This is a genomic window from Agrobacterium sp. Ap1, from assembly GCF_017313375.1.
GTDB lineage: Bacteria > Pseudomonadota > Alphaproteobacteria > Rhizobiales > Rhizobiaceae > Neorhizobium > Neorhizobium cellulosilyticum.
Genome location: NZ_JAFLMY010000025.1, coordinates 1 through 55,472 on the forward strand (window position 1 = coordinate 1; position 55,472 = coordinate 55,472).

The 55,472-nt window shown below is 58.0% G+C and carries 57 protein-coding genes and 2 pseudogenes; 26 read left to right on the plus strand and 33 right to left on the minus strand.

What is annotated here, in order from left to right:
- Positions 1–123: 123 nt before the first annotated feature.
- Positions 124–1,119, plus strand: a complete 996-nt coding sequence (locus JZX87_RS26570) for a KpsF/GutQ family sugar-phosphate isomerase (protein ID WP_148148648.1) — start codon at positions 124–126, stop codon at positions 1,117–1,119.
- Positions 1,120–1,147: 28 nt separating this feature from the next.
- On the opposite strand, the gene JZX87_RS26575 is transcribed toward JZX87_RS26570, so the two are convergent.
- From JZX87_RS26575 to JZX87_RS26585, 3 genes are all read right to left on the minus strand, one after another.
- Positions 1,148–1,894 (minus strand): 3-deoxy-manno-octulosonate cytidylyltransferase, encoded by a 747-nt coding sequence (locus tag JZX87_RS26575; RefSeq protein WP_148148649.1) that lies wholly within the window; start codon positions 1,892–1,894, stop codon positions 1,148–1,150.
- Positions 1,895–2,602: 708 nt separating this feature from the next.
- A complete protein-coding gene (locus JZX87_RS31535; RefSeq protein ID WP_353654267.1) occupies positions 2,603–2,803 on the minus strand; it encodes a helix-turn-helix domain-containing protein in 201 nt (66 codons plus the stop codon).
- A gap of 372 nt (positions 2,804–3,175) precedes the next feature.
- Complete coding sequence (locus JZX87_RS26585; RefSeq protein ID WP_148148650.1) at positions 3,176–3,442, minus strand: helix-turn-helix domain-containing protein; 267 nt, start codon at positions 3,440–3,442, stop codon at positions 3,176–3,178.
- A 111-nt stretch (positions 3,443–3,553) separates the two neighbouring features.
- Between JZX87_RS26585 and JZX87_RS26590 the strand changes: the two genes are divergently transcribed.
- From JZX87_RS26590 to JZX87_RS26615, 6 genes are all read left to right on the plus strand, one after another.
- A complete protein-coding gene (locus JZX87_RS26590; RefSeq protein ID WP_206828887.1) occupies positions 3,554–4,198 on the plus strand; it encodes a hypothetical protein in 645 nt (214 codons plus the stop codon).
- 301 nt (positions 4,199–4,499) lie between these two features.
- Positions 4,500–6,092: an ABC transporter substrate-binding protein gene (locus tag JZX87_RS26595; protein WP_206828888.1), complete on the plus strand. Its 1,593-nt coding sequence runs from the start codon at positions 4,500–4,502 to the stop codon at positions 6,090–6,092.
- 10 nt (positions 6,093–6,102) lie between these two features.
- Positions 6,103–7,074, plus strand: coding sequence for an ABC transporter permease (locus JZX87_RS26600; RefSeq protein WP_206828889.1), 972 nt, complete (start codon positions 6,103–6,105; stop codon positions 7,072–7,074).
- A 26-nt stretch (positions 7,075–7,100) separates the two neighbouring features.
- Positions 7,101–7,955, plus strand: a complete 855-nt coding sequence (locus JZX87_RS26605; protein WP_286195091.1) for an ABC transporter permease — start codon at positions 7,101–7,103, stop codon at positions 7,953–7,955.
- Between the two features lies 1 nt (position 7,956).
- On the plus strand, positions 7,957–9,639 hold the full coding sequence (locus JZX87_RS26610) for a dipeptide ABC transporter ATP-binding protein (RefSeq protein ID WP_206828890.1): 1,683 nt from the start codon (positions 7,957–7,959) through the stop codon (positions 9,637–9,639).
- Between the two features lie 91 nt (positions 9,640–9,730).
- A complete protein-coding gene (locus tag JZX87_RS26615) occupies positions 9,731–10,972 on the plus strand; it encodes a CapA family protein (RefSeq protein WP_206828891.1) in 1,242 nt (413 codons plus the stop codon).
- Between the two features lie 66 nt (positions 10,973–11,038).
- Here JZX87_RS26615 and JZX87_RS26620 read toward each other — a convergent pair whose 3' ends face one another.
- The 3 genes from JZX87_RS26620 to JZX87_RS26630 all read right to left on the minus strand — a co-directional run bounded on the left by JZX87_RS26620 (position 11,039) and on the right by JZX87_RS26630 (position 13,642).
- Positions 11,039–11,248 (minus strand): helix-turn-helix domain-containing protein, encoded by a 210-nt coding sequence (locus JZX87_RS26620; protein WP_148148657.1) that lies wholly within the window; start codon positions 11,246–11,248, stop codon positions 11,039–11,041.
- Between the two features lie 180 nt (positions 11,249–11,428).
- Positions 11,429–11,980, minus strand: a complete 552-nt coding sequence (locus tag JZX87_RS26625; RefSeq protein ID WP_206828892.1) for a hypothetical protein — start codon at positions 11,978–11,980, stop codon at positions 11,429–11,431.
- 258 nt (positions 11,981–12,238) lie between these two features.
- Positions 12,239–13,642 (minus strand): amidase, encoded by a 1,404-nt coding sequence (locus tag JZX87_RS26630; protein WP_206828893.1) that lies wholly within the window; start codon positions 13,640–13,642, stop codon positions 12,239–12,241.
- A gap of 537 nt (positions 13,643–14,179) precedes the next feature.
- On the opposite strand from JZX87_RS26630, the gene JZX87_RS26635 reads away from it, so the two are divergent.
- The 6 genes from JZX87_RS26635 (at position 14,180) to JZX87_RS32085 (ending at position 18,956) form a co-directional block, all read left to right on the plus strand.
- Positions 14,180–14,920 (plus strand): helix-turn-helix transcriptional regulator, encoded by a 741-nt coding sequence (locus JZX87_RS26635; protein ID WP_206828894.1) that lies wholly within the window; start codon positions 14,180–14,182, stop codon positions 14,918–14,920.
- A gap of 237 nt (positions 14,921–15,157) precedes the next feature.
- Positions 15,158–15,901 (plus strand): helix-turn-helix transcriptional regulator, encoded by a 744-nt coding sequence (locus JZX87_RS26640; RefSeq protein WP_206828895.1) that lies wholly within the window; start codon positions 15,158–15,160, stop codon positions 15,899–15,901.
- Positions 15,902–15,976: 75 nt separating this feature from the next.
- On the plus strand, positions 15,977–16,738 hold the full coding sequence (locus JZX87_RS26645; RefSeq protein ID WP_206828896.1) for an acyl-homoserine-lactone synthase: 762 nt from the start codon (positions 15,977–15,979) through the stop codon (positions 16,736–16,738).
- A gap of 711 nt (positions 16,739–17,449) precedes the next feature.
- Positions 17,450–18,343 carry a DUF3991 and toprim domain-containing protein gene (locus JZX87_RS26650; protein WP_206828897.1) on the plus strand — a complete coding sequence of 298 codons (894 nt, stop codon included), beginning with the start codon at positions 17,450–17,452 and terminating at the stop codon, positions 18,341–18,343.
- Between the two features lie 234 nt (positions 18,344–18,577).
- Entirely contained in the window at positions 18,578–18,760 is a 183-nt protein-coding gene (locus JZX87_RS32080; protein WP_502711341.1) for a DUF1419 domain-containing protein, read from the plus strand.
- A 55-nt stretch (positions 18,761–18,815) separates the two neighbouring features.
- On the plus strand, positions 18,816–18,956 hold the full coding sequence (locus tag JZX87_RS32085; protein WP_502711342.1) for a hypothetical protein: 141 nt from the start codon (positions 18,816–18,818) through the stop codon (positions 18,954–18,956).
- A 362-nt stretch (positions 18,957–19,318) separates the two neighbouring features.
- Here JZX87_RS32085 and JZX87_RS26660 read toward each other — a convergent pair whose 3' ends face one another.
- The 4 genes from JZX87_RS26660 to JZX87_RS26675 form a co-directional block, all read right to left on the minus strand.
- Positions 19,319–19,579, minus strand: coding sequence for a hypothetical protein (locus JZX87_RS26660; protein ID WP_206828898.1), 261 nt, complete (start codon positions 19,577–19,579; stop codon positions 19,319–19,321).
- Between the two features lie 280 nt (positions 19,580–19,859).
- A complete protein-coding gene (locus JZX87_RS26665) occupies positions 19,860–20,096 on the minus strand; it encodes a hypothetical protein (RefSeq protein WP_206828899.1) in 237 nt (78 codons plus the stop codon).
- 126 nt (positions 20,097–20,222) lie between these two features.
- Positions 20,223–21,692, minus strand: coding sequence for a sensor domain-containing diguanylate cyclase (locus tag JZX87_RS26670; RefSeq protein WP_206828900.1), 1,470 nt, complete (start codon positions 21,690–21,692; stop codon positions 20,223–20,225).
- Between the two features lie 212 nt (positions 21,693–21,904).
- Positions 21,905–22,279 carry a hypothetical protein gene (locus JZX87_RS26675; RefSeq protein ID WP_206828923.1) on the minus strand — a complete coding sequence of 125 codons (375 nt, stop codon included), beginning with the start codon at positions 22,277–22,279 and terminating at the stop codon, positions 21,905–21,907.
- Between the two features lie 459 nt (positions 22,280–22,738).
- On the opposite strand from JZX87_RS26675, the gene JZX87_RS26680 reads away from it, so the two are divergent.
- Positions 22,739–23,047: a DUF736 domain-containing protein gene (locus tag JZX87_RS26680; protein WP_183686418.1), complete on the plus strand. Its 309-nt coding sequence runs from the start codon at positions 22,739–22,741 to the stop codon at positions 23,045–23,047.
- Positions 23,048–23,587: 540 nt separating this feature from the next.
- Here the strand turns inward: JZX87_RS26680 and traG are convergent.
- Genes traG through JZX87_RS26695 form a run of 3 tightly spaced genes read right to left on the minus strand, consistent with a single transcriptional unit; the run spans position 23,588 to position 26,016 of the window.
- The gene (gene traG, locus JZX87_RS26685; protein WP_206828901.1) at positions 23,588–25,546 is read right to left on the minus strand and encodes a Ti-type conjugative transfer system protein TraG; all 1,959 of its coding nucleotides are present in this window, start codon (positions 25,544–25,546) and stop codon (positions 23,588–23,590) included.
- Positions 25,533–25,748 (minus strand): type IV conjugative transfer system coupling protein TraD, encoded by a 216-nt coding sequence (gene traD / locus JZX87_RS26690; RefSeq protein ID WP_206828902.1) that lies wholly within the window; start codon positions 25,746–25,748, stop codon positions 25,533–25,535. The genes traG and traD overlap by 14 nt, the downstream gene beginning before the upstream one ends.
- A gap of 4 nt (positions 25,749–25,752) precedes the next feature.
- Positions 25,753–26,016 (minus strand): TraC family protein, encoded by a 264-nt coding sequence (locus tag JZX87_RS26695; protein ID WP_206828903.1) that lies wholly within the window; start codon positions 26,014–26,016, stop codon positions 25,753–25,755.
- 250 nt (positions 26,017–26,266) lie between these two features.
- On the opposite strand from JZX87_RS26695, the gene traA reads away from it, so the two are divergent.
- The 5 genes from traA (at position 26,267) to traR (ending at position 33,521) form a co-directional block, all read left to right on the plus strand.
- Positions 26,267–29,899, plus strand: a complete 3,633-nt coding sequence (traA, locus tag JZX87_RS26700; RefSeq protein WP_206828904.1) for a Ti-type conjugative transfer relaxase TraA — start codon at positions 26,267–26,269, stop codon at positions 29,897–29,899.
- Positions 29,896–30,462, plus strand: coding sequence for a conjugative transfer signal peptidase TraF (gene traF, locus JZX87_RS26705; RefSeq protein WP_148148630.1), 567 nt, complete (start codon positions 29,896–29,898; stop codon positions 30,460–30,462). The genes traA and traF overlap by 4 nt, the downstream gene beginning before the upstream one ends.
- Positions 30,452–31,615, plus strand: a complete 1,164-nt coding sequence (locus tag JZX87_RS26710; RefSeq protein ID WP_206828905.1) for a conjugal transfer protein TraB — start codon at positions 30,452–30,454, stop codon at positions 31,613–31,615. The genes traF and JZX87_RS26710 overlap by 11 nt, the downstream gene beginning before the upstream one ends.
- Positions 31,616–31,628: 13 nt before the next feature.
- Entirely contained in the window at positions 31,629–32,240 is a 612-nt protein-coding gene (locus JZX87_RS26715; RefSeq protein WP_206828906.1) for a TraH family protein, read from the plus strand.
- A gap of 576 nt (positions 32,241–32,816) precedes the next feature.
- A complete protein-coding gene (gene traR / locus JZX87_RS26720; RefSeq protein WP_148148626.1) occupies positions 32,817–33,521 on the plus strand; it encodes an autoinducer-binding transcriptional regulator TraR in 705 nt (234 codons plus the stop codon).
- Here traR and JZX87_RS26725 read toward each other — a convergent pair.
- A complete protein-coding gene (locus tag JZX87_RS26725; RefSeq protein WP_206828907.1) occupies positions 33,514–33,831 on the minus strand; it encodes a transcriptional repressor TraM in 318 nt (105 codons plus the stop codon). The two genes, traR and JZX87_RS26725, sit on opposite strands and share 8 nt — an antisense overlap.
- A 423-nt stretch (positions 33,832–34,254) precedes the next feature.
- Here JZX87_RS26725 and JZX87_RS26730 point away from each other — a divergent pair, with 423 nt between their 5' ends.
- Both JZX87_RS26730 and JZX87_RS26735 read left to right on the plus strand, forming a co-directional pair.
- The gene (locus tag JZX87_RS26730) at positions 34,255–34,563 is read left to right on the plus strand and encodes a type II toxin-antitoxin system TacA family antitoxin (RefSeq protein WP_206828908.1); all 309 of its coding nucleotides are present in this window, start codon (positions 34,255–34,257) and stop codon (positions 34,561–34,563) included.
- Entirely contained in the window at positions 34,563–35,105 is a 543-nt protein-coding gene (locus tag JZX87_RS26735; RefSeq protein WP_206828909.1) for a GNAT family N-acetyltransferase, read from the plus strand. The genes JZX87_RS26730 and JZX87_RS26735 overlap by 1 nt, the downstream gene beginning before the upstream one ends.
- Before the next feature lie 11 nt (positions 35,106–35,116).
- Here the strand turns inward: JZX87_RS26735 and trbI are convergent, their stop codons facing one another.
- Genes trbI through trbB form a run of 11 tightly spaced genes read right to left on the minus strand, consistent with a single transcriptional unit; the run spans position 35,117 to position 44,657 of the window.
- Positions 35,117–36,418 (minus strand): IncP-type conjugal transfer protein TrbI, encoded by a 1,302-nt coding sequence (trbI, locus tag JZX87_RS26740; protein WP_206828910.1) that lies wholly within the window; start codon positions 36,416–36,418, stop codon positions 35,117–35,119.
- Positions 36,419–36,433: 15 nt separating this feature from the next.
- The gene (gene trbH / locus JZX87_RS26745) at positions 36,434–36,880 is read right to left on the minus strand and encodes a conjugal transfer protein TrbH (protein ID WP_206828911.1); all 447 of its coding nucleotides are present in this window, start codon (positions 36,878–36,880) and stop codon (positions 36,434–36,436) included.
- Positions 36,881–36,883: 3 nt separating this feature from the next.
- On the minus strand, positions 36,884–37,714 hold the full coding sequence (trbG, locus tag JZX87_RS26750) for a P-type conjugative transfer protein TrbG (RefSeq protein ID WP_206828912.1): 831 nt from the start codon (positions 37,712–37,714) through the stop codon (positions 36,884–36,886).
- A 15-nt stretch (positions 37,715–37,729) separates the two neighbouring features.
- Positions 37,730–38,392, minus strand: a complete 663-nt coding sequence (locus tag JZX87_RS26755; RefSeq protein WP_206828913.1) for a conjugal transfer protein TrbF — start codon at positions 38,390–38,392, stop codon at positions 37,730–37,732.
- Positions 38,393–38,416: 24 nt separating this feature from the next.
- Positions 38,417–39,595 (minus strand): P-type conjugative transfer protein TrbL, encoded by a 1,179-nt coding sequence (gene trbL, locus JZX87_RS26760; protein ID WP_206828914.1) that lies wholly within the window; start codon positions 39,593–39,595, stop codon positions 38,417–38,419.
- Positions 39,596–39,599: 4 nt separating this feature from the next.
- On the minus strand, positions 39,600–39,776 hold the full coding sequence (locus JZX87_RS26765) for a DUF2749 domain-containing protein (RefSeq protein ID WP_206828915.1): 177 nt from the start codon (positions 39,774–39,776) through the stop codon (positions 39,600–39,602).
- Positions 39,770–40,537 carry a P-type conjugative transfer protein TrbJ gene (trbJ, locus tag JZX87_RS26770; protein WP_286195090.1) on the minus strand — a complete coding sequence of 256 codons (768 nt, stop codon included), beginning with the start codon at positions 40,535–40,537 and terminating at the stop codon, positions 39,770–39,772. Before trbJ ends, JZX87_RS26765 begins: the two co-directional genes overlap by 7 nt.
- 34 nt (positions 40,538–40,571) lie before the next feature.
- Complete coding sequence (locus tag JZX87_RS26775; protein WP_206828917.1) at positions 40,572–43,007, minus strand: conjugal transfer protein TrbE; 2,436 nt, start codon at positions 43,005–43,007, stop codon at positions 40,572–40,574.
- Between the two features lie 10 nt (positions 43,008–43,017).
- A complete protein-coding gene (locus JZX87_RS26780) occupies positions 43,018–43,317 on the minus strand; it encodes a conjugal transfer protein TrbD (RefSeq protein ID WP_183686436.1) in 300 nt (99 codons plus the stop codon).
- The gene (locus tag JZX87_RS26785; protein ID WP_148148418.1) at positions 43,310–43,702 is read right to left on the minus strand and encodes a TrbC/VirB2 family protein; all 393 of its coding nucleotides are present in this window, start codon (positions 43,700–43,702) and stop codon (positions 43,310–43,312) included. Before JZX87_RS26785 ends, JZX87_RS26780 begins: the two co-directional genes overlap by 8 nt.
- On the minus strand, positions 43,692–44,657 hold the full coding sequence (gene trbB, locus JZX87_RS26790) for a P-type conjugative transfer ATPase TrbB (protein WP_148148417.1): 966 nt from the start codon (positions 44,655–44,657) through the stop codon (positions 43,692–43,694). Before trbB ends, JZX87_RS26785 begins: the two co-directional genes overlap by 11 nt.
- Before the next feature lie 356 nt (positions 44,658–45,013).
- Here trbB and JZX87_RS31545 point away from each other — a divergent pair.
- The 3 genes and pseudogenes from JZX87_RS31545 to repC form a co-directional block, all read left to right on the plus strand.
- Positions 45,014–45,211, plus strand: a pseudogene (locus tag JZX87_RS31545) (plasmid partitioning protein RepA); the annotation flags it as partial.
- An 85-nt stretch (positions 45,212–45,296) separates the two neighbouring features.
- Positions 45,297–45,934: pseudogene (gene repB, locus JZX87_RS26795) on the plus strand (plasmid partitioning protein RepB); the annotation flags it as partial.
- Between the two features lie 29 nt (positions 45,935–45,963).
- Entirely contained in the window at positions 45,964–46,719 is a 756-nt protein-coding gene (gene repC, locus JZX87_RS26800) for a plasmid replication protein RepC (RefSeq protein WP_353654268.1), read from the plus strand.
- 30 nt (positions 46,720–46,749) lie between these two features.
- Here the strand turns inward: repC and JZX87_RS26805 are convergent, their stop codons facing one another.
- The 6 genes from JZX87_RS26805 to JZX87_RS26830 are packed head-to-tail and all read right to left on the minus strand — an operon-like array spanning position 46,750 to position 51,253.
- The gene (locus JZX87_RS26805; protein WP_183686440.1) at positions 46,750–47,520 is read right to left on the minus strand and encodes an amino acid ABC transporter ATP-binding protein; all 771 of its coding nucleotides are present in this window, start codon (positions 47,518–47,520) and stop codon (positions 46,750–46,752) included.
- Between the two features lie 34 nt (positions 47,521–47,554).
- Entirely contained in the window at positions 47,555–48,229 is a 675-nt protein-coding gene (locus JZX87_RS26810; protein WP_148148847.1) for a 4-carboxy-4-hydroxy-2-oxoadipate aldolase/oxaloacetate decarboxylase, read from the minus strand.
- 17 nt (positions 48,230–48,246) lie between these two features.
- Positions 48,247–48,978: an amino acid ABC transporter ATP-binding protein gene (locus tag JZX87_RS26815; RefSeq protein ID WP_206828918.1), complete on the minus strand. Its 732-nt coding sequence runs from the start codon at positions 48,976–48,978 to the stop codon at positions 48,247–48,249.
- Positions 48,975–49,685, minus strand: coding sequence for an amino acid ABC transporter permease (locus JZX87_RS26820; protein WP_148148849.1), 711 nt, complete (start codon positions 49,683–49,685; stop codon positions 48,975–48,977). The genes JZX87_RS26815 and JZX87_RS26820 overlap by 4 nt, the downstream gene beginning before the upstream one ends.
- The gene (locus JZX87_RS26825) at positions 49,685–50,383 is read right to left on the minus strand and encodes an amino acid ABC transporter permease (protein WP_148148850.1); all 699 of its coding nucleotides are present in this window, start codon (positions 50,381–50,383) and stop codon (positions 49,685–49,687) included. The genes JZX87_RS26820 and JZX87_RS26825 overlap by 1 nt, the downstream gene beginning before the upstream one ends.
- A gap of 33 nt (positions 50,384–50,416) precedes the next feature.
- Positions 50,417–51,253: a transporter substrate-binding domain-containing protein gene (locus JZX87_RS26830; RefSeq protein ID WP_183686446.1), complete on the minus strand. Its 837-nt coding sequence runs from the start codon at positions 51,251–51,253 to the stop codon at positions 50,417–50,419.
- 125 nt (positions 51,254–51,378) lie between these two features.
- Between JZX87_RS26830 and JZX87_RS26835 the strand changes: the two genes are divergently transcribed.
- A complete protein-coding gene (locus JZX87_RS26835) occupies positions 51,379–52,299 on the plus strand; it encodes a LysR family transcriptional regulator (RefSeq protein ID WP_206828919.1) in 921 nt (306 codons plus the stop codon).
- Between the two features lie 52 nt (positions 52,300–52,351).
- Positions 52,352–53,389: a LacI family DNA-binding transcriptional regulator gene (locus JZX87_RS26840; protein WP_206828920.1), complete on the plus strand. Its 1,038-nt coding sequence runs from the start codon at positions 52,352–52,354 to the stop codon at positions 53,387–53,389.
- A 15-nt stretch (positions 53,390–53,404) separates the two neighbouring features.
- On the opposite strand, the gene JZX87_RS26845 is transcribed toward JZX87_RS26840, so the two are convergent.
- On the minus strand, positions 53,405–54,436 hold the full coding sequence (locus JZX87_RS26845; RefSeq protein WP_206828921.1) for an L-idonate 5-dehydrogenase: 1,032 nt from the start codon (positions 54,434–54,436) through the stop codon (positions 53,405–53,407).
- Between the two features lie 9 nt (positions 54,437–54,445).
- Complete coding sequence (locus tag JZX87_RS26850; RefSeq protein WP_206828922.1) at positions 54,446–55,390, minus strand: 2-hydroxyacid dehydrogenase; 945 nt, start codon at positions 55,388–55,390, stop codon at positions 54,446–54,448.
- Positions 55,391–55,472: the final 82 nt, after the last annotated feature.

Below are 55,472 nucleotides of genomic sequence, written 5' to 3' on the forward strand. Positions count from 1 at the left end.
TGGTGCATCTGAAAGACATGCCTCGGCTTCTGGAAAAGCTGATGGCTTTCGATGCGGTGGCCAAGGCTGCCTGAACTCTCGATGAACCATAGACGTGAAGCTAAAGGAACTACGGCTTTCCCAATGATCAATCGCGCATTACAACTCGTCGAGCACGATGTCGTCGATTCCGCCTTGCGAACGATTTCTTTTGGGCAACAAGGGCTTAACGCTCTTGAAGAGGCGCTGAAGGACGGTCTCGGGCTGGCTTTCCGGCAGGCCGTGGAGACGATTGGCAAAATCGATGGTCGAGTCGTGATCACCGGCGTCGGCAAGAGCGGGCATATCGGCCGCAAGATTTCGGCCAGCCTCGCCTCGACCGGCACGCCCTCTTTCGTCGTTCATCCCGTCGAAGCAAATCATGGCGATCTCGGCATGATTGCGCCGGGCGATGTGGTGCTGGCACTGTCCTGGAGCGGTGAGACCGCCGAGCTGCAAGGCATCGTTTCCTTTACCCGCCGTTTTTCCATCCCGCTGATCGCATTGACCTCGGGCGAGACATCGATGCTTGCGCGTGAAGCCGACATCGTTCTTCTGCTGCCGAAGGCGCAGGAAGCCTGCCCTCATGGGCTGGCGCCGACGACATCGACCTTGCTGCAGCTTGCGCTCGGTGATGCGCTCGCCGTTGCCCTGCTCGAAGCACGCGGTTTTTCGGCCGCGGATTTCCGTGTCTATCATCCGGGCGGCAAGCTCGGTGCGATGCTTTCCCATGTCAGCGACCTGATGCATACGGGTGACCGTCTGCCGCTGGTGAAAAAGGGTGCCTCGATGCCGCTCGCCCTTCACGAGCTTTCGGCCAAGCGGTTCGGTTGTGTCGGCGTGATCGATGACGAGGGACGTATCTGCGGCGTGCTGACCGATGGCGACATCGCCCGTCATCTCGACGGAAATCTCAGCATAATGACCGTGGATGAGGTGATGACCGCAAACCCGAAAACGGTCAGCAGGGCGACGCTGGCGACGGCTGCGATGGCGCTCCTCAACAAGCACAGCATCGGCGCGCTTCTGGTGGTCGATGAGGAAAAGCGACCCGTCGGTATCGTGCATTTCCACGATCTGTTGCGGGTCGGAGTGGCGTGATCTGTAACTCTTAAGCAATCAAAGGTCGCTAGCTGCGACCCAATATGGCGCGGGCTTTTTCGAGATCGGCGGGTGTATCGACACCGAGCGGGATCGAATGAACGATCTCGGCATCTATGCGCATTCCAGCTTCAAGCGCCCGGAGTTGCTCCAGCCGCTCGCGAAGCTCCAGCGGCGACGGGCCGAGCGACACGAACTTTTCTAGCGCGGCACGTCGGTAGGTATAGAGGCCGATGTGATGATAGAGCGGACCGTCACCATAAGGGGCGGTCGCGCGGGTAAAATAAAGCGCCTTAAGCCGCGTATTGGAGATCGGCGAGCCGACGATCTTCACGACGTTTGGATTGGTCTTTTCATGTTCGTCGGTGATTTTGACGGTCAGCGTCGCGATATCGGTCGAGGCATTGTCGAGCAGCGGGCGCAGCGATGCGCGAACCACGTCCGCCTCGATCGTCGGCAGGTCGCCCTGAACATTGATGATGAACTCTGCCTTGCCGTCGGAGTCGGCCTTCTGCAGCGCCTCGTAAATGCGGTCGGAACCGGACTGGTGATCCTGACGCGTCATGACGACATCGAAGCCGGCGGCCTTGACCACATCGAAAACGCTCTGATCATCGACGGCGACGACAATGCGTCCGGCCTTCGCCTCTTGCGCGCGCTTTGCCACCTGAATGATCATCGGCACGCCGGCGATGTCCGCGAGCGGCTTGTTCGGCAAGCGCGTTGAGGCCATGCGCGCCGGGATCAGGACAAGTGTTTTTTCTTCTACGGACATTGATATCAATTCCCACAAATTTACAGGCGGTGTTCAGATACCGGCAGTCGCGCTAAACTCAAAGGGCGGGTTGGCGTAATTAAGCTATTACTGTGCGTTGCGCCACATATGTTGGTTGAGACCCCTACTACATCAGCGTCTTTCGCTTAACACGCTAGATAGACGAAATCGTACCACGTACCTACCCTACTGACATTTTGAGGTAAATCCTCACCCCGTATGCTTGTCGCCTTCAAGCTTCCCGCCGAAATTGGAATCTTTGAAAGCTCTGCTTCTGAGCTTGTTGATCGGCCAAGTAGTCCCGACGGTGTTTGAAAAATGAGAGCCATTCCAACGCTATCGAGCATGTCTCATCCGGCGCCCAGTATCCCGGCAAGACATAACCTGTGTTTTGGGCTATCGTCGTCAGAACACCCATAGCTTCGAGTGAAGGTAAGCCGTGACGACTGAACCAGTTGCGCTATGGCTCGATCTGCTTGGCTTTGGTCTCAGCGACGGAAACGAGCGGGAGAGCTGGCCGCGTCGGGACGCGCGGCGGGGCGCCCTCGCGCGGGTTAGGCTTATTGTTTTTTCTTGCTCTAGGTTTGGTGGACATGTCTGCCCTCCTTCGGCAGTCACATCTGACCGCCTTCACGGAAGAATGTGTCCGCCTTTGCTGGCTTAAAGGGTGACAACTCTATCCGTCTTTTCGGGAGCATCCGATGCGCGTTAAATTGATGCCGCTGAGGGACGATACTCCGTGTTGTGCCCAATGACATTTCCGGGCCGGATCTCGAACCAACCTAGGGTCACGAGCTCATCGACGGCACGCTGAATCGTCTTGACACTCTTACCGGTCGGGTCGGCAATCGCTTTACAAGACGGCCACGCCTTTTCGGTGTGGCCGTTCAAATGCTTTGTTGCCTCCACTCACTTTGACTGTGACGGTCTACGCAAGTCCTTCGTGACCGCGTGCGCATCTCTTCCAAGACCTGCGGCGCGGGCGATTTCTTCGATACTCGTGCGAAACGCATCAGCGATCTTGCGCAGTGCGAACAATCCGTCGTCTGCATATCGTGCGAGACCCATGGTACACCTTAATCCCACAGAGCCGCTGATGTGGGGGCAATGTATAGTCAGAAATGGCGTTCTTCAATGTCCATCGGTGGAAGACCATGAGGGAGGGAAGCCGCTCGCTCATTGGCTCTGCAGACTGCCTGAGATAATTGACGTCGGAGTGAGCAACGGTGACGGACGGTTACAATTGACGCACTCAACGTTCTTATCCTGATTCAGCGGACCTTAAGGATTTCTAAATCGAACCCCAACCCCGCCGCCGTTCGTCGGAATGAATTCTATACCGGCATGCTCGAGCGCCTGCTGGATCGCTTTCAAATTGGCGGTGGTGATAGAAGGACGTCCATCTTGCACTTCTGCTCGACTTACGGTCGCAACACCCACGGCAGCCGCATTCGCTAGCTCTCGCGCGCTCCAGCGGACGAGACCCCGCGCGGCCCGAATCTGCGCACCAGTGATTTCGTAATTATCATCTGATTTCAAATTGATCATTCGTGCGTGTTCTGCTATCTCTTGGCTGCCCTATATTTTTGCGGTGACTGCACCCCATGTTGGAGCATCGGGCGCAGTCTAACCAAACCCTAGCTGTCTGGAGCTCGGATCATGGCTGATTCTGAGAATAGCAGAACTTTGCCTGCAATCACGTGCAGAAACCCTTTACAAACAACAGAGTGGTTTCTGGCCAGGAATATCGCGGATCAGGAACGCCGGGTTGCCGGCGTTCGCGACGTTGTTCTGATAAGGTGGAAAGCCTGGATGCTTGCTTTCCGGGAGCTCGGCCATCGAAGTTGCGAGCAGCAGGAACTCGAGAGCACGCTATTTGCCATGGTTCCTGCTGCAAGAGTGGAGATCCAACTTGCCGATCACGGCGGGGTGGCTGTTGTGTCCACCATCAAAGAAATTCAGGACAAGCTTCGAGGCGTAAATTTCGCCGATGCGCGTGCAAATGCAGCGGCCGAATTGCTTGCCAAGCGACGGCGGTGGGATGCCGCAGACCTATCGGTCGGTTACAGCCGGGCGAAGCAAGCGGAAAGCGAAGCATCGATCGTTGAGGAGCAATTGGCCGCCGAGCTGTCGGAAGCGCCGGCAATGTCGACTGTCGCTGCCGCTGCAAAGCTGCATTGTATCTTGAAACGTGGGGCACCGCGGTCTGATAGCGAGGAATTTCCCTGGCCGCAGCTCAGTGCGATGCTAATCGATCTCCTTGCGATGAACGGCGTATTCTCCCTCCCCGGTCGTGATCGCTGATCCAGGTCGCCCGTTTAAAGTCCGAAGTTCGATGTCGTCCGCAGTCGCGTCGTTCACATTCGCATTCTCTAAACCGAGGCTGATCGAACGCTCGTGAAAATTAAGCGAAATTTCCGCTTTTCATGCTTATCGCGTTATGCAATGTAGAGTATACCACTACAGAGTATGCAATTCATAATTAGGAATTCCTAACCAGCGGCGCCATTGGAGCGTGTCGCGGAAAGGATGGTGTGTGCGTCGAGACAACTCCTCGTCGCATTGAAGGAATGCTGAATAAACCAAAAAAGAAGGGAACGACGTAATGCAATTCATCCGTAAATTCCGGTCGCTTTTGCTGGCGCTAGCAATCGCGACCGTATTCTCCCCCGGTCTTGCGGCAACGACGGCGATGGCGGAGGAGTTGCGCATCGGGACGCAGCTGAAGCTGATGACGCTCGATCCGCATTATGCCGATCTCAACGAGAACAACGCGCTTCTCGCCCATATATATGAGCGCCTGGTCAGGCAGGACGAACATCTCTCTCCCCAGCCTGCTCTCGCCGTCTCCTGGAAGCGGCTGGCCCCAACGCAATGGGAGTTCAAGTTGCGCGAAGACGTGAGGTTTCATGATGGCTCTCCCTTCACAGCCCAGGACGTCATCTACTCGATTGAGAGAGTCCGCGACTTTTTGAAGCCCCCGAGCGGCGGCTTCCAGTCCTACACCAAACCGATCAAGTCTGTGATCGCTCCCGATCCGATGACCGTCGTCATCGAAACCGATGGGGAAGCCCCTACCCTCCCTCTTCAGATGACGACCCTGTTCATCCTGCCGCACAAGACAAATGGTTTCGCGACGACCGAAGAACTGAATTCTGGCGCGAAGCCGAACGGCACCGGTCCCTACAAATTTGCGGGCTGGCAGTCCGGCGAGCGGCTGACACTTGCCAGCAACCCCGACTATTGGGGCGAGCCGCCAGCATGGTCCGATGTCACGTTCCGCGTGATTGAAAACCCGGCTGCCCGCGTAGCGGCGCTCACAACGGGTGACGTCGATCTGGCCGACTACATCCCTGCCCGCGATGTCGAAAATCTCAAGCAACGCAACATCAAGATCGAGAGCACCAGCGCATCGCGGTCGAACTTCCTGCAATTCGATATCGCGAGCGAAACGCATCCGGGTATTACCGACAAGTCCGGCAAAACAATTGCCAATCCCTTCCGTGACAGCCGCGTCCGTCAGGCTTTGACGATGGCAACCGATCGTCCGTTCATAACCGAAAAAATCCTGTCTGGTTACGGCACGGCTGCTTCCCAGATTTTCCCACCGGGTCTTTCAGGAACGTCGGACAAGCTCAAGGTCACGCCGCCGGACTATGATCGCGCAAGAGCGCTGCTTATAGAGGCTGGCTACCCGAATGGGTTCAGTGTGGTGCTCGCCGGGCCGGGCGGTCGTTATCCGGGCGACGCCGAATCGCTTCAGTCCGTTGCCCAAAACTGGGCTCGTATCGGCGTCACGGTACAGCCTGTCGTTTCGCCGTTCTCCGTTTTCATGACCAAGCGCTCAAGTGGCGAGTATCCTCTCTGGTATGGCGGCTGCTCTGGAGAAGCTGTCACACTTTGCCTCGATGGCGTCCTCGCATCCCAAAACGAAGCGCTGGGCACCGGGTCGCTGAACTACGGTCGTTATGAAAACAAGACCTTCGACCAGATGCTGACCAAAGCCAAGGCGATGGAGGAAGGACCTGGCCGCAGCGAGGCACTCGCCAGCGCGACGGAATTCGTCATGGCCGACTATCCCACTATTCCGCTCTATCACTTCCATCTGATCGTCGGGCATAGCCAGAAGGTTGGTTCCTACACCGTCCACCCGCGTGGTTGGACAATGGCCATGCAGGCCGCCCCACCGACCGAGTGAGGGCGACACCATGATATCAGCAATCATTGGAAGGCTTTCACAAGCCTTCCTCCTCCTCCTTGTCATGTCCGTAATCGGCTTCATCGGCATTCACAGCGTCGGCAACCCGGTTTTCAATCTTGTCAACGCCGAAACCGCGACTCCTGAGGATATCAGGAGAGCGACCGTGGCTCTCGGATTGGATCAGCCGGTCTGGCATCAGTATTTCCGGTTCATCGGCAATGTCCTCACAGGTAATTTCGGGACCTCCTACATCTATCACCTGCCGGCATTCCAGCTGGTGATGGGCAAGCTCCCCGCAACCCTCGAGCTCGCAATCGTTGCGATGATGATCGCTGCGCCGACAGGGATACTCCTGGGTCTGCTCGCCGGTCGCCGCAAGGACAGGCCGGTGGATCGCGCTATCCTTCGCCTGAGCGTGGTCGCGCTCAGCATACCGTCCTTCTGGCTAAGCATGATGCTCATCCTGATCGGGGCCATCCTGACGGGCTGGTTCCCGTCAGGCGGCCGGGGGCCAACAGGGGCTCTCCTCGGAACCGAGTGGAGCTTCCTGACGCTTGATGGGCTCAGACAACTGACGCTTCCGGCGTTGGCACTTGCTCTTCCCAACATTGCGCTCATCGCACGGCTGACGCGGTCCGGAACGATCGAGGTGGAAACCCAGGACTTCACACGGTTTTGCCAGGCGAAGGGTCTCTCGCCCCGCCGCATCCTGTTCAGGCATACACTGCCGAATATCAGCGTTCCGATTGTCACGATCATCGGCATGCAGTTCGGTGGAATGCTGGCCTTTGCCGTGGTGGTGGAGTCGATTTTCAACTGGCCAGGCGTCGGAAAACTGCTGATCGACTCGATTCAGCTTCTCGACCGCCCGGTCGTCATGGCGACCCTCACCTTCATCTCGATCGCCTTTGTCGCCCTCAACGCACTCGTGGACCTGTTTTATGTCGTTCTCGATCCGCGAACACGCCGCAGCGCCTGAAAGGTATCCCTATGAAAACCGATACAATGCGCACATTCTGGAAACGCTCCGGTCGATCCGGCGTCAGCCTGCCGCTGCTGATATTGATGGCCTATGTCCTGCTGGCAGTCGCGGCATCTCTGATCGCTCCTCAAAATCCCTATGACCCGTTGCAGATATACGCCTGGGAGTCCTCGTCTTCTCCGGGAACCGCCGGCAGCGGTGGTTACACGTACCTGCTCGGAACCGACGGACTGGGACGCGACATATTCAGCACCGTCCTTTACGGATTGCGGATAAGCCTCTTCGTTGCCTTCACCAGTACGGCACTCGCAGCTCTTATCGGCGTGACTGCCGGAGTAACAGCAGCCTATACAGGCAAGTGGGGCGACGCCTTGATCATGCGGATCGTCGATCTGCAGCTCAGCCTGCCGACCATCCTTGTTGCCCTCATCGCCATCGTTACGCTCGGGCCGGGTATCGACCGCATCATCTTGGCGCTCGTGATCGTACAATGGGCTACCTACGCTCGCGTGACACGCGGCGTCGCGATGAGCGAGGCAGCCAAGTCATACCTCGATGCAGCGCGCCTCCTGCGTCTGCCAACCCGACGTATCATCTTTCGCCATCTTCTTCCGAACAGCATTGCTCCCGCAATCACCCTCGTCCCGATCGAACTCGGTCATGCCGTAGCGCTGGAAGCAACGCTTTCGTTTCTCGGCCTCGGTGTGCCGATCGACAAGCCGTCCCTCGGCTCCGCCGTCGCTAACGGGTTTCAGTATCTGCTTACAGGACAATACTGGATCAGCCTCTTTCCCGGTCTGGCTCTGTTCGGCCTCATCGCAAGCATCAATTTCGTCGGCGAGAATGTGCGCCGGCGGCTCGATCCAAGGAGCCGTTGATATGGAACAGCAACACCACCACGAACCCCTCCTCGTTGTAGACAACCTCACCCTCAAACATCAGGGCGCCGCGGCGACCACGACCATCCTACGCGATGTCAGTCTCGAGTTGCGACGAGGTGAGATACTCGGACTAATTGGCGAGTCCGGTGCTGGAAAATCGTCGCTCGGCAATGCGGTCCTCGGTCTGCTCGCACCCGGATTTAGCCAGACCGGCGGACGCATTCTGTTTGAAGGACTTGCGCTCAATGAATTGAGCGACAAGCAGCGGATGGAGTTGAGGGGGCGCCGGATCTCGGCGATTTTCCAGGATCACACAGCCTCCCTCGACCCGCTGATGAGTGTCGGATCTCAAATCGTCGAAACGATACGGGCACTGGACGATGGCCTGACATCGCGGCAGGCGAAGAGTCGTGCGCTCGAACTCATGCAGCGCGTGGGGATCCCCGATCCCGCCTTACGCTTCCGTCACTACCCCCACCAGTTTTCCGGTGGACAGCGGCAGCGTATCGTCATCGCCATCGCATTGGCCGGCAGGCCGGATATCATCGTTGCGGATGAACCAACCTCTGCTCTCGACGCGACGGTCCAAAAACAGATTCTTTCCCTGTTGCGAAACCTGACCGACGAAACAGGCGTCTCCCTAATCCTGGTCACGCACGATATGGGCGTGATCTCGGAGATCGCCGACAGGGTCGTGGTGATGCGTCACGGCAAGGTCGTCGAACACGGAGCAACATCCTCCATTCTCGACACGCCTGCCGAGGCGTATACGAAGGATCTTCTCGCTGCGGTTCCGCGTCTGCGTCTCCCTCCAGCCAGCTCCCCAACCAACGACGTGCCTCGTTCGGCCGATCCTCAAGCCAACATCGTGCCACAGACTAAGCTTGATCAGAACCCGATATTGCGCGTGAAGGACGTAACCAAGACTTATGCCGGTCGCAGTTTCCCCTGGCTTCGGCGTGGCCCACAATCTCATGCCCTTCGGGATGTCTCCATCGAACTCGTGCGCGGCTCCATAACGGGCATCGTGGGGGAGAGCGGCAGCGGCAAGAGCACGATAGGACGCATTGTTGCCGGGTTGGAAACAGCAGGCCGAGGATCACTCGACCTTAATGGCAGGCAGTTCGATATCTCTCTCGCCGGAAAGAAAAATGGGCTGCTCGGTCAGATTCAGATGATCTTTCAGGACCCGGCGATGTCTCTCAATCCGCGCATGTCGATTGGTGCCGCCCTGGAGGAAAGCGTCTGGTTCGGGAGCCGGGGATCACCATCGGATCGACAGGATGTCGGAGAGATGATGGATTGCCTAGGGCTTCCAAGATCGCTGCTGCTGAGTTTTCCGCATCAGCTTTCGGGAGGCCAGAAACAGAGAGTGTGCATTGCCCGAGCACTTCTGGCCAATCCCAGCATCATCGTTGCTGATGAGCCGACCTCGGCGCTCGACGTTTCGGTCCAGGCGGACATCGTGAGGCTGCTGAAGGAAACGGTCAGCGAGCGAGGTGTCTCGATGCTGTTCATCTCACATGACCTCGCACTCGTGCAGGACCTTTGCAGCGAAATCTACATTTTCAGGGACGGTGTCGTCGAGGATGCCGGCAGTGCCGACTTCATCTTTTCCAAATCTCAAAATCCATACACGAGACGTCTCATCGACGCACGACCCGGCCGGTTCACGCACTGACGGAAGGTCGTTCGCCGATCCGATGCCATGAATATTCAATGATCATTTCAGCAGGTTTCACGCCTGATTGCCACGCAGGAAAAGCCCAATCATGTCCAATATCTTCACGGTTGCCGTAACCGGCCAATCCCTCATCAAGCACGACATTCGCACTGTTCAGACGCCGGGGTTCAACGGCGTACGCGAGGCGCTCGGCAAATCCGACTTCGCGTTCACCAATTTTGAAAGCACCATATTCGGCAGCCACGGCGGATGGCCGCTTAAGGGCTCGTTTTTCGGCGCCAGCCAGCCCGTCGTACTCGATACCCTTCAATCGCTCGGCATCCAAGGTCTTTCCCTCTCGAACAATCACGCCTTCGACCTGGGCTCGCCCGGGATCCTGTCAACGCTTGAAGAAGTCGAACGTCGCGGCTTTCTGCATGCCGGCATCGGCCGGAACCAGACGGCTGCAGCTCGCTCCGGCAAGGGCTCGTTCAGCGGTCGCAAAGTTGCTCTCGTCGCCATGGATGGTGGCCCTGGCCCAGACTTCATGTATGCCTCGGACGCATCCGCAGGCCGGCCTGAACGGCCGGGTGTCAATCGCCTGAAACTAACCCAGATCATCGATGTGGATGGTGAGGCGTTCCAACAGATTGCTGCGATCCGGGACAAAGTCGGCTATACGACGATGGACCTCGGCAATGACAGCCAGCCTGACGACAAACCGATTGTCGATGAACTGACAGAGATCGCGCTTGCTCGGGGCCTTTACAGACGCTCGGAGGGATTCGCCCGAAACGTCAGGATGGATCAGGAGGATCTCGCACGGAACCTTGCCGCGATCACCGCTGCGGCAGAAGACGGATGCCACGCCATCGCCTATCTCCATCATCACCATTGGGCCTCGGACTGGTACCAGGTACCGGGCTGGGTCGGATCGGTCGCGAAGCGTTGCATTGACGCCGGCGCCACCATGTTTGTCAGCCATGGTGCTCCGGTTCTTCAGCCGGTCGAGATCTACAAGGGCAAGCCGATTTTCTACAGCCTTGGCAACTTCATCTTCCACCTTCGGCCGGGAAAGTCCAAATGGACCGCTCGCGAAATCTGGGAGAGCGTGATCGGGCTCTGCTTTTTCGACGAGAACGGATCCCTGACCGGAATGGAGTTTCATCCGGTCGTCATTGGTGGCAGCGAAGGACTGAAGCAGGAAGCGCTCGATCAACGCATTGCCCCCGAAATCGCCATCGGCGAAGACGCCCAGCGGATACTACAACGGTTTCAGAGCCAGTGCGCATTGCTCGGCACGCAGATCCGGATCTCGGATGATGCAGCGTTCTACGATGTTGCGCGATAAAGTGTATCGACGGGTCGGGTGGACCGCTTCCCACGCCGGACTGTCGGTACGTGTCCGCCAGATCGGTTACCGTGCTTTCAACAGGTCGGCGGCTTCGACATTGAGGATCCGTGCCAGGCTGTCAACCATATCGATCGTTGCCGAATACTGGCACCGTTCCAGCGAACTGACATAGGTTCGATGGATGTCGGCCCGGTGTGCGAGCTCTTCCTGTGAAAGGCCTTGCTTCAGCCGAGTGTCACGCAAATTCGCAGCGAATATTTCTCTGATGTCCATGGCCGGATTCATGCGCTGCGACGCGCATTCATCTACAGAGTATACTCTGCATTTCTGGGCAGTTCGTGCGGGGCTCAGGTCTGCAGACTCGCTGGTTGCCCATTCAGGAGGCGTGATACATCGTGCCATCGATCACATTGCCGCGTGCACGATCCATAGATCAATTCTGTCCATGTCCGATCAGTCTTCGAATCGACGTAGCATTGCAATCAATTCGTCATTCTCGCGGCGCAGTTTGTCGACCAGGAGCCCTTTCAGGCGGCGGTTCTCCAGCTCAAGCGCCGACAAAACATCGCGTTCGTCGAATGAGATGGCGGCTGCCCTCATCGCAGCCGACGCTCTTGGGGCGCGCTGTGCCCGCTTCTTTGCGGTTCTTGCCAGGCGCTGCTTCCGAACTTTCCCCGGCTTTTTCGAAGCCGGGACACTCTCCGCTGCCTCGATCACCGGCGCAATCGGCTCCACCACGGGACAGGCTTCCCGCAAGGCTGCAACCGGAGGCACTTCCGTCAGCACAGGCTCCGGCTGGGGCGTGATCGCGGACTCCACTGCGAGTGGGGTTTCGGACGGCTGGCGCGCTGCAATTGTTGCCGGCATGTCGTCGGCGACGGCTTCGGACAGCGCACGTAAATCCGTATTGCCCCAAATCGACTTCGCGGTTTCTCGTGGCTGCCTGCGATTTGATTTGTATTCGACGACAAAATTGCGTTGAGGGCGATTGGTTGGGTTTTTCAAGAGGCTTTCCCGCGTGCCATGTCCAGGCAATGCTTCTAAATTCGTATTATATGGTGACGCTCAATAACACAAAGCGCCTGTCATGCCTGTCCCGTTTCAGATTCTATTTACAGGGACACGCTGCTTCATGCAAACCTTCGAGAAATAGTCTCTTCGATCACTCCAGCGCGCTCCCCAGCACGGGCATCCTACGTAAAATCCGCCCGATGAGCTCACCCGATCTCCGCTCGGAGACAGCTTGAGTGCAGGTTCAGTCTTCTACCTTGCCGCATGCGGACGGATATTCCTGCAGCCCATGCCAGCCTCTACGACATGCGCGGCACGATAAATGCTGAATTCATCAAAATTGCGTCCGACGATCTGAACGGAGAGCGGAAAACCATCGGCATTCAGGCCGGCTGAAACGCTCATCGCCGGCGAGCCAGTGAGGTTGAAGGGCGCATTGGCAGATGGCGTTCCGTTTACCAGCGAGTTTCTGGCGACATCCTTCATTCGTGGTGCAACGCTGAGGGCACCGACTACAAGCAGGAGATCAACGAAGCGGAAGACTTCCGCCAGCTCGTGGACAAGCTCTCCCCTGCGCCGGCAAGCCTGAACGTAATCCACCGCAGTGAGCAGATAGCCGGGGAGAAAGCGCTCCACCGAAAACGGCCCATACTGCTCGATGTTGTGCCTCAAATCGTATTCATGAATGGCGGCGGCTTCGCCATACATGATGATCCGTTGCGCTGCGAAATAGTGACGTAGCGGTGACAACCTAACCTCAACGGTTTCGGCGCCCGCGTCCTTCATCAGAAGTGCTGCTGTCTCGAAGGCCGAGATACACTCGTTCGAGAAGCAGTCCCGTTCCTCTTCGTGAAAGTGTCGCACGAGACCTATTTTCATGCCTTGAAGGCCAAGTGCTGGGGCTTGCGACCATGGCTGTGGGGCAATCTCGACTGACGACGGATCCTCGGGATCGAAACCTGCAAGCGCCTCGAGCGCGATCGCATTGTCCTCGACCGTCCACGTCATCGGCCCGACCGTGTCCAGCGAAAAGGCCTGCGGTGTAATGCCGCGACGGCTTAACCGACCATAGGTCGGCTTCATTCCGGCAATCCCGCAATAGGCAGACGGTGTTCGAATCGATCCGCCAGTATCGGTTCCGATAGCCAGTGGCACAGCTCCCGCAGATACGGCAGACGCAGACCCACTGGATGAACCTCCTGTAAATCGTTCGATATCCCAGGGGTTGCGTGCAGGTCCAAAGGGTAGGCTGAAATCCGGGCCACCCATCGCAAATTCCTGCGTCTCATTCTTGCCCATGTAGATGCCCCCTGCGGCGCGCAATCGCTGAACAACCGCAGAGTCCGTTTTGGCAACCTCATTGATCGTCAGCCGCGAGCCGTTGGTGGTCGCCACCCCTTCAACATCGATAATGTCTTTTACCGCGAATGGGATTCCGTGCATGCGCCCCTTGTAGAGGCCACGCGACATCTCGGCCTCGGAGGATCGAGCCTCGATCCGGGCACGTTCAGCATCAATAGTGCTGAAGCAGTGGAGCGTCGGATTGAGCCTGAAGGCACGGTCCAGATAATGGTCGAGAACATCGACCGGCGATAATTTGCGTTGACCGATGAGCCGGGATATCGCTGACAGGCCAAGCTCCCAAATTTCGGGCATCATTCGTCCCCCGTTTCGCGGCGAGTTTCGGTTTTGGCGAAAGCGGAGGCGCCGGCATGAGGTGATGCTGGAACCTGGAATAGGTGTGCCGGCTCGGCCACTCGGTTTCGGGGAATCCGCAACGACTCCGCCAGTTCGCGCAGGCGTCCGTACGATCGGAGTGCGGCTTCAAACTGCGCCTGGTTCAGCGACAATCCGGCGCGTTCAATGAGTGCTGCGCAGTCCTCACTCGTGATCCTGTCAATTTGCATTGATTCTGCCTTTCGCGGTACGCACGGATGTGTCCGATCCCAGCGGCCCAATGTGAGCTTGCTGTACGGTTCGGTTGCCTGCGGATTAAAGTCGTAGTTCGCGCCATAGACACGAGGTCTGATCCGATCGCGAGGAAGAGGATACTCTGTGGAATGCAGTACGTGTCACCCATATGCTCTACCTATGGTCGAGGTAATTTCTCCGACCTCAAATTCACATCCCGCTCAATAAATCGCACGGCATCGCCGATCACTTGCCTGGCCGCGCAGCGTAGGGAGGATAGCCATGGATCAAAGCCTTCTTTCCTGGTCTCTTGGGAGGCTGGAGGATGTCGATCGCATAGAGGAGATGACACCGGTCCTTGGTGAACTTGCCAGCGTCTATGAATTCAACCACATGACGTTCGTGATTGCCCGTCTCCGAGGAACCTCGGACAACTATCCTTTCTATTGCACGACCTATCCTTCTGAATGGACCTCTTCGTATTCAGCCCATAACTTCGTCTCGATCGATCCGGTGATGCGTGCATTTCCCTTGGCATTGTTGCCGATTGATTGGGCTACTTTGGACTGGCGTTCGGCAGAAGCGGAGCGGTTTCGCCTCGAGGCTTTATCTTACGACATCGGCCCAAACGGCCTCTCGGTCCCTGTTCGAGGACCGAGAGGTGCTCAAAGCCTGCTTTCCGCTTCATCTGCGGTCGATGGTACGGAGTGGTTTAAGTTCCGCGATCACCGTACTCACGACATGCTGGTCTTGTCCCATTATCTCTACGAGAAAATCCTGCGCATCAGCGGATTTATCCAACACGACCGCCCTCATCATTTGTCAAAGCGCGAGCGCGAATGCCTCTGCTATCTAGCGAACGGTTCCATCGCAAAGCAAACAGCAATGTATCTGCAAATTTCAGAGAGCGCCGTGAGGCTATATCTCCAATCTGCCAGAAGAAAACTCGGGGTTCGTACGAGCCACCACGCGGTCGCGAAAGCCATTATCCTTGAGATCATCTCCGCAGACAGCGAGCGCTGATAAAATCCGTGCCTCACTCGAAATCGTCAATCTGTTGATTTCGATAGGTTGTCGAAAGCAGCGTCTCAGGCACGATGCGCCACGGCCATGGTCACGACGACCTCCAGTTATGCCTATGAAGCCGGCCTTTTGAAAATTCGTTAAGCCAAACTTCATTATTGTGACAGTTTATCATATTTTATACAGGCGGTTTCATAGCGGCCATTCTCCCAATCGAAACTATTCAATCAAGGAACAATGACTACCGAATTTCACTCGAAAACACTTCTAGCAGCGTCAGTGCGAATATCCGAAGCTACTGAATTAACTGACGCTTTGATTGCTTTACAAAAAATCTACGACATTGATTTTACGACCTATCATCTCGCACACACGATTTCCGACATTGTCGATACGCCTTTCGTCCGTACGACCTATCAGGACGCCTGGGTCGCTCGCTACCTCCTACGCGGCTATGTCCGGGTCGATCCGGTCATTCAGGAGGGGCTTGTCCGGCAGCTACCGTTCGACTGGCGTGAGATTGCGGTCAAAGACAGCGCTGTTCGAGCGTTTATGCTCGATGCTCGAAAACACGGCGTTGCGCAGAATGGTTTTTCCATTCCAATCATCGACAAGTCACGGCGCGCGCTGTTGACCCTCAATTCAAGCGTTGACGGCCCAGCTTGGACTAGAAGGATAACGCGATATCGAAGTGAATGGATTGAAGTCGCGCAGCTAATTCACCGCAAAGCCGTTCTGCAATTATACGGCACTCGCGATCCTATACTTCTCCTTAGCCAGCGCGAGCTCGAGTGCCTCCATTGGGCCGCTCTCGGAAACGATGCCACGGGTATTTCAACAATCCTCAACCTGTCGCAGCATACCGTAAAAACTTACCTGAAATCCGCTCGTTATAAGCTCGGCTGCATCACCTTGGCCGCAGCGACCACCAAAGCCAGACATCTTCGTCTCATCCATCCGTATGGCAATACCCCCATATGAGGGAACGCATAGAAGGATATTTTTCGTCTCCGGGAGCAGCTCCATGCTGCAGTGCACCAAGCACTGGAGATAAAGATGTACCTCCTCATTCAAGCACATCAATATAACAGGTATCCGGATCTGCTCGACCAATCCTTCCGGCTGAGAAAGCGTGTTTTCGCTGACCAATTGGGATGGTCGGTCTCCGTCGTCGGCGACTATGAAAGAGATATCTATGATGATCTCAACCCGGCCTATTTCATGTGGTGCGATGACGACGCGCTCACGCTGTACGGCTGCGTGCGGCTGATGCCGACCACTGGACCGACGCTCCTTTACGACGTGTTCAGAAGTACCTTCCCAAATGCTTGTGATCTTGTGGCGCCATCAATCTGGGAAGGGACGCGAATGTGCATTGATGACGTGGCGATTTCCCACGATATGCCTGATCTGAAACCCGAGAGGGCCTTCTGTTTGCTGCTCGTCGCGCTTTGCGAAGTCGCGATGACAAACGGCATCGATACCCTCGTGTCGAATTACGAACCTCACATGCGACGTCTTTACAGGCGGGCGGGCGCAGAGCTCGAGGAGCTCGGACGCGCAGATGGGTACGGCCGACTTCCCGTCTGCTGCGGGGCCTTCGAGGTTTCGGCCAGGATCCTGTCGAAGATGAGAGCGGCTTTACACGTGACACAGCCGCTAAGCGGTTATCGACAGTCCATTCCGGAACCAAGTACACCAATTCGCGTGGCACGTTTGCCGTTTGTCGACCATCGGCATCAGCTCTATCTCGAAAGCGTGAAAGTGGTGGGCACGGCTAAAGGAGACAAACCACTTTCTCAATGGAAGCAAGGCTGATGCCTCCAGTGATTAGTGTCGCACCCTCGCCCATTGAACGCCGCGAATTTGAATGCCGGGGATGACCGATGGGCAGACCCTACAGTGCGGTCTTGGCGAGGCGGAAGTCATGTCATTCGGCGAGCTATCATGGAGGCGAACCAAACCCGCTCTCATGTGATGGCGTTCTAGGCTCAGGGCCGGATCTTCCACGTTCAACCCGCAAGGGGTCGGCAGCCATGCTGCGGCCGCTTGGCTTCGCCAGCGCGGTGATCGCCCCCGTCCACAGCCTCTTGAAAAGCCATCGAGCGGGAATTTGCCCGCTTGCAATCGGAGCCTCTCAGATGTCATACGATCTTGTCTTGCACAATCCCAAGCTTTCCAGCTTTCCCGCGACCTGAGGGTCCCGGTTACCGTCTTTGAAGTTGACGGTGAATATAGCGTGCTGCCCTCCGACGAAATCGACGCAAGCGACGACCTCGACATCGTGCATGAATTTTTCCCTTCGCCAGCTCATTGAGCCGGCCGTGGCCGTTAAGGCCAGTGTGGTACCGCTTGCGAGCAGGCGCCCGCAAGGGAGGCTTCCCCTCGGTTGGAGTGTGAAGAACCCCATTTTGGGGAACAGCCTGCTGCGCCCTTGCAGGCTTTCCTTTTCGCGGTGGACCAGAAGTGCCCCGCATATTGCGGATAAATTGAGGTGAGAGGACCGATCTTAGTGTGATCGGATAAGGAATGGACAGAAAAGAGATAGAAGAATTGCGGGAGCGTGTTTCATGCGTCGCTGTGCTTGAGACGGCGGGATTTGCGATCGACGCCAAGGAAAGCACAAGGCGCGCGGTCAAATACCGACGGGCATCGGAAATCGTCATCTTGACCCATGAGGGGCAAGGATGGTTCGATCCGCTTGGCGATGCGAAGGGCGATGTGTTTGCACTCGTCTCTCATCTCGAGAGCGTCGGGTTTCCGCAAGCGTTGGAGCATGTGGCCAGCCTCAGCGGATTTCGATCCGCTTCGCCCGTATGGCAGACTGGACCTAAAAAAGTGACGATAGTGCCAGTGTTCCAACGATGGCTAGCACGGAGCAGTCCTGCACCGGCGTCCGGCGTTTGGCGCTATCTAAACAGGGATCGTTGTCTGCCAGATGATATTCTTCGACAAGCCATCCGACAGAATCTTCTTCGCGAAGGACCGTCCGACAGCATGTGGGCCGCTCACACCGACGACACGGGCACGGTCACCGGCTGGGAGGAGCGTGGGCCCGACTGGCGCGGTTTTTCGAGCGGCGGCACCAAGGTGCTGTTCCGATTTGGCGCTGCTGCCGGGTTGCGGATCTGCGTGACAGAGGGCGCAATCGATGCGCTGAGCCTCGCGGCAATCGAGGGTCTTCGGGACGGTACGATCTATCTCAGCACCGGTGGCGGCTGGTCGCCAAATACCGAAACTTCGCTTCGACATCTGTTGCGTCAGCCCTCTGCGCAACTTATCGCGGCGACAGATGCCAACTCGCAGGGTGAGACTTTTGCGGATCGCTTGCGCGCCCTCACTGACGAACTGGATCGAGACTGGCTGCGCCTGCGTCCAACTGCAGACGACTGGAATGAGGTTCTGAAGCAAAGAGGTGGGTGAAAACAGGAGGTGGAAGGAGGCCTGCCGCATGCGCGCCGGCCGCATCAAGGGAGGCTTCGCCCGGCTAGTGCCGGCGCTTGACCCGCCCGGACACGAGAGCGGCCGAGCGGGACGGGTGATGAAGGACTGAAGAGACGGGTACGACGACAGGACACCACCCGCTTCGGTGCCTGAACCCTGGAAATCGACGAGGCCTGCTACACCTACCTGCTCGATATCCTGCCGCCGCTGTGGATGCGTGGGCCGATCTTTGCCATGCGTGAGTTCATGACCGGGTCGATGACCTCGATCTTTTACGCTATCCATATAGACGGCGCTCTCCGTCACTTCCATGCCTATTGCGACCTTTCCGATGCCACTTCCGTGGAGATAATGCGTACGGCGATTATCGCACGCCAAAGTCCGGCGGTCCGGTAATGCGCCGCGAGGAGTGCCTCGAGCATATCTGGAGCACGACCGCTGGCCGAGGCCGATGCAGGGCCATCGCACAGTGATGCTCTATCGCGGCAAGGAAGGCAGCTTCCTCAAGCTTCTCAACGCGCTGACCGACGAAGAGAGCGCCGCCAAGCTGCAGGTGCATCTGCGCCGCCTCCCCTCAAACCTGGCCACCTGAGCCAAATCTGATCCTCAACAAATCTGCGCCGCGGCTGGCGAAGCACAGCGTCGGTTGGTGTCTAATCAAACGCGCACCGGTGGCCTCTTGCAGTTCGCCGCCGAACTGGATGCCAAACCCAAACAGCTGCGGGACGACGAAGATAAACTGGCTGCGGAGGTATTCACCGAGGCTAATGCAGCCAGGGCCGCACCGGCTGCATAGCTGCGCTGCACAATAAATGGATGCGGCGCGATCAAAAAAGGATCATAACGCCCGGAGCTGATGCACATTGCGACCTCCCAGTCGCGCAGCAGCTGTTCCCCTCTGGAGGTTCAAGATCTCCACACTTCATGGGCCGCGTTCTCCGCAGGCCCATTTTTTTATGCCTCGCTCGGCTCGTTCGGCATTGCCAGGCGCGTTCTGCCAACACGGCTCCTCCAACTGCCGCGCCGCTCGGCGGCCTGGAGCGCCAGTAGGTCCAGATATCGTTCGCGCATTTCCTTGAACTCGATATCCCCTCGGATCCAGTCACTCAGCAAGGCGATGAAGGCTGGATCCTGATCGATCGGAGCGCCTCGGGCTGCTGCGCGGTCGATGGCGCGTTGCGCGATTGCTTTGCGGGTCTCGGGATCAGCGACCATATGGACCTCAGCTTCTGTTTGGCATGGGCCGCGACCTCTAGCAGGCACTTCCGCATGACGCGACTTGAAATCCTCCTTCGTCAACAATATCTGACGATCACTTCCCGATGAAACGACGTCCTGCTCGCGGCAATCGCCGCGGCGTTCGACATTGTGCCGGGACACAGAGAAAGGCGCTCCCCTGATGGGTCGAGCGCCTTTTTTCTATTTGTGACGGCGGCAACTGATCTGTTGCATCTTGACCGGGATCGCATCGAAGATGAGATTTGCGCATAAAAGATCATAGGAACACATGCCATTCTATCTTGTAACGCAGACATTGCTGGTCGAAGCCGAAAATGAACATGACGCCGCTGAGACGGGAGCTGCCCAGCTCCGCTCCGGCGCGAAAATCACCGTCTCCGTGACGTCCGATGAAACCACGATCACGCATATCACTGTCGCTGCGACAGGCGACGGGCAGCCGCCTGTCTTGCACCCGATTGTGGAAGCCGCTGAGCAACCACACGTCGCTCAATCGGAAGCCGTCCTCGTCACGCCAACTGATAGGAAACTCATATTGAGGCGCATGATGGCGGATGCGGTTGCGCTTTTGAGACCGCGAACTTAGTCCGTTCGTCCCTTTACGGCGCTTGCTGTTATCCTAGCGTGTCCGAGTGTCGACGCGTCGTATGCCAGCGCTGACGGCGGCCGCGGCATAATGTGCCTTCTTGTGCTCGTACATCAGAAAATCGGCACGCCTCACGACGGATTCCATCGCTTCTCCGGTCTCGCTGGTCGCGACCCCGTAAGACATGCTGAGCGGCATGGTGGAGTAGAACTGATTATTGATGTTCAGTAGTTCCATGATCGTTTCCACCATCGCCCCAGCGGTTTTGGCGTCTGCACCTGGCAAGAGGACTGCAAACTCGTCGCCGCCTATGCGGCAGGCATGGTTCGGCGCAGATATGGCGCCGTTGAGGATCTCGCCGAACCGGCGCAGCAGACCGTCGCCGGCATCGTGCCCGAGTTGATCATTGGCATCCTTCAGGCCGTTGAGATCGATCACGATCGCCGAGACCGGACGTAGCGACTTGCGCTCCAGCCGGTTCATCTCATCCGCATAGAATGCGCGGTTGTAGAGCTTGGTCAGAACATCGTGCTTGCCGAGATATTCGAGATAGGCCTCCGCTTTCTTGCGCGCGGTGATGTCGGCGAGTGCCACCTGAACTCGCGACCAGTCGCGCTCGTGGCCGGGAAACACGGAAAAGTGCAGCAAAATATGTCGCTGGGAGCCATCGAGCGCGTAATTGATCACTTCACGATGGTGAAAAAGATTGCCATTCCAGAGCTCCATTAGCTGTTCGCGGAATGGCTTTTCCATATCGTCTCGGAAGACTTCGCCGAGGCGCTGCAGGAGATCTGACCGGTCTTTTGCGCAGAACAGGTCGAGCGTCGCCTGGTTGACATCAATCACCCTGATCTCGCTCATGCATTGGCGCACAAACTCCGGATGAACGTCCATGAATGTGCGGAAATCGCTGATACCGCGATCACGTATGTCCTCGATCAGCGCCCGGATGCGGCTGAAATCCTCGATCCACAGTGACACGGGTGAATGCTCGAAGACGCCCTCTGCCTGGCGACGTTGCTCGGCTTCGGCGCGGCGGGCATCTTCGCGGTCAGTAATGTCTTCGGTCGTCAGAAGCAGCCGGTCGAGTGTCCGTTCATAACCGGGTAGCACGGCGCCACGCAGCTGGATATCCAGCCGCCGCCCAGCGATCGTGTAATTCACCGTCGTGCTCGTAAATGTTTGTGCGCCATCGAAAAGTGCTGCAAGCTCGTTGATATGGGTGTCCAGCATATCGTCGCGGAAGACGGAGGCAATATTAGCTTTCAGATGATCGAGGCTTTCTGCCTCGAATAATTCCAGCGCCTTGGAATTGACGTCGAGAACCCGGATGCGGGTTGAGCAGGCGATGACCCGGTCGCGATTCTCGCGCAGGAAGGCCCTGATATCAACGACGCCGTCTGCGCGCCAATCATCGAATAGTGCCTTCACCCCGCTGAAATCCTCGATCCACATGGCAATCGGCGCGAGGTTGAAAATGTCGGAATCAAAAACAGCGGTCATGAAGAGTGCCTAAGAGAAGACTGATACAGCCGGACCTACGTATCCGGAAAGGCCACCTTATGGGCAAGAGGTAAACCGCTGCTTGCCTACACGCTTATTAAGTGAGGTGTGAAGGTGAATGAGGAAAGAACCCGATCGCCGATCGTTCCTCCTGCCGCCGCTTTCGCTCAACTGCCGCCTACGCGATCCCGGCCGCTCGTCGTTCGCAGGGCTCAAGAGCCCCGCTTGTCCGGCGCAGCAGCGATGCTCGGCCGCAGTTGCGGCAGTCCGGCCGCCCGGCGGTTCGGGGGGTGTCCTCGAGAAAAATGAAGACAGGAAGGGCTGGCAAGGTGCCGGTCCCAAGCCTCAAAAGGACACATCACTTGCAGATCATGAGGGCTGACCCGCGCGCTTTGAAGGAAAACCTTGACCGCATGCGCCAGTCTAAGTCGTCGCCGCAGGCAGACGTGCTGATGCTGGCGACGATCGAAGCCGTGGGCATCGTCCATCTCCATCCAGCCTTCCCCAGATCGGCGGCTTTGGAGCGTCGCGCCTGGGTTTGCGGGATGGTTGCGTTCGACAATGAACGGCTTGGTCTGCTGCGGCATTTGTCCTCCTGGCTGCGATTCTCGGTTGCAACGATATCCCACAGATCGTTGCGGGCAAGCGGGGCTCTGTTTGCGATGAGCGTATCTTTCTCGAAGAGGCAAGCAATGACGATGGTTCTATGGGGCATGACCGTGACTGCCACTCGTAGTTATGGCAAATGCGGCGGAACGCCATTGTCAGATCCCTTCACGTCAGAGCCTCGGGCAACCCATCTGCGGGCTCGATGAGGCATGTCTGAACGGAGATCGGCTGCGCCTCGATCGTCTTCCCGCAACGACAACGTTCAGATTTCTTGCCCCGGAGCCTTACTGGCTCCTCCTTTCCCACCAACAAATTTGCACCTTGCCGTCCTCCATTTCATTGCGGCCTTATCAGGTGCGGTCCGATCGTCACCGGTCTTTCGACAGCCATCGAGGCCGCGATGGGCGCGGCCCGATACACAAGAAAGGAATATGACAATGGCTACCATCGGCACCTTCACCTCTTCCGAAAATGGCTTCACCGGCTCCATTCGCACTCTCGCCCTCAACGTCAAGGCCCGCATCGCCCGGGTCGAAAACCCCTCCGACAAGGGCCCGCAGTTCCGCGTCTACGCCGGTAGTGTTGAACTCGGCGCCGCCTGGCAGAAAACCTCCGAGCAGGGCCGCGACTACCTCTCGGTCAAGCTCGACGATCCGAGCTTCCCGGCTCCGATCTACGCAACGCTCGCTGAGGTCGAAGGTGAAGATGGCCTTCATCTCATCTGGTCCCGCTCGAACCGGGACTGATCGACATCATGAGGCTCCGCCACCAGCGGGGCCTTCTTCGCGACCGAAAAGCCAAAGCCGGACCTGGTATCGAGCCATGTCCCGCTTTTTCGGGTGGGGAAGCTGCTAAGAATGCGTGATGGTACAATCGTCACTGCCTGCGTCAGAGAATGAACGGTTTCCCCAATTTGCTCCAGCCCCCCCCCTGACGGACGTTCTTCGCAAACCGTCTCCCCCGCTCCCCGGCTTTGCCGGTCGCTTGCGAGATGATCTACGAACTAGCAATCCAGATCGAAGAACTCCGGACTGAGCTGCGCAACGCTGAAAACGGTGCGGAACGCCGTCAGATCCAGGCCGAGCTCGAAATCGCAGGCAGAGCTGATTGTCGCGGGCGCCGAGGTGGACGGCTTTGCAGAAAGCGAGCCGTCTTTCTGAGGCGGATATGTGAACACCCCCTTCGTCAAGCCTTTTCACAATCACAAATCGCATTCTGCAATAGCCTCGTCTGCCGTCACATTCGCCTCGCAAGCTTCCCAGTATCGCATCGCTGCCTCCCGTCCTTTATCCAGTTCGATCAGCAGCCTGCGACGAGACGTCCGCGGTGGTGGTGCTCTTCTGGAACCGGTTTTCTCCGACACAGGATCTCATGTCAGCGCGGCGGAACCAGATCGCGCGCCCGCAGCGCAGCGGCGCGTTGCCCGCCGTAAAGACAATCTGCTCGTCGGCACGCATGCGCAGCACCTCGTGCGGCTGGATCAGTGGCCTCGACGCCAGTTGCTTGGATCGCGTGCGAGAGGATCCGCGCGCCTGGAAACCGTGGCTGACCTGATCGATCTCGACCGTAGTCGTGCCGCAGCGCCGCGAAATGTAATCCGCGGTCTCTGGATCGTTGATCGCAGCGAACGAGATCCAGCTGGCACTCTCGAACCATTTGCTCGCCGCGTCCCGCCCGCCATAGGTTTCGCGCAACTGGCCGATCGACTGATAGATCATCGTCAGGCTGATGCCGTACTTGCGGCCAGCGTCTCGCGCCGTCTCCAGGATCCGCATGTAGCCAAGGCGCGCCACCTCATCGAGGAGGAAGAGCGCCCTGCCCTGCATCGCGCCATCGCGATTGTAGATCGCGTTGAGGAACGAGCCGATGATCACTCTTGCAAGCCCGGCATGCGTCTCCAGCGTCTTAAGGTCGATATTGATGAAGACGTCGGTCTGACCGTCTGCCAGCGCGTCAGTCGAAAAGCTCGATCCTGAGACAAGCGCGCCGTAGTTCGCGTAGCTCAGCCAATGGGTTTCCTTGATCGCATTCGCATAGACGCCGGAAAAAGTCTCAGGCGTCATGTTGACGAACGCGGCGACATTTTCCTTCACGAAATCCGATTCCGAATTGTCATAGATCTCCTGCAACCGCGCCCGCAATTTTGGCTCGGGCTCCGAGAGATTGGCGCGGACCTGCCGCAGCGTCTGATCCTTTTCGACCGTGTGCCCGGACAGGCAAACATCTGCGATCATCGCCGTTAGCAGATGAAGGCCGGAGGCTCGAAAGAAGTCGTCGCGGACACCCGTGGCGCGGCCGCTGTCGCTCATGATCCAGGAGGCGATGGCCGCGATATCCTCTTCCTTCGTCCCGCCGTTCCGGCCGATCCAATCCAGCACGTTGAAGCCCGATTGGGGGTTCTTCGGGTCGAGCACGACGACGCGACGGCCTGCCTTGCGCCGGTGTCCGCTCACCATCGGCGCTACTTCGTTCGAGGGGTCGAGGACGACCAGCATCCCGCCCCATTTCAGCGCCGTCGGTATGGTCACCGACGTCGTCTTGAAGCCGCCGGAGCCGGCAAAGACGACACCATGCGATGAGCCGAAGGATCCGTCGAAGCACAGGAGCGGCGACTTGCCGCCGCTGCCCCAACTCGTGGGATCGTCTGATCGAAATGCCAGAGCCGCGACATTGTCACGATCGACGCGATACTTTTCGCCGATGACCATTCCGCCGGCTCCGGAAAACAGCTTCTCCGCCTCCGGCATCTTCATCCAGTCGGCCTCGCCATGGAGTGAGCGCTTCCCACGCATCCGCTTCGGCTCATCCCGTGCAAAGGCAGCATTGCCCTTCACGGCGACCCTGAGCGCGAACGCCCCGGCGACGACGGCCGCTCCACTTCCGATCACCGTAGAGGGGTCGGTATAGGAGAGCAGATTTCGGCCGGCTGGCAACTGTCCGATTAATCCGGCAAGCCTTGTTCCTTCCCGGATGAACGCGATAGCCAGCACGCCAAGAGTGCCGCCGGCCACGCCCCAACCAGCCGCCTTGATGCTCCGCGACCCTTGTGCGGAAAACAGGATGGTGACGCCTGATGCGGCGGCGAGCACATAGGGCGCCACCAGTCCAATCCGACCGAGCGTCAGCCTGGCTTGCTCCGATTTGCCAAATGCTGCCAGCCAGTTTTCGATACCAGGAAAGAGCAGGCAAATCGTTGCCATAAGCACGACCGGCATGATGACAAGCACGATTCTACTGATCGTCATGGCCGAAGGCCTCCGCACCGATCGCCAGCAGCCGATCCCGTTCCTCGCCGTCCGCTTTCACGCGCAAGGCGCCGTCGATCAGAAGACCCAGCAACAGCGCGCGCTTCTCGAAGCGCAGACCGGCCTTGACGATCAGTCCGCCGAGCTCGATTTTCTCGCGGGTGTCCTTCCTGCGGGCTTCGGTGATACTGGCCCGGGTCATCCGCTCAAGCCTCCTGAGATTGGCCCGCAGCCTGGACAGCCCTGACCGCCGTCTTCGCGTAACTGCCCCCTGCTTTGCTGCCGTTCCGAAACCGATTGGTGATTTCCTCGAAGGCCGATTGAAGCTCACTTGCCTCGACCTCGAAATTTCCGAGGCCCGCCTTCAGAGCAATGCGCCCGATCCGCTCGGCATCTCGCGTTTCGGCTTGCTTCAGTTCTTCCTGAAGTCGAGCGAGTTCCTCGCGAAGTTTTGCTGTTGGCTTCTTCATGTTGGCGATCTCCTGTCGTCGCTACGGGATGATGAGGTCCAACGGTCCCTCAATTTTCTCCCGCTCGAAAGGTGCAAATTTGCACCTCGCCAAAGCGCCAGCTTTTGGCGAATGATCCCGCCGTTTCGAAGAAGCGGATCCAAGGGCGCAATTATACGTCGCTGGCGCGACGTGCTCGAAGAGCGGCCTGGCGGGGCCGCCGTTATCTTCGAACCGATTGAAATCGTTTGCCAAAAGGAAAAATTACCTCGTGGCCGTCCCGCATTTCTCAGTCAGTATCGTTGCGCGAGGCTCCGGCCGCAGCGCGGTCCTGTCTGCGGCGTATCGGCACTGCGCGACAATGGATTTCGAGCGGGAAGCAAGAACAATCGACTATCGCGCCAAGCAGGGTCTCTTGCATGAGGAGTTCGTGATCCCGGAAGATGCGCCCGACTGGTTGCGGGCGATGGTGGCTGAGCGGTCCGTCTCAGGGGCGTCCGAGGCCTTCTGGAACAGGGTGGAGGCGTTCGAGAAGCGGTCCGACGCCCAGCTTGCAAAGGACGTCACCATAGCCCTGCCAATCGAGCTGTCGGCCGAGCAGAATATCGCGTTGGTTAGGGATTTCGTTGAGCGGCATACCAAGGCGAACGGCATGGTGGCCGACTGGGTCTATCACGACGCGCCGGGCAATCCGCATATCCATCTGATGACGACGTTGCGACCGCTGACCGAGGATGGTTTTGGGGCGAAGAAGGTCGCAGTCCTCGCCCCCGATGGAAGGCCGCAGCGCAACGATGCCGGCAAGATCGTCTATGAGACTTGGGCCGGTGGTGCAGAGGATTTCAACGCCTTTCGCGAGGGATGGTTTGCCTGCCAGAACCGGCATCTTGCGCTCGCTGGATTGGACATCCGCGTGGACAGTCGTTCTTTCGAAAAGCAGGGGATCGCGCTAGAACCGACTATTCATGTCGGCGTTGGCGCGACGGCGATCGAGCGGAAGGCAGATGGCGCGGGGGAGGCCGCATCCGCCGCTGCGGTAAAGCTCGAACGGATCGAGCTTCAGGAAGAGCGCCGCGAAGAGAATGCCCGTCGCATCCAGCGGGATCCTGGCCTCGTCATCGATCTCATCACGCGCGAAAGAAGCGTTTTCGACGAGCGCGACATCGCCAAGGTCCTGCACCGCTATATCGACAATCCGGCCCTGTTTCGAGATCTGATGGCGCGGGTTCTGCAACACCCTGATGCGCTGCGGCTGGACAAAGAGCGGATCTTGTTTTCGACGGGTGCCCGGTCCCCGGCCAAGTACACTACTCACGAGCTCATCCGCATCGAAGCTGAGATGGCGAACAGGGCGCTATGGCTCGGTCGACAGCAGGCGCATCACGTTGCGAGCCGTGTTCTCGCCCAGACCTTTGAACGGCATGATCGTCTCTCGGACGAGCAGAAATCGGCCATCGAGCATATCTCGGGAAATCGTCGGATCGCTGCGGTCGTTGGCCGCGCTGGCGCCGGCAAGACGACCATGATGAAGGCCGCCCGGGAAGCTTGGGAAGCGGCCGGCTATCGCGTCGTCGGTGCCGCGCTTGCCGGCAAGGCCGCCGAAGGCCTGGAGAAGGAAGCGGGCATAGTGTCCCGCACGCTGGCGGCCTGGGAGCTGCGCTGGGATCAGGACCGTGACCGTCTCGACGAGAAGACCGTCATGGTCCTGGACGAGGCCGGCATGGTCTCCTCACGGCAGATGGCGCGCTTGGTCGAAGCTGCGACACTATCAGGTGCAAAACTGGTCCTGGTCGGCGATCCTGATCAGCTTCAGCCGATCGAAGCGGGTGCTGCCTTCCGCGCGATTTCCGAGCGGATCGGCTATTCAGAACTCGAGACTGTCTACCGGCAGCACGAGCAGTGGATGCGCAATGCCTCGCTCGAGCTTGCCCGTGGAAACGTATCGGATGCGCTCTCCGCCTACGAGAGCAAGGGCATGGTGCGAAACGGTTGGACTCGGGACGATGCCATCACGATGTTGATCGACGACTGGGACCGCGAATACGACCCAGCCAAGTCCTCCCTGATCCTTGCCCATCGCCGTATCGACGTCAGGATGCTGAACGATCTGGCACGCAGCAAGCTCGTCGAGCGCGGCCTCGTTGAGCCCGGCCATGCGTTCAAGACGGAAGATGGATTGCGTCAGTTTGCGGCAGGAGACCAGATCGTCTTTCTGAAGAATGAAGGATCGCTCGGTGTCAAGAATGGCATGCTGGCGCGTGTCGTTGAAGCGCAGCCAGGCCGCATCACCGCTGAGATCGGTAATGGCGGTGACCGGCGTCATGTCGTCGTCGAACAGCGCTTCTATACCAATGTCGACCATGGCTATGCCACGACCGTTCACAAAAGCCAGGGCGCCACCGTCGACCGAGTGAAAGTGCTGGCATCGAGAACGCTGGACCGGCATCTTTCCTATGTCGCGATGACCCGCCATCGCGAGACGGCCGAGCTCTATGTCGGGCTGGAAGAGTTCGCCCAGCGGCGCGGCGGCGTGTTGATGGACCATGGCGAAGCGCCCTACGAGCACAAGCAAGGCAACCGGGCCAGCTACTATGTCACGCTCAACTTTGTCGACGGTCAGGAACGCACGGTCTGGGGCGTCGATCTCGCGCGTGCGATGCATGAATCGAGAGCCGAGATTGGAGATCGCATCGGTCTTAAGCATATCGGATCGGAGCGCGTTACGCTGCCTGATGGCACCGAGGCGGATCGCAATTCCTGGAAGGTCGTGCCCGTCTCGGAACTCGCGATGGCGCGCGTGCATGAACGGCTGTCTCGTGACGGCTCCAAGGAAACGACGCTCGATTATCAGCACGCCTCTGCCTATCGCGGAGCACTCCGGTTTGCCGACACGCGTGGCCTGCATCTGATGAACGTCGGGCGCACCCTGCTGCGCGATCGGCTGCAGTGGACCATCCATCAGAAGGACAAATTGACCGATCTCGTTTCGCGGCTCGCTGCCATCGCGAGCCGTCTCGGATTGGGTCCAGGTTCTGCCAGCGAAATCCACACCCGCGGCGCATCCGAAACCCGCAGCCAGACCAACTCTGTCATACACGAGGAAAGGAAGCCCATGGTTGCTGGCATCAGCACATTTGCAAAATCGATCGAAAAATCCGTCGAGGACAAGGTCTCCGCCGATCCCGCCTTGAACAGGCAATGGCAGGAGGTCTCGGCCCGCTTCCACCTCGTTTATGCCGATCCGCAGGCGGCGTTCAATGCGCTCAATGTCGACGCCATGGTTGTCAATTCCGAAACTGCGCAGACAACAATCATGACGATTTACAAGCAGCCGGAAACCTTTGGCGCGTTAAAGGGCAAGACTGGTCTATTCGCCGGCAAGGCCGAAAGTCAGGCGCGCGAGACGGCGCTTGTGAATGTTCCGGCTTTGGCCCGTGACCTCGACGGCTATCTGCGGAAGCGGGCTGAAGCCGAGCGTCGCTACGAGGCCGAAGAGCGCGCAGATCGCTTGAAGGTCTCGATCGATATTCCGGCGCTGTCCGGTGCGGCCAAGCAGATCCTCGAAAAGGTGCGTGATGCTATCGACCGCAACGACCTTCCCTCCGGATTGGAATATGCGCTTTCCGACAAAATGGTGAAGGCAGAGCTGGAGGGATTTGCCAGAGCCGTCTCCGAGCGTTTTGGGGAAAGGTCGTTCCTGCCGCTCGCTGCGAAGGAGGCAGATGGCAAGGTGTTCGAGAAGCTTTCCACCGGCATGGCGCTGGCCCAGAAGGCCGAACTGGAGTCAGCATGGAACACGATGCGGACGGTGCAGCAATTATCTGCCCATGAGCGAACCGTGACCGCCCTCAAGCAGGCCGAGACCATGCGCCAAACGAAGACCGCGGGACTCTCCCTGAAATGAGCACCGAAACATTGTACAAGCGTCGTCCCAAGAGCGCAGGCCGACCTGTGGCTTTCATCCTGCTGGGCGCCTTGCTCTGCCTCACGGCGGTCCTGGCGGCAGGCTTCGGTGCTGGCATTAGGATCAACACGACACCGAGCGAGCCGCTCGGGCTCTGGCGCATCGTGCAGATCAATCGCCCGGTCGAGATCGGCGATCTCGTCTTTGTCTGCATGCCTGACAGCACCGAGCGTGAGGAGGGAAAATCGCGTGGCTATCTGAGATGGGGAATTTGCCCTGGCGGGACCGGGCCGCTGATAAAGGAAGTCGTTGCGATGGCTGGACAACAAGTTGCAATCGACACGAGCGTATCGATCGATGGTGTAAGGTTGGACCGCTCCCTACTCGTCAAACGTGATGGTCTCGGCCGGCCGCTACGCCCCTATCTCGGTGGGATCGTGCCGGCGGGACGGGTCTTTCTCCACTCTCCTTTCGAAGGCTCATGGGACAGTCGGTATTTTGGCCCGGTTCCGGTTTCGGGAATACTCGGACGCGCGCGCGAGGTGCTGACCTATGCGCCCTGATCGGTGGAAGACAGCGGTCCTCATAGCATGCGCGGTTGCAACTGGCTGGGTTGGATGGAGCGGCAATCTGTCCCTTCTGCCGGTTTCAGTGGCCTTCCCGTATCTGTGGTCACGCGCGCCAAGTCGGGCTTCGGCGGCGCTCTTGTCCGCGGGGTATTTCCTGGCAGCCTCGCGGGGATTGCCGTTGGGTGTCGCGGCCTTCTACCAATCCGATATTTGGCCAGGATTAATCTTGTGGCTGGTGGCGTCGAGCGGGTTTGTCTTCGTCCAATCTGTGCTCTGGACGGGTCGACAAGGTGGTCGAAGCGGTCTGGCCTATCTCATCGCCATGATCCTCATGGCTTCGCCTCCCTTCGGAGTTCTCGGCTGGGCTCATCCAATCACCGCTGCAGGCGTCGTCTTTGCCGGCTGGGGTTGGGTGGGGCTGATAGGGATGGCAGCCGGCCTCTCGATCATGGCGACGCGGTTTTGGCCGACTGCAGCCCTCACCTTCGCAGGTTGCTGGCTGTGGTCCGCCGCATTCTGGACGCAGCCTCAGATAGGGCGCGAATGGCGGGGCATCGACCTCCAATTGGGGGCCAGAATGGGCCGTGAAGCAGGACTCGCCTATCAGCATGATCTTCTTGCAACGATCGTTCGAAGCGAGCCCCCGAACCGGTTCGTCGTCCTGCCGGAAAGCGCTCTTGGCTTTTGGACGCCGACCGTCGCGACCGTGTGGCAGGCCAATGCTGTGAAGGGCCGCATGACTGTTGTCGCCGGGGCCGCCGTCGTCAACGAAACGGGATACGACAACGTTCTCGTCCGGATCACAGGCCAGCGCGCCGAGGTCGTCTACCGCGAGCGAATGCCGGTGCCGGGCGCGATGTGGCAGCCTTGGCGACAGCTGGCCGGCGAGAGCGGTGGTGCGCGCGCACATTTCTTCGCGAACCCTGTAGTCGAAATAGCCGGGAAGAAGATCGCCCCCCTGATTTGCTACGAGCAGCTCATCGTGTGGCCCATCCTCCAATCCATGCTGCATCACCCTGACATGGTCCTAGCCGTAGGAAACGGCTGGTGGACGACGGGCACATCCATAGTCGAAATCCAGCGCACGAGCGTCGTGGCCTGGGCTCGCCTTTTCTACAAGCCTTTCGTGATGTCCTTCAACACCTGACGGAGAGAGAAAAATGTACGCTGCCTTGACGAACGATTGCCTTGACGCAGCATTGCCCCCTGCCATAATCGAGCAGTTCGTTGCATCCGCCGGCTCAGACGATCCTTTGGCCATAACAATCAAGCAAGGGGGGCGCCTTGTCCTGATCCCGAAGCAGCGATCGCCCGAAGAGGCGTTGAGCACTGTAAGGGACTATGTGGGGCGCGCATCGGTTAGAGTCGGGGTAACCCAGCTCCCCGCCGGAATAGGACTTAACGACCCGTCTCAACTGCAGCCGGGTATTTTTGACCGCTGTGAGAATATGCGCATTGGGACCGCCCTGTTCGCGAAAGTCGCCCGGATCGTGACCAAGTGGTATGGCCGCCCAACTAACATCGAGCTTCTTCCTCAAATGATGGATGACGCGATCTATGCCTGGAGAACAGGAGAGTTTGAAGGACAGAATGTTTTCAAGACCGAAGATCCGGGCGGTCCTACGTTTTTCTTCAATGGATCCGGGGAAGTTCAGCCGATGGCGCTTATCAACGAACCGACGCGCCGCGACGAGAGGGAGAAAAACACTGACCCCAAAGACGCTGCAACTACAGGCATCCGCATCGATCTGTCGCGCATCGGTGGGCAGTAACGATGTCGATATTGAGAGCGAGGCCGAAATGACACGAAAATGCTCTAACGGATGCGTCGACACATTTGAATCATCATGGGGCAGTTTTCTTACAGAGCTTGTCGGATCTCTTGTCATCTTCCGCATCGCCAATCGCGTCGAAATGGCCTTTCAACAAGCGGTAGCTGGTCTGGACGAGGGCTATTACTTGCGCGTGATCAGATCAAGGCGATTACCACCATTGACGATCGCGCCCAGAACGTACGGCTCGCTGTAAGTCCACTGGCGGCTTTATAACTCGGGCCGATCGACCCGTTGTTGTAGGTCGTTCTTCCTGAAGTAGGTACCCGAACCAGGCCACTCGTGGCCTTCAGAAACGGCCTGTTTGACCCATGGGTGAGATAGACAATGGGTATAATCTGTTTGCAATTCAACCAACTCACGTTAAAATATGATATTTAGTCCGATATGTTTATGAAGTTTGCGATCTAGTATGCCCCATATTTTCGGCGATCACCGTCCGATCGCGCTGTAGTTTTATGCTTCCCTCTGAGAATTAGAGTCGATCGCGGGGCTTAAAGAGATGAGGAATCATTGATGGCCCGGTGGGTTGAAAAGCTTTTGGACATTAACGCGATAGCTCGTGATCAAAAGACGCTGAAATCGGCGCTTGCAGAACTCGCAGATAGGTTCGACTGTTCTGGATATGCTTTCGTCAACTTGCAACCCGGTCAGGCTTATGGAATCTCGAACTATCACCCCGAGTGGCAAGCGCGATATCGCGACAAAGGTTTTCAACTGCTCGATCCGGTGATGACGCAAGCGCGGCGCCTCATGCGCGCATTTTCATGGTCTGGTGACGCGCTGCGAAGTTCCCTATCCGCCAAGGAGCGGGGCTTCTTTTCTGACGCTTCCGATTATGACATCAGATCGGGTGTCTCCATCCCGATCGCCGCGCCGAACGGGGCAATCTCCATGCTGACTTTTGCATCTTCTAAACCAAAGCTGGTCATGGAGCGAGACATCAATGCAATTGCAGCGGCTTCTGCTGTCGGGCAATTGCATGCTCATATTGAGCATTTGCGGGTAAGGCCGACCATTGAGGAACAGGTTTATCTGACCCCTAAGGAGGCCACTTACCTTCGGTGGATCGAGCTTGGTAAGACCGTCGACGAGACGGCCGACCTCGAACAGGTGAAGTACAGCACGGTCCGCATCACCCTGGACGGTGCCAAGGAACGTTACAACCTAACCAACAATACGCAGTTGGTAGGACTGGCGATCCGGCGTGGCCTTATATGATTTGCGTAATCAAACCTTTTGGGGGCCGGCCCAGAATTTTCAAAAGCGTCGTCAATGCGGACATCTGCGCGTGCATTTCGATCGTTGCCTGAAGGTAGGCTAGATGTTCATTGCTCCCAGCTGCAGCACCTAATCTCTCCTCGGTAGGAAGCGCCTCAAATAGGGCTTCCGCTTTCTCTAAAAGATTGCGATGAGTTTTCATCGCTAGGGTAGTCAAATGTTCTACCACAGGCTCCGGCAAGCCTGCGAGAAGACCCACGAGGGGTCTGAGCTCGACGTCGGTGTATTTACCATTGGTTTCACCGGACAAGGACGCTCCTCCCAAAAAAGACAATGCGCGGTACCCCCCGCATTGTTCCTGACGCCTGGCGATCGGGGAGTTTGTAACCGAGCATACTCAGCCATGGACCTTTAGTTCCAAGGAACCTGGACATACGTCCACGGCTCCCCGACCATAAGTCGAGGAATTCGGCACCCTGACGGCGGACACCAGATCAGTATGCTTCGGGTTACAAAGCCCGGAGACAGCGCGTACTGCCTCGCAGGTGCTTATAGCGGTTGGCTTTTGAATCTTCCACTGCAGTTTTGTAGATGTGCTGCGAAGCCCCTCGATAGCTTGCGCTGAGCAATGGATCACAGAAAAGTGTGGTCAGAGGGCGAGGTATACCATCCCTGTTGATATGTACGCCTATATGACGTACATTTTAGAGCAGTTTCACGGCTGGGGGGATCCATGCATTCATCCAACGATATCACTGCCGACATCGATGAACCGAGCAACGCCCGGATGAACTTCCGCACCAAGCCGCGCATCAAGGATGCGATCCACCGGGCAGCGGCATTGTCTGGCATGGACGTCTCTGCCTTCACGATGAATGCGGCGTACAAGTTTGCTATCGAAACGATCGCTGCTCACGAGGCGACCATCCTCAAGTCTGCAGATCATGCGGCGTTTTTTGCAGCCCTCGACAACCCGGCTGCTCCTACAGATGCGTTGAAGAACGTCTTCAAACGTCACCGCGAGACTATCGATTCACGCTGATGCTGGAGAATGCAGAACCTACTTTCATCATTGAGCCGCTCGACCCGTCGAAGCACGATCGAGCGGCTTTCTCATGCGGCGTGCCTCAGGTCGACAACTTCATCAAGAAGACGGCTAACATACTAACCATGGCAGATAACCTCCGTGTCTGGATCATGACCGAGGATGGGACCTCCATCATCGGCTTTTATGCCATCAACGCCCATTCGATCGACTACCAGGATCTTCCAGAAAAGTTCGCTCGTAATCGGCCAGGACACGGATTCATCCCTGCAGCCTATATCTCAATGATCGGCCGTGATGAGAGATTCAGGGGCGGCGGACATGGAGGTGTTCTTCTTGCCGATTGCTTGCAGCGCATAGCGCCGGTCGCTGACCAGATCGGCACGGCAATCACTGTGCTTGACGTTTTGGATTGTGGCGATGCTGAAAGAACAAGTCGACGCATGGAGCTGTACGCTGGGTACGGTTTCTTACCGTTTCCTTCGAAGCCAATGCGTATGTTTTTGCCTGTCGCGACGATAAAGCAGTTGCTCGGCTGAGTCTTCTCTACTCATCGGGTATAAAGGCCTGGGAAAATGATATCCTGGTCAACAAGTACATTGAACCTGTAGCCTGGTCTGATCGTGATCGTCGGCTGCACGCCGAGGTTTTTCGAAATCGTCTGTTCCGCAACTCGCCCAAAGGTCTCGGCAAAGTTCCGGCGCGCTGCGTCAGAGGCCGTATCTTGTGTGGCCAGCGTCGAGCTCTGGGGCATCGACATGTCGATGCCGGTTCCGATCAAGGCGATCATTGCTGCGGATCCGAACGTCCTCAGGTAGTGATTGTCGACCTTGTCCGTAAAGGCGCCATAGCCTTCAGAGTCCGTGCCAGCCATCCCACCTATCTGCAAGGTCGAGCCATTCGGGAAGATGATGTCCGTCCAGACAACTAGGGTGCGGCTTTGGCCGAAAGAGACCTTGCTATCGTAGCGGCCGAACAGCTTCGTCCCCTGTGGAACCAGCAGAACATGGCCCGTAGAACTGTCGTAGACGTTTTGGCTGACCTGCGCAGTGATACGGCCGGGCAGATCGGAATTGATCCCTGAAATCAGCGTGGCGGGAATCACGGAGCCGCGCTTGAGTTCATAGCGCGATTGCTGTGGTACAACCTGATCGGGCAAATAGCCGAGATCCTTGATGTCGGCATTGAAAAAGTCTTCCTTCGAAGCCTGGCCATTCTGATCGCCGCCTGCTCCCACCGCGCCCGCACGCAATGCCGCGGCGTAAAGGTCGGATGCTTCACCAGCCGGCTGCGCCCCCTGTTGACGGGTCGCCGCACCGGCGGTTCCAGCCCCCTTGGCTTCGACATCAGAAATATCGACTTTCAGGGGTGAGTCGAGCGCGGCACCTTTGGCCTGGAGACTTGCCATTCGCTGTCTTTGCTGCTCGCGCGCGATCTGTTCCCGTTGTTCGCGCAGCATGCGTGCGTTCCATTCTTCATCGGATTCCGTCTGCGGGCGCCGCGCCTGTTGCGGTTCTTGCCTCGCTTCCGGCTGCTTCTCCTGCACAATAACGGGCGTGGTCGTGACCGGGGTGGGTTGGAAGGCTGATGGATAGTCTCGGTCCCCGATGATGCCGTCCTTCACGCCGCGCTTCATTTGCTCGGCGAAATTGGACGCTGGAGCGTTCGCGCCGCCATCTTGCGGAGCCTGCTGCCCAAACCGGTATCCGCGCGAGGAAAGGCCGTAGACAAGGACGGCAAGGAAAAGCACCGCTATGCCAATCCCGATGAACAAGGGCATGCGGTTAAGGCGCTTCATCCCCGTGTGGTCGGAAGAAGGATTGGAATTACCAAGTTGCAGCGATTGGACCATGAGCCTCCTCCTTCGTCAGTTACGCTTCATGAGAGAAAGAGGGCTCGCAGGGACTGCGACGCCGTTGGTGATGGAATAGGCGCGGCCGAGTTCAAGAGTATCTGTCGAGAGGCGTGCCAACACCTGTCCGTCCAGGCTAGCAAGCGAATAGGCAATCTCCACCGGTTTCGCAGCATCCTTGGCGGATCCAGACTTCTCATCCGAGATGACCGAATAGCCCCAGCCCTTCAGGGCGGCCTCCAGCGCGACGGCAAAATCCGACGTATCCTTGTGCAATTTGATGGGCGTTGCGGTCGATCCCGCCTGTTCGGCGAAACGGCCGGCCATATCGCCGGCGATTGCGCTTGCCGCCGGCCCTGCGATTTCGGGCGGCGCAGCGCTAGTGGTCAGGCCATCGGACGCCGTCTGGCAGCCGGTCAATCCCATTGCTATCGCGAGCGGAAGGAGAAAGCGGGTCCGCATCGTCTACCCTCCCCGCCGAATGGTGATCTTCTGCTGTTTCCAGCCAACGCCGGAGATGAGGACGGCCTTGTCGATATTGTAGTCGACGATCATCATGTTGTTCTTCATTCGGTAGTTGACGATCCGGTTCTGGCCTCCGGAGACGACGAAGAGCACGGGTGCGTCCTGACCGGAAATCGCTCGCGGGAACTGGATGTATGTCTTCTGGCCATCCGAAAAGACCCGGCTCGGGCGCCATGGTGCACTGCCACTCAAGGAATAGGAAAAAGCGAGCTGCTCTGGAGGCACGCCTCCTCCTGGCCCGGTCATCGCATGGATCCGGGCATTGATGTCCGAGAGTTTTGTCGCAGCGTCTTCCGGATATTCGAAACCGATGCGCGCCATGTACTGGCTCGGGTGGGACTTGAGCTGGATGTGATATGTCCTGCGCGATGTCGTCACCACCATCGAGGTGACGAGGCCCGGCTCCGACGGTTTCACGATGAGATGAATCGCCTGCCCGCCGGCCGCCCCGGAGGTTGCCGGTTCGACTTTCCAGCGGACTGTATCGCCGACCAGGACGTCGCGGACTATCTCGCCCCCTTGCAGTTCGATATCGCAGACCTGCAAGGGCGAGCAGACCACCGAGGGCTGCGTCTCGCCGAATAGAAAAATGACCTTACCGTCGGGACCGCGTGTTACGAGGCCGGCTTGCCCACGCCATTTTCCTGAAAGTGTCGTGCCTTTCACCTCATTCCTGTTCAGGCTTTGCGACCGGACCGGTTCTGCCATTGTGAGCACCGCCGCGCCTAGCAACAGAAGGCCGGCGACCGCGTTTGAAGTTTTCGTCCCCATTTCCATCCCCTGCTCCTACAGTTGCGCGGTCCAATCGAAATCGGTCACATAGACGCCGATCGGATTGAGCCGGATCGTTGCTTCGTCTTGCGGTGAGGTGATCGAGACGGTTGCGATACCGCGAAAGCGGCGGGTTGCCGTTTCCTTTCCCTTCCGATCTCGCTCATACTCGGTCCAATCGATCTGATAGGTCTGATTGGACAGCGCCACGATATTGTTGACTTCGATCGCCACGGTCGCGTTGACCGCCTTCTCGAATGGTGAGTTCCCCCGAAACCAGGCATTGATCTTCTGGGTGGAGGGATCGTATGTGCGAAGCAGGGCGTAGGTCCGGTCGATATACTGCTTCTGCACGACTGCATCCGGCGTTATCGATCGAAAGCTCGAGATGAAATTGCCAAGCGTGGCGCGAACAACGCGGGTATCGGCATATTCGATCTGCTGCGGGAAGCCGCCCGAAACGGTGTTGCCGAGTTTGTCCACTTCAACGATGTAAGGGACAAGCCTCACCTGGGTGCTCAGATAGAGCGCATAGCTGAAGCCGATCACGGCCATGCCGAGACTCAATATGCCGACGGCCCGCCAGGCGGAGGCAGCCCTCACATAGGAGCCATATCGTTCCGACCACTCCTGCCGTGCGGCAAGATACGGGTTATCCGGTGCGCGCGGCGCTGCCATTATGACCATCCTGTTTTAGAGAATCTATTTGTCCGGGCGCTCTGGTGGCGTCGGTGATGAAGATGACTTGCCACGCGCCTGATCAAGTTTTGCGTTGGCCAACCCCAGGATCGAACCTGCATAGGCCCCAGGAGATCCGATCGCCTTCTCCTTGGCTGCGGATCCCGCCGCCGATGCTCCGGCTCCGAAGCTTGCCCCCATGCCACGAAGGGCGGCTCCAGCAACCGACGATCCCCCTGCCCTCGCCGATTGCGCGGCTGAGAAGCCGGCGCCCACCGCGCCAGCCGCGAGAAACGCACCGCCGGCCGCAAACGACGCGGCCTGTCCGCCATGTCGGATGCTTTCCATGCCGCCGGAAACCGACGCACCCTGAACGATGCCCTGTATGATGTTGGGGACATACATCGCGACAATGAAGACGACGACCGCGATACCAGCGATCGCTAACGCTGTCTGGAATTGATCACCGATGTCAGTTCGATTTGCTAGTCCAATCAGGACCTCGGAGCCGATCCGAGAAATCATGACCAGCGCCATCAATTTCATACCGACTGAGAACGCATAAATCAGGTAACGGATAGCAAAATCCTTCGTGAAGGATGATCCACCCAAACCAAGCATGATCATCCCGGCGAGCAGGCCGAGATACATTTCGACCATCACAGACACGAAGATCGCGGCAACGAGCGAAAATGCCATTACCGTCACGACCATCGCAAGCGCCGCTGAAATTGCGAGTGCATTGTCCTCGAACAGGCCAAACTGCACCTTCTCGGACATCTTGGTCGCAACGGCCAAACCCGCGTTGAACACATCGGCTGGCGACGCCGAGCCTCCACCAGCGCCGATCTGAAACAGGCTATCGACGAGCACCTTCGCGAAACTCGGACCCTGCGCGAGAATGAAAGCGAAGAAGCCCACGAACATGATGCGCCGGACCAATTCGGCAAACCAACTGTCGAGGGAGGCGGCCTGAATGGCCAACCATACCGCCGCTATACCGATCTCGATCCCCGCGAGGATCCAGAAGAGCGATATCGCCGCATCCGTGACAGTCGTCTCCCATCCTTTGGCGGCAGTAGTGATCTCGCTCTGAAGAGCGGTTAGGATCGATCCCTCCTGTGCGAGCGCGGGCTGAACCGCTAACATCATGACTACGACAAGCCCGGCAATGCGCCTGATCCTTTGAAGCTTAGACGTCATGCGATCACCACTCGACCTTCATCTTCTCGCCGCCCGACGTTGGGTACTCCTTCCTCGGCGCGTAGAACTTTTTGCGCCGTTCTTGTGCCGTGTGTCTCTCAGAAGCCAGCATCCAGAGCCCTGCTCCGCCGAGGGAGACGATATCGGCTGCTATAGCTATGATCAGTTTCCCTCTCACCATTCCACCTTCATTTTTTCACCGCCGGATGTTGAGGGTGCTGTCGCTTTAAAGAATTCTTCACGGCGTGCCTGGGCCAGATCCTTGTCAGTCTGTTCGCTTTGCAGCCAGGTCCCCATCAGCGTGGTCTGCTGCGAGACGATGCCTCGCAGCTTCTGCATCTGGGCAACTTGCTGAGCGGCAATCTGGTGACCGACCTGCAGCGCCTTCATCTGGCCATCTGCCGACTGCGACATCGAGCGTAGCTCGCTCATCGTGTCTTCTTCGCTATCGAACTGTTCGGCCGTCAGACTCGCGGCCTTCAGCGTGCTGGCGATCGTGTCGCGGTTGGTATTCGACCAGGTCTGATAGGTAGATGAGAAAGTATCTGCGTTTGGCAAACTGGTTTTGAGATCCGCATAACTCTTAAAGCGTTGCTTCAAGAGGTCATCGGCATTGCCCATCGAAAATGCGATGCCTTGCCCCTGATTGACGAGATTTCGCAATCGGTTCAGATCGCCTTCGACGTGGCCCCAGAAATGGCTCGGCAGCTGCGCCGTGTTTTGCAGCATATTCCCGTAGATGTTGAGCTGATTCTGGATTTGCTCGGCAAGCTGCGTGATTTGGGTGATCTGGTTTTCGATTTGGGTGGCGGACTGGCCGACCAACGAGATGAGCTCACCGTTGTTGAGAAGCTGCGTCCACTCTGTTGCCTGGCCCGTGGCCGCTCCGGCGAATGATGTGGCGGGCGTAAATGCCATGCCGAACGCGATGGCGATCGACATGATTGTTCGCCCTGCCATAGGTGACTGGTTTCGGTTATCCATGGTAAGTGATCCCCCTTTCGATAAGCCACTTCCCTGGCCATTCTGGCCCGTGGGCGGATTGCAGTGCCCGAATGCGGGCGAGGTCGGATTTTCCCGAAGCGCCGACGAATGACAGCGTGACCGGGCCGAGCGCCATATCGAACAGGCGCCGCCCATCCGGGGAGGTCACGTAATATTCGCGCTTGGGGATGGCGTTCGCGACAATCTCGATCTGTCGCTCGTTGAAGCCGATCCGCTCATAGAATTCTCTCGTGCCGGTCTCACGTGCAGCCCCGTTGGGAAGGCAGATCTTCGTCGGGCATGACTCCTTCAGAACGTCAATGATCCCCGAGCGCTCGGCATCCGAAATCGATTGCGTCGCGAGAATGACGGCGCAGTTCGCCTTACGCAGGACCTTCAGCCATTCCCGAATCTTGTCGCGGAAAACCGGGTGGCCGAGCATGAGCCAGGCTTCATCGAGAACGATGAGGCTCGGACGCCCGTCGAGACGCTTTTCGATGCGCCGAAACAGATAAGTCAGGACGGGCACTAGGTTGCGCTCGCCCATGTTCATCAATTGCTCTATCTCGAAGCACTGGAAACGGCCGAGCGTCAGGCCGTCGGATTCAGCGTCGAGAAGCTGGCCCATCGGGCCATCAACCGTATAGTGATGGAGGGCATCCTTGATCTCACGCATCTGGACCCCGCTGACGAAGTCGGACAGTGAACGACCGGGCGCAGAAGCCATCAGGGCGATCTGCCTCGAGATCGCATTGCGGTGATCCGGTGTGATCGTCACGCCCTGCAGGGCGACCAAGGTCTCGACCCACTCGGACGCCCAGGCTCGGTCGCCGTCAGTCGAAAGTTCCGAAAGCGGGAAGAAGGCGAGGTTCGCCCCCTCCCCCATATCGCCACCGATCTCGTAATGGTCGCCGCCGGCAGCCAGCGTCAGCGGCAGCATGGAATTTCCCTTGTCGAAGGCGAAAATCTGGGCGTTCTCGTACCGGCAAAACTGAGCCGCAGTCATGGCCAGCAAAGTCGATTTTCCCGAACCGGTCGGCCCGAAGATCAGCGTGTGGCCGACGTCGTCTACATGCAGGTTCAACCGAAATGGCGTTGAGCCGGAAGCCACCTGCATGAGCGGCGGCGCATCCGGCGGATAGAAGGGGCAAGTGGCCGTTGGACTGCCCGACCAGACAGAATTGAGTGGGACGAGATCAGCGAGATTACGCGTATTGATCAACGGCTCTCGAATATTGCAGTACCAGTTTCCAGGCAGGCTTCCAAGAAATGCATCGGTCGCATTCAGCGTCTCAATCCGGGCGCCAAATCCCTCGGCCTGGATCAAACGACGGACAGCTTCGGCTTTCTCCTGAAGGATTGCGCGGTTTTCGTCGAACAGGATGATGACAGGCGTGTAGTAGCCATAGGCGACAAGCTGCGATGATGCCTCGGCAATTGCATCCTCGGTCTCCGCCACCATCGACATGGCATCCTGATCGACGGATCGGGATTGCGTCTGAAACAGCTGATCGAAAAACGGCCGAACTTTCTGTTGCCACTTCTTGCGGGTCCGCTCAAGGCGCTGCTTGGCCTCTTCAGCATCGAGGAAGATGAAGCGAGACGACCAGCGATAGGTGAGCGGCATGAGGTTGAGGCTATTGAGAATACCTGGCCAGCTCTCGGCCGGAAGGCCGTCGATCGCGATCACGCCGAGAAATCTGCTTTCGATGCGTGGCGTCAGGCCATGCTCCAGTTCGGCAGTCGCCAGCCAGTCGAGATACATGGAGATTTCCGGCAGCCGCACCGGATGGTTCTCGCCGGTGATCGCGAAGCGGATGAATTGAAAGAGCTCGTCATAGCGCGCGATACGTTGACCGCCTCTCTCGCGTGCTTCACGGGTCTGCATTCGCTGCACCGAGACGACATTGCCTAGATACTGCTCGATCTCGCGGATTGAGCGCCGGAAGGTTTCCAGCACTGTTTCCGCATAGCTAGCCGTCCGGCTTTCGGTGTCGGAATAGATGTATCTCGTGAGACCACTGCGGCGTCTCTCCGGCGGCCGGTAAGTCAGGATCAGGGCATGCCGGCTTTCGAAGTGGCCCTGCTCGCGTCCAAAATGCCTGCGGCGTTCATCATCGATCATCGCGGTAACAGCGTCTGGAAAGTAACTCCGATCAGACGAAGGATAGTCGATGGTCGGAACGCGCACGGCTTCCACCTGAATCATCCAGCCGGACCCGAGGCGGGAGAGAATGGCGTTGATCTGCCGGGACAGTTCGTTGCGCTCGAAGTCGGTCGCGCTCTCCGAATCCGGACCGGCGAAATACCACCCGGCCATCAGGCTCCCGTCCTTCAAAAGCAGGATGCCGTTATCGACTAGGCCGGCATATGGGACGAGATCGGCGAAGGACGGGCCGGTCGATCGAAAGGCGCGCAGTGCCACCATCTTGGAAACCTCAGTAGCTTCGCCAGGGGGAGGATGTCGGCAGGTAGTGCGCGCGGTAGCGCATGTGGCGCACATATACCTGCCGCATCACCGGGTCGGATTTCGCCATCATCCGCAGCGCGCCAACAACGACGATCCAGATCGCAACACCGAAAAGGGCAGAATAAAGCGTGAGCACCACGAAGATCAGGATCACCGAGGCGAGCCCCGCCAAGAGCACCAGTTCTCGATCCGCTCCCATCAAAAGGTTCGGGCGCGAGAGCGCGCGATGAATGCGATTGCGATGGAGCGCGGAGCCGGCGTCAGCCATTGGCCCTCTCCTCTCTCGCTGGCTCCGATCCAAGTGGCGGGTTCGTTTGGTCGGCGACTGTAGAAATCCCGATCGATGCACCGGTCGCCCCGAAGAGACCGACAATTGTCGTTGCGCCGAGCAGGATGCCGGCAACGAGCACTACATACATGAGGCGCCGCGCGAAATCGTTGAGCTCGCCGCCGAAGATCAACATGCCGCCGGCGATCGCAACGGCGGCAAGTGCGATATAGCCGGCAACCGGGCCAGTGATTGATTCCTGGATCTGCTGGAGCGGTCCTTCCCATGGCAGACTGCCGCCCGAGCTGGCAAGCGCCGGCCCGACGATCGATGCGCCGAAGATGGCTGCGAGAATTCCCAAACGGAGCAGACGATTATGCGGCATGGCTGTCCTCATCGATTTGTGGATAATGTTCAGTCTGGTAGCGGGAACCGGTGAAGCCCTCGACATGAAGGACTTCCCTCACACGCCGTCCGCGGCCGGCGCGCTCAATCGAGATCACCAGATCGACCGCTTCACCGATGACAGCTTGCATCGACTGTTGGCTCGCCTCGGCGGTCAGTTGCTCAAGGCGGCGCAGCGCCGACATCGCCGTGTTGGAATGGATTGTCGTCACACCGCCCGGGTGGCCGGTGTTCCAGGCCTTGAGTAACGTGAGAGCGGCCCCATCGCGCACCTCCCCGACAATGATCCGGTCAGGACGCAAGCGCATCGTGCTCTTGAGAAGCCTAGCCATATCGATGGCGTCGCTCGTATGGAGGCTGACGGCATTTTCCGCTGTGGACTGGATTTCGGTAGTGTCCTCAAGGATGACCATACGGTCATCGGGCGCCGATTTGACAACTTCGGCGATGACAGCGTTCGCGAGCGTCGTCTTCCCGGACCCTGTACCGCCTGCGATGACGATGTTGAGCCGATTGGCGATAGCGCTTCGGATGATTGAACGCTGTGCTTCCGTCATGATGCCTGTGGTGACGTAATCGTCGAGCGGAATCAGGTGCGACGCGCGCCGCCGGATGGTGAAAGTGGGAGAGTTGACGACGGGAGGGAGGAGCCCCTCGAAACGGTGGCCACCCATAGGAAGCTCACCGGAGATGATGGGGCGCTCTCCATCGGCCTCGGATTGCAGAGAGTGAGCAACGGAGCCGATCACCGTTTCCGCGGCTGCCGGCTCCATCTTGCCCGCCGGGGCGACACCGTGCCCGAGCCGTTCGATGAACAGCTTGCCATCGGGATTGAGCATGATCTCGACGACGGTTGGGTCGTCGAGGGCAACACATAAGCGCTCACCAAGCGCGTTCTGCAGTTTCCGGACAAGGCGGTAGTGCGATTGAAGCATTGATGAGATCGTCCCCTCGTTTGAATATGCGTGGAGACAAACCGTGAGCAGGCGGTGTTGTCGAGGTGCAAATTTGCACCTCGCGAGTTGGGAGGGCTACCAATGTTGCCGCAATTCTATCGCCCTAGAAGTGCAATCAAGCGTCAAAGTCGTTTTAACGAAGCTGCCCGATGCTGCCAAGCAAGAGCCTAATTTCTAAAGGATTTATCGACACTTGGTGGAGCTGCAGTGATTGCATTAAGTTATCGTTAACCAAAAATCTCTCGCTCGCCGTTAGAAATCAGAGCTTAGTGCCAATGGCGAAACTTTGCAGGTTTTGCGGAAAATATCGCCACTGGTAGGGAATGGATTTTGGGATGGCGAAGAGCGCCGTAAAAGCAGCACCGGCAATAGAAGGTCAGACGGCCTTGATGGAGAGGCACGCCGACGCGTTGCCTACGCAATTGCAAGCCCATCACCTCAAGGTCTTTCCGCCAACTGCTGAAAAAGGCATTCGCTCCTTCGGTCCATCAGAGGCTGCTAAACTCCTCGAAATTGGGGAAACGTATCTCCGCGCAAACTGCTACTGGCCCATGAGGCGATGAATGCAGTTCACGATTAAATCGAAGGTCTAATCAAGAAAGCGTGGGGTAGGTCTGCATGAGCCGCAAGCACATCCTTGGCGTAACAACAGACAACGCAGTTACACACGTAACGGACAGCCGTGCCGCAAGACCTCGCGCGATGCCGCTCCTTGGAGTTGCACGTAAGGAGCGCGATCCTGCGCCCAAGTTAACGGCAAACATTGGCAATGCGCTTCCCGAACAGAACGACCGTTTGGGACGTGCAGAAGATATTGAGCGTCGGCTCTCGGAAGGCCAAACGGTTGTCGATCTGGACGCGGGAACAATTGAACCATCGTTCGTTCAAGAACGTATGTCAGGGGACATATCCGGCTTACTCGCGTCCATCAAGGATCAGGGGCAGCAGGTTCCCATCCTGGTCAGACCGCATCCTGATCAACCAGGTCGCTACCAAGTAGCATTCGGCCATCGCCGTCTTCGTGTCCTTGCGGAACTTGGTTTGCCAGTCAAGGCTATCGTTCGCGAACGAGCGATGAACAGCTTGTGGTCGCTCAAGGACAAGAGAACAACGAGCGGGAAGATCTTAGCTTTATTGAGAAGGCTCGCTTTGCACACCAACTGAATAAGCAATTTCCTCGAGAAATCGTGATTGCCGCGATGTCGGTCGATAAGAGCAACCTCTCAAAGATGCTTCATCTCGTCAATTGTGTCCCCGAGATTGAGCCAGTCAAAAAAGCTGACAAGTGGAAGATCTTTCGCGACACGTCGGTCCCCTACGAAAAGCTTGGCTTCAGTCCAGCAGCCCCGCTGTTCTCGATGCTCTCTTAAGTTTCTACCCGGAAAATGAACTCCGACACGATGCACAGATGATCGTCTTTCCATCGAATATCCAATTGTGCCTTCGAGCTCACAGAATGGTGCCATTTGCGGCGCTGGTTGAAGCCGGACTAATCATTCGCAGAGATAGCCCCAACGGCAAGCGGTATGCCCGTAGGGACAGAAGCGGCGATATTGAAACGCGCTTTCGGTTTCGACCTGTTCCCCCCTGCTCTCTCGTTCCGAGGAGCTGGCGTTTTTTTCCCAAGAAGTTGCCGCGGAACGTGAAGCGTTCCAGAGAGCAAGAAACCCTCACGATAAGCCGGCGTGATTGCCGAAAGCTCATAAGCGCGGCTCTGGAGGAGGGCGCGTCAGGCGACTGGGCGGGGATAGAAGACGCATACCTATCGCTGGTCTCCAAGATTCCTCGATCGCCAATCTTAGCGGATCTGCTTGATCTTCGTGATGAGTTGGATCTGCTCCGTGAAGAGGTAGTCAACAGATTGAAAGTTCGCATGAATGCAGAAAATTGTAGCAGCAATGATGCTCTTGGTGAGCAGCACACACAGAATTCAAAACCAGAATCTACAATTGAATTTGAACCAACCTCCGAGAAAGAGCAGGGAGCGAAAACTGTGCCTGACAAGCTCAGGCAGACATGTTCTCACCGCTCGCATTGCTAGCTTTCGTTCGTGCACTGCAACGTTTAAAAATCAGTGCAGGATCTGGCTGAGGAAGAGTTTGGTGCGCTCGTGCTGCGGATTGTCGAAGAACTCGGCCGGCGAGTTCTGCTCGACGATCTGGCCCTGGTCCATGAAGATGACGCGGTTTGCGACCTGGCGGGCAAAACCCATCTCATGGGTCACGCACAGCATGGTCATGCCTTCTTCGGCAAGCGAGACCATGGTGTCGAGCACTTCCTTGACCATTTCCGGGTCGAGCGCCGAGGTCGGTTCGTCGAACAGCATGATCTTCGGCTTCATGCAGAGCGAGCGGGCGATCGCCACGCGCTGCTGCTGGCCGCCGGAGAGCTGGCCCGGATATTTGTTCGCCTGTTCCGGGATCTTGACGCGCTTCAGATAGTGCATCGCGATTTCTTCGGCTTCCTTCTTCGGCATCTTGCGGACCCAGATCGGTGCAAGCGTGCAGTTTTCCAAGATGGTCAGGTGCGGGAAGAGGTTGAAGTGCTGGAACACCATGCCGACTTCGCGGCGCACCTCGTCGATCTTCTTCAGATCGTTGGTAAGCTCGATATTGTCGACGAGGATATTGCCCGACTGATGTTCTTCCAGCCGGTTGATGCAACGGATCATCGTCGACTTGCCGGAGCCCGAAGGCCCGGCAATGACGATACGCTCGCCCTTCATCACCTTCAGATTGATGTCGCGCAGCACGTGGAAATCACCATACCACTTGTTCATGCCGATGATTTCGACTGCAACCTCGGTCGAGGAAACGGTCAGTTTTTTCAGTGCTGCGCTCATGTCATATCCAAATGGTGTGTGTTCTGGCTGGAGCTCAGGCTTCGACCACGAGACCCTTCGCCTTCAGGACCGGCTCGAGCTTGCTGACTTCGATCACCGATTTTCCGGCCTTGTAGGCTTCGATGAAACCGGCTTCGGCGTCTTCGCGCTCCTGAGACAGCTTTGCCGCTTCGGCCACTTCGCTGCGGCGAACGACGACCAGACCATCGGCATCACCGATGATCACGTCACCCGGATTGATGATCTCGCCGCCGACGATGATGCTGTCATTCGTCGTGCCAATCGTTTCCTTGACCGTACCCTTGATGCAGGTGCTGAGCGAGAAAACTGGGAAACCGAGTTCGCGAAGCTGCAGCGTGTCACGAACGCCGGTATCCGTAACCAGGCCGCCGATGCCCTTGGCAAGGCAGGCATTGGCCAGAACGTCGCCGAACGAACCTGCTTCTTCGTATTCACCCGCCGAAACGACGATGATGTCGCCGGGCTTGGCATAGTTGATCGCTAGTTGCAGCATGATGTTGTCGCGCGGCGAGGATTTGACCGTGAAGGCCGGTCCACAGAGTTTCATGCGGTAATCGACCGGCTTCAGCCGCGACGACAAGGCGCCCCGACGGCCCTGTGCTTCGTGAATGGTGGCGGGCGAAAATTTTGCCAGTGCATCAATGTCCGACTTGCTCGGGCGGGCGGGAATATCCTTGATATGGACCATGTTTTGCTCCTGTGATTTCAATGATTTTTACGAACAGCCGAAAGGAAGTTGCGAACATCGTGATGGGCATCGTCCGAAAAGAATGCGGTGGGTTCGGCGTCGAAGGTCAGCGTGCCGTTGCGCAGGAACCAGATGCGATCCGCCACTTCGCGGGCGAAACCCATTTCGTGGGTGACGCACATCATGGTGATGCCATCGGCCGATAGTTCCCTCAGCAATTTCAGCACCTCACCGACCATTTCCGGATCGAGCGCGCTGGTCGGCTCGTCGAGAACAAGCACTTCCGGCTTCAGGATCAGCGAGCGCGCAATCGCGACGCGCTGAGACTGACCACCGGAAATGTCGGCGGGAAGCGAATGTGCCTTGTCGGCGAGCCCTACCCGCTCCAGCATCTGCATTGCCACAGGCCGAGCTTGGGCACGCGATTGCTTGCGGATGCGCAACAGCGGCAACATGACGTTTTCCACGACCGAGAGATGCGGAAAAAGATTGAACTGCTGGAAGACGAAGCCGATGCCGCTGCGCAGCACGTTGACGTCGATATCCTTCGCGTAGATGTCATGCCCGGCCAACGTGATCTTGCCCTGCTGGATGGGTTCCAGCCGGTTGACGGTGCGGATCAGTGTCGACTTGCCGGAGCCGGAAGGGCCGCAGAGAACGGTCGTGGTTCCCTTGGCTACCGTCGCATTGACATCGCGCAGCACCTGCAAGGCACCGAACCACTTGGAAACGTTTTGGAACTTGATCATGCTACGGCCTCCACAACGACCTGCCCCGTTCTGCGGGACGAAATGCGGCGTTCCAGCCAATTTGTTGCCTGGCTGAGAGCGAAGCAAAGGACGAAATAGACCGCAGCGAGGATGCCGAAGATCTGCAGCGGCTTGGTCACCTCGTTGGAATTGACCTGCAGCATGACATATGAGAGTTCCGAGACAGCGATGATCGAGCCGAGCGAGGATTCCTTGATGATCGTTGTCAGCTGATTGACGATGCCCGGAATGACATTGAAGATCGCCTGCGGCAGGATGATCCTGAACATGGTCGGGATATAGCCGAGGCCGAGCGCTGCGGCGGCTTCCCGCTGCCCCTTCGGCAGGCCCGTGATACCAGCCGCGATGATCTCACCCAGATAGGCCGTTTGATAGATGACGATGGCGACGATTAGCGTGAAGGCAGCATCTATCGGAAAGCCGATGATCATCGGCACGGCGAAATAGGCCCAGAAGATCAGCATCAGCAGCGGAATGGCGCGAACGCTGTGAACGAAACCGTTGGCAATCGACTGGATGATGCCAGGTTTTCCGGTTCTGGCGAGTGCGATGAGAACTGCGCAGGGAAATGTCACGATGAGGCTGACGAAGGAGATGATCAGCGTCATCGCCAGTCCGCCGAGCTTGCCGTGCGGATATTCGCCGATCAGCAGCAGAAGCCAGTATTCCTGAATGATTTCCAGCATTACTTCACCCTCAGCTCATATCGCTTGGAGAGGATTGACGAGAGCCACATGATCGCAAATGAGATGAGCATGTAGATCGCCGTGGCGATGCCGTAGGCCTCGAAAATGCGGAAGGATTGCTCCTCGATATAACGGGCCTGGTAGCTGAGCTCGGCAACACCGATGGCGGCGGCAAGGCTGGTACCCTTGAAGAGAATGAGGGTCTGCCCGAGCAGCGCCGGGAGCGCCAGGCGCCAGGCCTGCGGCAGGATCACCCAGGTCATGGCACCGAGATAGGTCAGTCCGATCGAGCGCGCCGCTTCCATCTGCGCCGGATGGATGGAGCGCAGACCGCTGCGGAAATCCTCGGACATATACGCCGCCTTGTTCAGGGCCAGCGCCACGATGGCATATCCGATCTCCGCCCCGATATCGTTCAGATAATCGTTGACCGCATCCGGCAGGACGACGGCAAAACCGAAATACCAGACGAACAGCTGGATCAGCATCGGCACGTTGCGATGATATTCAACGAAGGCAGCGACCAGAAACTGTGTCGGCTTGAACTCGATCGCTCGAATGACGGTCAATACGACCGCCAGAACCAGACCGATAATCCAGGAGAAAACGAAGACCACCATCGTGGCCTGGAGACCCTCCAGGATGAGTTCGAGATACTCACCCTGCAGGACCTTACCAAAGTCGAATTGGTAACCCATGAAAGTTGACCTGTATGCAGTATGCGGAGGAGATCAGTTCGTAAACCAGGTTTCCTGGGGTTTGCCGAACTCGAACTTGCGCGTGGCCTTCAGGTCAGAATCCTTGCCCAGCCACTTGTCGTAAAGCTTCTGGCCTTCCCCATTGGTCTCCAGTTCGGCGAGGAATGCGTTCGCCTGCTTGACCAGTTCCGGCGATCCCTTACGGAAGCCGAAACCGGACGGCATGGAGAGAAGCGGTTCGTCAAGGAAGCGCAGTCCCTTGATCTCGGAGCCGGCATTACGCTGCACGGCCTTGCCTTCGGAATAACGATAGACGGTCGCCTTCACCTTGCCCTGCTGCAGGGCGAGGAAGGATGCGGCACTCGTTTCGAACGAGAGGATGCGGGCATCCGGAAGGCGCTTTTCCGTTAGGGGGATCAGGACCGAGCCCTTTACCAGCCCGATGCGCTGGCCGGAAAGGTCGGCAACAGTCTTGATATCAGACTGATCAAGCACGACGAAATTGAAGTCCTCGGCAATATAGGCGCCGCTGAAATCCACCTGCTCGGCGCGTTCCTTGCTGTAGCTCAGAAGCGATGAAAGGATGTCTACGCGTCCCTGGGTCAGTTCGGCCATTCGGGTCTGTGGCGAGACGGCGGTCATCTTGGCGCTGACGCCGAGATATTTTGCGAACATACGGCAAATCTCGATCTCGTAACCGTTAGGCTCACGGGTCTTGGGGTCCTGGAAACCAAGCGGCGGCGAGTTCGTCAGAACACCGCAGTTCAGAACTCCAGCCTTCTTGATGTCATCCAGCTGCTCGGCGGCGGCGACATTTGAAAACAACGCAGCGCCGATCGCGGCTAGCGTCATAAGACGAGCAAATTTCATAGTGTCCTCCTTTTAACAGCGCTTCCTCTCGCTGCATGGAAAACCTAGGCCAAGCTCGATATTCGAACAAATATATATTGCAGATACGTACTATATCTTTACGGTATAGAAAGTGGAGGGGATGCATGGTTCTCGATCTTTTAAAGATGCGCTATTTTGCCAAGATTGCGGAAGTGGGGTCCTTCACCAGGGCATCACGGGAACTGGGTGTCGCTCAACCGCCGCTGAGCCTGCACATGCGCTCGCTGGAGGACTATCTGGGCGTCCAGCTTCTCAACCGTACATCCCGCGGAGTGATACTTACCGATGCGGGACAGACGCTGCTCTCTCACGCCCAGTCGATCCTGCGCGCGGTCGAGCAGGCTGAGGCGGAAACCAGACAACAGGATCTGACGCCGAGGGGAGATGTCTCGCTTGGCATGCTGAGCTCGCTCTCCCCGATTCTCTCCGTTCCCGTGTTGGAAAGCTGCGAGAAGATGTTTCCGCAGATCCGCCTGACGATCAGCGAGGGCGACAGCCAGACGTTGAGAGCTGCGATCGACACGCATCTGCATGATCTTGCCATCAATCTCGTTGATGTCGCCAAGGCAAGTTCCCTGCCCCTTTTCGACGAGCGGCTTTATGCCGTGGGAAGGATCGGCAGCTTTGACGACATAACCGGGCAGATGTCGGTCGAGGACGCACTTTCTCTGCCGCTGATCATGCCGACCCGTCGTCACGGCATTCGTGTCCTGCTTGAACGGCAGGCTTTGATGCTGGGCCGCGACCTCAACATTGTGCGCGAGATCGAGGGCTTGGCTAGTACCAGGGCTGCCATTCGCGCAGGCCTGGGCTTTGCCATCCTCGGCAGGGGTGCCGTGTATACGGATATGCAGCAGGGAAACCTTGCCGCAATTCCCCTCTCCGCCCCCATACTCTCGCGCCGCCTCATACTCGACATGCCGGTCAACCACCCCCCGACCCGCGCGATGATCGAGGTACGGAACATTCTGACATCGGTGATAAAGACGCTGGGCCAAGAAGGGCATTGGACATGCTTGCCTTGACACGCGCCCGAAAGCACCCTTTCAGCTGGATCATCCCGTAACAGGAGAAAAGATGTCGATCGAGCAGGAGCCCCGACCAACCGAAGCCGGTAATGGTCCACCGACAATGGCGGATGTCGGGCGAGTTGCCGGCGTATCCGCGATGACGGTGTCGCGTGCCCTCAAGGGCAATTCCTATATCGCCAGGGGCACGTTCGAGCGCATCATGGCGGCAGTTGACCAGCTTGGTTACGTTCTAGATCAGTCGGCCGGTACCCTGTCTTCACGCCGTAGCGGCTTCATCGCCGCAATCGTCCCCTCAATCGACAATTCGAACTTCGCCGACACCGCACGCGGGATTACCGATGCGCTTGCGCAGACAAGCATGCAGCTGCTCCTCGGCTACACGAATTATTCGGTCGAGCGCGAGGAAGAGCTGATTGAATCCATGCTGCGGCGTCGGCCAGAAGGTATCATCCTGACGGGCGGGGAACATACGTCGCGTGCACGGTCGATGCTTGCAAATGCCGGTATTCCGGTGATCGAGACCTGGGATGTGCCGGAAAACCCAATTAATGCCGTCGTCGGTTTCTCCAACGCCGATGCGATGGAAGCACTTGTCGACACTCTCGTCCCCCAAGGCTATTCGCGTTTCGGCTTCATCATTGGGACCGAAGCTTCCGATGCACGCGGGCGTCAGCGTCATATCGGGTTTGACCGCGCCCTGCTGCGGCATGGCCTGAGCAGCCACAGAGTTGTATCGGTGGAGTCCACGCCAATGCGCATGGCGCATGGAGCAGAAGCTATCCGCCAGTTGCTTCGCAATTTTGCGGACACCGATATTGCTATCTGCGTCGGCGATCTCCCCGCTTTCGGCGCAATGACGGAATGCCGTAGAATGGGGCTTTCTGTGCCGGGAGACATCGCCATCGCCGGCTTTGGTGATTACGAGATCGCTTCGATATCTGAACCCGGAATAACCACCGTCAATGTCGACAGCTACGGGATAGGCGCGCAGGCAGCCGGGCAGATGATTGCCATGCTTGAAAAGCGCAGCACCGCCGCGACCATCAAGACGAGCTATCAGGTGCTGCTTCGCGGCAGCACCTGATAGGTTTCATTCGGCTCAGAAGCTGAGCTGGACCTTCATCGAACGGCCGCGATCCCCCGCAACCTCGAATGCCTTAACCGCATCAGCGACCGGGTAGATCTCTGACAGGAGTGGTGAGAAATCGACGCGCTTCTGGTTGATGAGGTCGACCGCCTGGCCGAATTCCTCGTGGAAGCGGAACGTGCCCTTCACCTCGATTTCCTTGGCGACGATCGTGTTCTGCGGCAGCGAGATATCACCGCCGAGGCCAAGCTGGACGAGAATGCCGCGAGGCTTCAACACCTCCAGGCCTGAGCGGACGGCGCGTTCATTGCCAGAGGCCTCGAAGTGAACGTCGAAATAGCCCTTGTTGGCCGTGTAGGCGTTGAGAGCATCGGGGTGTGACGCGGTGTTGATGGCACGGTCGGCGCCGATCGCCTTCGCTTTTTCCAGCACGGCATCCATGATGTCGGTCGCAACCACTTCGCGTGCACCATGCAGGCGGGCGGCGATGATCGACAGGACGCCGATCGGACCGCAGCCGGTGACCAGAACCCGCTTGCCCTGAAGCGAACCGGCGCGTGAGACCGCGTGCAGGGTCACGGCAAAGGGCTCGGCGAAGGCCGCCTCGTTGATGGAAATGCCTTCGTTCACCTTGTGGCACTGCCAGGCTTCGGCCACTAGGCGCTGGCGGAACGCGCCCTGGATATGCGGCATGGGCATGGCGCTGCCGTAAAAGCGCATGTTGAGGCAGTGGTTCTGCTGGCCCTTGAGGCAATAATCGCAGTTATTGCAGGGACGGCTCGGCGATACGGCAACACGATCGCCGACCGCAAGATGGGAGACGCCGCTTCCAAGCGCGACCACACGACCGGCAACCTCATGTCCAAGGATCATCGGCTCACGGACGCGCACGGTGCCGAAGCCACCATGATTGTAATAATGCAGGTCGGAGCCGCAGATACCTCCGGCTTCGATGGCGATATCCAACTGTCCCGCACCGGCGGCCTCGACTTCGCGTTCCTCGACCCTGAGATCCTTGGCGGAATGAATGACGACAGCTTTCATGACACGACCTCAGATGACCGGAGTGGAAAGGGGCTGGCCGGCAAAATGCGCTGCCAGATTGTCGCGTACAAGCTTGCCCATCGCCTTGCGCGTCTCGATCGTGCCGGACGCATGATGCGGCTGCAACAACACGTTTTCGAGCTTGAGGAAGCGCGGGTCGAGATTGGGTTCGCCATCGAACACATCAAGCGCTGCCGAACCGAGCCTACCGTTTTCAAGCGCGTCCAGAAGCGCCGATTCATCAATATTGGAGGCGCGTGAAATGTTGATCAGCATGCCTTCCGGCCCGAGAGCCTCGATCACCGGCTTGGAGACGATATGCCGCGTGGCAGCGGATGCCGCCAGCGTCACGAACAGGAAATCCGAATGTTCGGCAAGTGCCACCGGATCGGCAATGAACGTCATGCCCTCGGCATAGGACTTTTCGGAGACGTCGCTATAGGCGATATCCATATCGAAACCGCGCAGGCGCTTGGCGACCTCGAAACCGATGCGGCCAAGGCCGAGAACACCGGCCTTGCGGCCCCAGACCTTGCGCTTAAGCGGGTAAAGTCCCTTGGCGGCCCAGCTTCCGTCCTTCACCCACTGCTCGGCGCCGATCATGCCGCGCGACTGGCAGAGCATCATAGCGACGCCGAGATCGGCAACGTCGTTGGTAAGCACATCGGGTGTGTTGGTGACGCGGATACCGCGTTCGCGGCAGGCGTCCAGATTGACCGCGTCATATCCTACCCCGTAGACCGAAACGATCTTCAGATTTGGCAACCTGCCGATCAGCTCCGCCGAGGCGCCAAGTTCACCACGCGTAGCAATTGCCGTTACCTGGCTGGCTTCATTGGCGATGAAGGCGTCTCGATCGCTGGCTTCATAGAGCTTCTTCACATCGTAGCTCTTTTCGAGCTCAACCATATCCCACTCCGGATAGGGGCCGATGACGAGGATTTGTGGCTTCATTTCTCACTCCCGCGTTTTGTTTTCGATTGCATATGTTATCGATAACATCTATGTCAACTTCAAAGACGCTTATGAACCGGGA

Excerpts from the sequence above, each read along its gene's own strand:
- JZX87_RS26570 (WP_148148648.1), top strand. The coding sequence starts at position 124 with ATGATCAATCGCGCATTACAACTCGTCGAGCACGATGTCGTCGATTCC.
- JZX87_RS26575 (WP_148148649.1), bottom strand. The coding sequence starts at position 1,894 with ATGTCCGTAGAAGAAAAAACACTTGTCCTGATCCCGGCGCGCATGGCC.
- JZX87_RS26585 (WP_148148650.1), bottom strand. The coding sequence starts at position 3,442 with ATGATCAATTTGAAATCAGATGATAATTACGAAATCACTGGTGCGCAG.
- JZX87_RS26590 (WP_206828887.1), top strand. The coding sequence starts at position 3,554 with ATGGCTGATTCTGAGAATAGCAGAACTTTGCCTGCAATCACGTGCAGA.
- JZX87_RS26595 (WP_206828888.1), top strand. The coding sequence starts at position 4,500 with ATGCAATTCATCCGTAAATTCCGGTCGCTTTTGCTGGCGCTAGCAATC.
- JZX87_RS26600 (WP_206828889.1), top strand. The coding sequence starts at position 6,103 with ATGATATCAGCAATCATTGGAAGGCTTTCACAAGCCTTCCTCCTCCTC.
- JZX87_RS26605 (WP_286195091.1), top strand. The coding sequence starts at position 7,101 with ATGCGCACATTCTGGAAACGCTCCGGTCGATCCGGCGTCAGCCTGCCG.
- JZX87_RS26610 (WP_206828890.1), top strand. The coding sequence starts at position 7,957 with ATGGAACAGCAACACCACCACGAACCCCTCCTCGTTGTAGACAACCTC.
- JZX87_RS26615 (WP_206828891.1), top strand. The coding sequence starts at position 9,731 with ATGTCCAATATCTTCACGGTTGCCGTAACCGGCCAATCCCTCATCAAG.
- JZX87_RS26620 (WP_148148657.1), bottom strand. The coding sequence starts at position 11,248 with ATGGACATCAGAGAAATATTCGCTGCGAATTTGCGTGACACTCGGCTG.
- JZX87_RS26630 (WP_206828893.1), bottom strand. The coding sequence starts at position 13,642 with ATGCCCGAAATTTGGGAGCTTGGCCTGTCAGCGATATCCCGGCTCATC.
- JZX87_RS26635 (WP_206828894.1), top strand. The coding sequence starts at position 14,180 with ATGGATCAAAGCCTTCTTTCCTGGTCTCTTGGGAGGCTGGAGGATGTC.
- JZX87_RS26640 (WP_206828895.1), top strand. The coding sequence starts at position 15,158 with ATGACTACCGAATTTCACTCGAAAACACTTCTAGCAGCGTCAGTGCGA.
- JZX87_RS26645 (WP_206828896.1), top strand. The coding sequence starts at position 15,977 with ATGTACCTCCTCATTCAAGCACATCAATATAACAGGTATCCGGATCTG.
- JZX87_RS26650 (WP_206828897.1), top strand. The coding sequence starts at position 17,450 with ATGGACAGAAAAGAGATAGAAGAATTGCGGGAGCGTGTTTCATGCGTC.
- JZX87_RS32080 (WP_502711341.1), top strand. The coding sequence starts at position 18,578 with ATGCGTGGGCCGATCTTTGCCATGCGTGAGTTCATGACCGGGTCGATG.
- JZX87_RS32085 (WP_502711342.1), top strand. The coding sequence starts at position 18,816 with ATGCAGGGCCATCGCACAGTGATGCTCTATCGCGGCAAGGAAGGCAGC.
- JZX87_RS26660 (WP_206828898.1), bottom strand. The coding sequence starts at position 19,579 with ATGGTCGCTGATCCCGAGACCCGCAAAGCAATCGCGCAACGCGCCATC.
- JZX87_RS26670 (WP_206828900.1), bottom strand. The coding sequence starts at position 21,692 with ATGACCGCTGTTTTTGATTCCGACATTTTCAACCTCGCGCCGATTGCC.
- JZX87_RS26675 (WP_206828923.1), bottom strand. The coding sequence starts at position 22,279 with ATGCCGCAGCAGACCAAGCCGTTCATTGTCGAACGCAACCATCCCGCA.
- JZX87_RS26680 (WP_183686418.1), top strand. The coding sequence starts at position 22,739 with ATGGCTACCATCGGCACCTTCACCTCTTCCGAAAATGGCTTCACCGGC.
- traG (WP_206828901.1), bottom strand. The coding sequence starts at position 25,546 with ATGACGATCAGTAGAATCGTGCTTGTCATCATGCCGGTCGTGCTTATG.
- traD (WP_206828902.1), bottom strand. The coding sequence starts at position 25,748 with ATGACCCGGGCCAGTATCACCGAAGCCCGCAGGAAGGACACCCGCGAG.
- JZX87_RS26695 (WP_206828903.1), bottom strand. The coding sequence starts at position 26,016 with ATGAAGAAGCCAACAGCAAAACTTCGCGAGGAACTCGCTCGACTTCAG.
- traF (WP_148148630.1), top strand. The coding sequence starts at position 29,896 with ATGAGCACCGAAACATTGTACAAGCGTCGTCCCAAGAGCGCAGGCCGA.
- JZX87_RS26710 (WP_206828905.1), top strand. The coding sequence starts at position 30,452 with ATGCGCCCTGATCGGTGGAAGACAGCGGTCCTCATAGCATGCGCGGTT.
- JZX87_RS26715 (WP_206828906.1), top strand. The coding sequence starts at position 31,629 with ATGTACGCTGCCTTGACGAACGATTGCCTTGACGCAGCATTGCCCCCT.
- traR (WP_148148626.1), top strand. The coding sequence starts at position 32,817 with ATGGCCCGGTGGGTTGAAAAGCTTTTGGACATTAACGCGATAGCTCGT.
- JZX87_RS26730 (WP_206828908.1), top strand. The coding sequence starts at position 34,255 with ATGCATTCATCCAACGATATCACTGCCGACATCGATGAACCGAGCAAC.
- JZX87_RS26735 (WP_206828909.1), top strand. The coding sequence starts at position 34,563 with ATGCTGGAGAATGCAGAACCTACTTTCATCATTGAGCCGCTCGACCCG.
- trbI (WP_206828910.1), bottom strand. The coding sequence starts at position 36,418 with ATGGTCCAATCGCTGCAACTTGGTAATTCCAATCCTTCTTCCGACCAC.
- trbH (WP_206828911.1), bottom strand. The coding sequence starts at position 36,880 with ATGCGGACCCGCTTTCTCCTTCCGCTCGCGATAGCAATGGGATTGACC.
- trbG (WP_206828912.1), bottom strand. The coding sequence starts at position 37,714 with ATGGGGACGAAAACTTCAAACGCGGTCGCCGGCCTTCTGTTGCTAGGC.
- JZX87_RS26755 (WP_206828913.1), bottom strand. The coding sequence starts at position 38,392 with ATGGCAGCGCCGCGCGCACCGGATAACCCGTATCTTGCCGCACGGCAG.
- trbL (WP_206828914.1), bottom strand. The coding sequence starts at position 39,595 with ATGACGTCTAAGCTTCAAAGGATCAGGCGCATTGCCGGGCTTGTCGTA.
- JZX87_RS26765 (WP_206828915.1), bottom strand. The coding sequence starts at position 39,776 with ATGGTGAGAGGGAAACTGATCATAGCTATAGCAGCCGATATCGTCTCC.
- trbJ (WP_286195090.1), bottom strand. The coding sequence starts at position 40,537 with ATGTCGATCGCCATCGCGTTCGGCATGGCATTTACGCCCGCCACATCA.
- JZX87_RS26775 (WP_206828917.1), bottom strand. The coding sequence starts at position 43,007 with ATGGTGGCACTGCGCGCCTTTCGATCGACCGGCCCGTCCTTCGCCGAT.
- JZX87_RS26780 (WP_183686436.1), bottom strand. The coding sequence starts at position 43,317 with ATGGCTGACGCCGGCTCCGCGCTCCATCGCAATCGCATTCATCGCGCG.
- JZX87_RS26785 (WP_148148418.1), bottom strand. The coding sequence starts at position 43,702 with ATGCCGCATAATCGTCTGCTCCGTTTGGGAATTCTCGCAGCCATCTTC.
- trbB (WP_148148417.1), bottom strand. The coding sequence starts at position 44,657 with ATGCTTCAATCGCACTACCGCCTTGTCCGGAAACTGCAGAACGCGCTT.
- JZX87_RS26805 (WP_183686440.1), bottom strand. The coding sequence starts at position 47,520 with ATGAGCGCAGCACTGAAAAAACTGACCGTTTCCTCGACCGAGGTTGCA.
- JZX87_RS26810 (WP_148148847.1), bottom strand. The coding sequence starts at position 48,229 with ATGGTCCATATCAAGGATATTCCCGCCCGCCCGAGCAAGTCGGACATT.
- JZX87_RS26815 (WP_206828918.1), bottom strand. The coding sequence starts at position 48,978 with ATGATCAAGTTCCAAAACGTTTCCAAGTGGTTCGGTGCCTTGCAGGTG.
- JZX87_RS26820 (WP_148148849.1), bottom strand. The coding sequence starts at position 49,685 with ATGCTGGAAATCATTCAGGAATACTGGCTTCTGCTGCTGATCGGCGAA.
- JZX87_RS26825 (WP_148148850.1), bottom strand. The coding sequence starts at position 50,383 with ATGGGTTACCAATTCGACTTTGGTAAGGTCCTGCAGGGTGAGTATCTC.
- JZX87_RS26830 (WP_183686446.1), bottom strand. The coding sequence starts at position 51,253 with ATGAAATTTGCTCGTCTTATGACGCTAGCCGCGATCGGCGCTGCGTTG.
- JZX87_RS26835 (WP_206828919.1), top strand. The coding sequence starts at position 51,379 with ATGGTTCTCGATCTTTTAAAGATGCGCTATTTTGCCAAGATTGCGGAA.
- JZX87_RS26840 (WP_206828920.1), top strand. The coding sequence starts at position 52,352 with ATGTCGATCGAGCAGGAGCCCCGACCAACCGAAGCCGGTAATGGTCCA.
- JZX87_RS26845 (WP_206828921.1), bottom strand. The coding sequence starts at position 54,436 with ATGAAAGCTGTCGTCATTCATTCCGCCAAGGATCTCAGGGTCGAGGAA.
- JZX87_RS26850 (WP_206828922.1), bottom strand. The coding sequence starts at position 55,390 with ATGAAGCCACAAATCCTCGTCATCGGCCCCTATCCGGAGTGGGATATG.